The 57,671-nt window shown below is 53.4% G+C and carries 54 protein-coding genes (1 of these 54 cut by a window edge); 23 read left to right on the forward strand and 31 right to left on the reverse strand.

Going from position 1 to position 57,671, the window contains the following annotated elements; all coding sequences use genetic code 11:
* Positions 1 to 588, forward strand: the 3' portion of a protein-coding gene (locus ACKWMY_RS08875; protein ID WP_024485753.1) for an S-(hydroxymethyl)glutathione dehydrogenase/class III alcohol dehydrogenase. The gene continues 537 nt to the left of window position 1, outside the view; only the last 588 of its 1,125 coding nucleotides appear in the window; the start codon falls outside the window, past its left edge; the stop codon is at positions 586 to 588.
* Positions 589 to 603: 15 nt separating this feature from the next.
* Entirely contained in the window at positions 604 to 1,446 is an 843-nt protein-coding gene (fghA, locus tag ACKWMY_RS08880) for an S-formylglutathione hydrolase (protein ID WP_409486196.1), read from the forward strand.
* Between the two features lie 180 nt (positions 1,447 to 1,626).
* On the opposite strand, the gene gsiD is transcribed toward fghA, so the two are convergent.
* From gsiD to ACKWMY_RS08910, 6 genes are all read right to left on the reverse strand, one after another.
* Positions 1,627 to 2,532 (reverse strand): glutathione ABC transporter permease GsiD, encoded by a 906-nt coding sequence (gsiD, locus tag ACKWMY_RS08885; RefSeq protein ID WP_025119541.1) that lies wholly within the window; start codon positions 2,530 to 2,532, stop codon positions 1,627 to 1,629.
* Positions 2,533 to 2,544: 12 nt separating this feature from the next.
* Positions 2,545 to 3,465: a glutathione ABC transporter permease GsiC gene (gsiC, locus tag ACKWMY_RS08890; protein WP_024531414.1), complete on the reverse strand. Its 921-nt coding sequence runs from the start codon at positions 3,463 to 3,465 to the stop codon at positions 2,545 to 2,547.
* A gap of 395 nt (positions 3,466 to 3,860) precedes the next feature.
* Entirely contained in the window at positions 3,861 to 5,396 is a 1,536-nt protein-coding gene (gsiB, locus tag ACKWMY_RS08895; protein WP_024531261.1) for a glutathione ABC transporter substrate-binding protein GsiB, read from the reverse strand.
* 25 nt (positions 5,397 to 5,421) lie between these two features.
* Positions 5,422 to 7,299 carry a dipeptide ABC transporter ATP-binding protein gene (locus ACKWMY_RS08900; protein WP_024531260.1) on the reverse strand — a complete coding sequence of 626 codons (1,878 nt, stop codon included), beginning with the start codon at positions 7,297 to 7,299 and terminating at the stop codon, positions 5,422 to 5,424.
* 19 nt (positions 7,300 to 7,318) lie between these two features.
* Positions 7,319 to 8,278: an isoaspartyl peptidase/L-asparaginase family protein gene (locus ACKWMY_RS08905; protein WP_024531259.1), complete on the reverse strand. Its 960-nt coding sequence runs from the start codon at positions 8,276 to 8,278 to the stop codon at positions 7,319 to 7,321.
* 339 nt (positions 8,279 to 8,617) lie between these two features.
* A complete protein-coding gene (locus ACKWMY_RS08910; RefSeq protein WP_024531258.1) occupies positions 8,618 to 9,154 on the reverse strand; it encodes a DUF924 family protein in 537 nt (178 codons plus the stop codon).
* Positions 9,155 to 9,272: 118 nt separating this feature from the next.
* Here ACKWMY_RS08910 and moeA point away from each other — a divergent pair, with 118 nt between their 5' ends.
* Entirely contained in the window at positions 9,273 to 10,511 is a 1,239-nt protein-coding gene (moeA, locus tag ACKWMY_RS08915) for a molybdopterin molybdotransferase MoeA (protein WP_211136293.1), read from the forward strand.
* 2 nt (positions 10,512 to 10,513) lie between these two features.
* The gene (gene moeB / locus ACKWMY_RS08920; RefSeq protein WP_199063063.1) at positions 10,514 to 11,323 is read left to right on the forward strand and encodes a molybdopterin-synthase adenylyltransferase MoeB; all 810 of its coding nucleotides are present in this window, start codon (positions 10,514 to 10,516) and stop codon (positions 11,321 to 11,323) included.
* A gap of 361 nt (positions 11,324 to 11,684) precedes the next feature.
* Here the strand turns inward: moeB and ACKWMY_RS08925 are convergent, their stop codons facing one another.
* Both ACKWMY_RS08925 and cynR read right to left on the reverse strand, forming a co-directional pair.
* Positions 11,685 to 13,277 (reverse strand): ABC-F family ATPase, encoded by a 1,593-nt coding sequence (locus ACKWMY_RS08925; RefSeq protein ID WP_186581239.1) that lies wholly within the window; start codon positions 13,275 to 13,277, stop codon positions 11,685 to 11,687.
* 176 nt (positions 13,278 to 13,453) lie between these two features.
* Positions 13,454 to 14,341 carry a transcriptional regulator CynR gene (gene cynR / locus ACKWMY_RS08930; RefSeq protein ID WP_409486197.1) on the reverse strand — a complete coding sequence of 296 codons (888 nt, stop codon included), beginning with the start codon at positions 14,339 to 14,341 and terminating at the stop codon, positions 13,454 to 13,456.
* 118 nt (positions 14,342 to 14,459) lie between these two features.
* Between cynR and ACKWMY_RS08935 the strand changes: the two genes are divergently transcribed.
* Entirely contained in the window at positions 14,460 to 15,113 is a 654-nt protein-coding gene (locus ACKWMY_RS08935; RefSeq protein WP_021180560.1) for a carbonic anhydrase, read from the forward strand.
* A 26-nt stretch (positions 15,114 to 15,139) separates the two neighbouring features.
* Positions 15,140 to 15,610 (forward strand): cyanase, encoded by a 471-nt coding sequence (gene cynS, locus ACKWMY_RS08940; RefSeq protein WP_409486198.1) that lies wholly within the window; start codon positions 15,140 to 15,142, stop codon positions 15,608 to 15,610.
* A 56-nt stretch (positions 15,611 to 15,666) separates the two neighbouring features.
* Here cynS and ACKWMY_RS08945 read toward each other — a convergent pair whose 3' ends face one another.
* Positions 15,667 to 16,011 carry an antibiotic biosynthesis monooxygenase family protein gene (locus ACKWMY_RS08945; RefSeq protein WP_098928001.1) on the reverse strand — a complete coding sequence of 115 codons (345 nt, stop codon included), beginning with the start codon at positions 16,009 to 16,011 and terminating at the stop codon, positions 15,667 to 15,669.
* Complete coding sequence (locus ACKWMY_RS08950) at positions 15,992 to 16,969, reverse strand: cytochrome P450 (RefSeq protein ID WP_409486199.1); 978 nt, start codon at positions 16,967 to 16,969, stop codon at positions 15,992 to 15,994. The genes ACKWMY_RS08945 and ACKWMY_RS08950 overlap by 20 nt, the downstream gene beginning before the upstream one ends.
* Before the next feature lie 79 nt (positions 16,970 to 17,048).
* Between ACKWMY_RS08950 and ACKWMY_RS08955 the strand changes: the two genes are divergently transcribed.
* The 4 genes from ACKWMY_RS08955 to ACKWMY_RS08970 all read left to right on the forward strand — a co-directional run bounded on the left by ACKWMY_RS08955 (position 17,049) and on the right by ACKWMY_RS08970 (position 21,094).
* Positions 17,049 to 17,732 (forward strand): ArsR/SmtB family transcription factor, encoded by a 684-nt coding sequence (locus ACKWMY_RS08955; RefSeq protein WP_074031722.1) that lies wholly within the window; start codon positions 17,049 to 17,051, stop codon positions 17,730 to 17,732.
* A gap of 77 nt (positions 17,733 to 17,809) precedes the next feature.
* Positions 17,810 to 18,517: a glutathione S-transferase N-terminal domain-containing protein gene (locus ACKWMY_RS08960; protein WP_199063743.1), complete on the forward strand. Its 708-nt coding sequence runs from the start codon at positions 17,810 to 17,812 to the stop codon at positions 18,515 to 18,517.
* A 138-nt stretch (positions 18,518 to 18,655) separates the two neighbouring features.
* A complete protein-coding gene (gene phoA, locus ACKWMY_RS08965; protein ID WP_409486200.1) occupies positions 18,656 to 20,068 on the forward strand; it encodes an alkaline phosphatase in 1,413 nt (470 codons plus the stop codon).
* 582 nt (positions 20,069 to 20,650) lie between these two features.
* On the forward strand, positions 20,651 to 21,094 hold the full coding sequence (locus ACKWMY_RS08970; protein ID WP_021180553.1) for a helix-turn-helix domain-containing protein: 444 nt from the start codon (positions 20,651 to 20,653) through the stop codon (positions 21,092 to 21,094).
* A 99-nt stretch (positions 21,095 to 21,193) separates the two neighbouring features.
* On the opposite strand, the gene ACKWMY_RS08975 is transcribed toward ACKWMY_RS08970, so the two are convergent.
* The 4 genes from ACKWMY_RS08975 to ACKWMY_RS08990 form a co-directional block, all read right to left on the reverse strand.
* Entirely contained in the window at positions 21,194 to 22,225 is a 1,032-nt protein-coding gene (locus ACKWMY_RS08975) for a fimbrial protein (protein WP_024527547.1), read from the reverse strand.
* Positions 22,222 to 24,780: a fimbria/pilus outer membrane usher protein gene (locus ACKWMY_RS08980; RefSeq protein WP_409486201.1), complete on the reverse strand. Its 2,559-nt coding sequence runs from the start codon at positions 24,778 to 24,780 to the stop codon at positions 22,222 to 22,224. The genes ACKWMY_RS08975 and ACKWMY_RS08980 overlap by 4 nt, the downstream gene beginning before the upstream one ends.
* Positions 24,781 to 24,854: 74 nt before the next feature.
* Positions 24,855 to 25,586, reverse strand: a complete 732-nt coding sequence (locus tag ACKWMY_RS08985) for a molecular chaperone (RefSeq protein ID WP_024527545.1) — start codon at positions 25,584 to 25,586, stop codon at positions 24,855 to 24,857.
* A 169-nt stretch (positions 25,587 to 25,755) separates the two neighbouring features.
* Positions 25,756 to 26,313: a fimbrial protein gene (locus ACKWMY_RS08990; RefSeq protein ID WP_021180549.1), complete on the reverse strand. Its 558-nt coding sequence runs from the start codon at positions 26,311 to 26,313 to the stop codon at positions 25,756 to 25,758.
* Positions 26,314 to 26,784: 471 nt separating this feature from the next.
* Here ACKWMY_RS08990 and ACKWMY_RS08995 point away from each other — a divergent pair, with 471 nt between their 5' ends.
* Positions 26,785 to 27,501: an EAL domain-containing protein gene (locus tag ACKWMY_RS08995; protein ID WP_074031719.1), complete on the forward strand. Its 717-nt coding sequence runs from the start codon at positions 26,785 to 26,787 to the stop codon at positions 27,499 to 27,501.
* A 21-nt stretch (positions 27,502 to 27,522) separates the two neighbouring features.
* Complete coding sequence (locus ACKWMY_RS09000) at positions 27,523 to 28,113, forward strand: helix-turn-helix transcriptional regulator (protein ID WP_024527543.1); 591 nt, start codon at positions 27,523 to 27,525, stop codon at positions 28,111 to 28,113.
* Positions 28,114 to 28,192: 79 nt separating this feature from the next.
* Here ACKWMY_RS09000 and ACKWMY_RS09005 read toward each other — a convergent pair whose 3' ends face one another.
* The 4 genes from ACKWMY_RS09005 to ACKWMY_RS09020 are packed head-to-tail and all read right to left on the reverse strand — an operon-like array spanning position 28,193 to position 30,254.
* Positions 28,193 to 28,444 (reverse strand): YdgH/BhsA/McbA-like domain containing protein, encoded by a 252-nt coding sequence (locus ACKWMY_RS09005; protein ID WP_080673319.1) that lies wholly within the window; start codon positions 28,442 to 28,444, stop codon positions 28,193 to 28,195.
* 60 nt (positions 28,445 to 28,504) lie between these two features.
* Positions 28,505 to 28,795 (reverse strand): pentapeptide MXKDX repeat protein, encoded by a 291-nt coding sequence (locus ACKWMY_RS09010; RefSeq protein ID WP_024527541.1) that lies wholly within the window; start codon positions 28,793 to 28,795, stop codon positions 28,505 to 28,507.
* A 60-nt stretch (positions 28,796 to 28,855) separates the two neighbouring features.
* A complete protein-coding gene (locus ACKWMY_RS09015) occupies positions 28,856 to 29,644 on the reverse strand; it encodes a molybdopterin-dependent oxidoreductase (RefSeq protein WP_199063718.1) in 789 nt (262 codons plus the stop codon).
* A 10-nt stretch (positions 29,645 to 29,654) separates the two neighbouring features.
* Positions 29,655 to 30,254: a cytochrome b/b6 domain-containing protein gene (locus ACKWMY_RS09020; RefSeq protein WP_024527540.1), complete on the reverse strand. Its 600-nt coding sequence runs from the start codon at positions 30,252 to 30,254 to the stop codon at positions 29,655 to 29,657.
* Positions 30,255 to 30,404: 150 nt separating this feature from the next.
* Here ACKWMY_RS09020 and ACKWMY_RS09025 point away from each other — a divergent pair, with 150 nt between their 5' ends.
* Positions 30,405 to 31,118 (forward strand): response regulator transcription factor, encoded by a 714-nt coding sequence (locus ACKWMY_RS09025; RefSeq protein ID WP_024527539.1) that lies wholly within the window; start codon positions 30,405 to 30,407, stop codon positions 31,116 to 31,118.
* A 3-nt stretch (positions 31,119 to 31,121) separates the two neighbouring features.
* Complete coding sequence (locus ACKWMY_RS09030) at positions 31,122 to 32,588, forward strand: HAMP domain-containing sensor histidine kinase (RefSeq protein ID WP_024527538.1); 1,467 nt, start codon at positions 31,122 to 31,124, stop codon at positions 32,586 to 32,588.
* A gap of 92 nt (positions 32,589 to 32,680) precedes the next feature.
* Here ACKWMY_RS09030 and ACKWMY_RS09035 read toward each other — a convergent pair whose 3' ends face one another.
* From ACKWMY_RS09035 to ygbI, 10 genes are all read right to left on the reverse strand, one after another.
* A complete protein-coding gene (locus tag ACKWMY_RS09035; RefSeq protein WP_409486202.1) occupies positions 32,681 to 34,813 on the reverse strand; it encodes a fimbria/pilus outer membrane usher protein in 2,133 nt (710 codons plus the stop codon).
* Positions 34,814 to 34,863: 50 nt separating this feature from the next.
* A complete protein-coding gene (locus ACKWMY_RS09040) occupies positions 34,864 to 35,352 on the reverse strand; it encodes a hypothetical protein (RefSeq protein ID WP_024527536.1) in 489 nt (162 codons plus the stop codon).
* Between the two features lie 410 nt (positions 35,353 to 35,762).
* On the reverse strand, positions 35,763 to 36,428 hold the full coding sequence (locus tag ACKWMY_RS09045; RefSeq protein ID WP_233169451.1) for a LuxR C-terminal-related transcriptional regulator: 666 nt from the start codon (positions 36,426 to 36,428) through the stop codon (positions 35,763 to 35,765).
* A gap of 94 nt (positions 36,429 to 36,522) precedes the next feature.
* Positions 36,523 to 37,182: a hypothetical protein gene (locus ACKWMY_RS09050; RefSeq protein ID WP_409486203.1), complete on the reverse strand. Its 660-nt coding sequence runs from the start codon at positions 37,180 to 37,182 to the stop codon at positions 36,523 to 36,525.
* Between the two features lie 12 nt (positions 37,183 to 37,194).
* Positions 37,195 to 38,838 carry a hypothetical protein gene (locus tag ACKWMY_RS09055; protein WP_024527533.1) on the reverse strand — a complete coding sequence of 548 codons (1,644 nt, stop codon included), beginning with the start codon at positions 38,836 to 38,838 and terminating at the stop codon, positions 37,195 to 37,197.
* Positions 38,828 to 41,311, reverse strand: a complete 2,484-nt coding sequence (locus ACKWMY_RS09060) for a CS1-pili formation C-terminal domain-containing protein (protein WP_409486213.1) — start codon at positions 41,309 to 41,311, stop codon at positions 38,828 to 38,830. The genes ACKWMY_RS09055 and ACKWMY_RS09060 overlap by 11 nt, the downstream gene beginning before the upstream one ends.
* A 115-nt stretch (positions 41,312 to 41,426) precedes the next feature.
* The gene (locus tag ACKWMY_RS09065) at positions 41,427 to 42,095 is read right to left on the reverse strand and encodes a hypothetical protein (protein WP_409486204.1); all 669 of its coding nucleotides are present in this window, start codon (positions 42,093 to 42,095) and stop codon (positions 41,427 to 41,429) included.
* Between the two features lie 77 nt (positions 42,096 to 42,172).
* Entirely contained in the window at positions 42,173 to 42,763 is a 591-nt protein-coding gene (locus ACKWMY_RS09070) for a common pilus major fimbrillin subunit EcpA (protein ID WP_074031711.1), read from the reverse strand.
* A gap of 804 nt (positions 42,764 to 43,567) precedes the next feature.
* Positions 43,568 to 44,356 (reverse strand): transcriptional regulator, encoded by a 789-nt coding sequence (locus tag ACKWMY_RS09075; RefSeq protein ID WP_024527529.1) that lies wholly within the window; start codon positions 44,354 to 44,356, stop codon positions 43,568 to 43,570.
* A 729-nt stretch (positions 44,357 to 45,085) separates the two neighbouring features.
* Positions 45,086 to 45,850 carry a DNA-binding transcriptional repressor YgbI gene (gene ygbI, locus ACKWMY_RS09080; RefSeq protein WP_024527528.1) on the reverse strand — a complete coding sequence of 255 codons (765 nt, stop codon included), beginning with the start codon at positions 45,848 to 45,850 and terminating at the stop codon, positions 45,086 to 45,088.
* Between the two features lie 260 nt (positions 45,851 to 46,110).
* On the opposite strand from ygbI, the gene ltnD reads away from it, so the two are divergent.
* The 6 genes from ltnD (at position 46,111) to ACKWMY_RS09110 (ending at position 51,811) form a co-directional block, all read left to right on the forward strand.
* Entirely contained in the window at positions 46,111 to 47,025 is a 915-nt protein-coding gene (ltnD, locus tag ACKWMY_RS09085) for an L-threonate dehydrogenase (protein WP_024527527.1), read from the forward strand.
* Positions 47,025 to 48,284 carry a 3-oxo-tetronate kinase gene (gene otnK, locus ACKWMY_RS09090; protein ID WP_409486205.1) on the forward strand — a complete coding sequence of 420 codons (1,260 nt, stop codon included), beginning with the start codon at positions 47,025 to 47,027 and terminating at the stop codon, positions 48,282 to 48,284. The genes ltnD and otnK overlap by 1 nt, the downstream gene beginning before the upstream one ends.
* Before the next feature lie 2 nt (positions 48,285 to 48,286).
* The gene (gene otnC, locus ACKWMY_RS09095; protein WP_024527525.1) at positions 48,287 to 48,919 is read left to right on the forward strand and encodes a 3-oxo-tetronate 4-phosphate decarboxylase; all 633 of its coding nucleotides are present in this window, start codon (positions 48,287 to 48,289) and stop codon (positions 48,917 to 48,919) included.
* Between the two features lie 3 nt (positions 48,920 to 48,922).
* Entirely contained in the window at positions 48,923 to 49,699 is a 777-nt protein-coding gene (locus ACKWMY_RS09100) for an HPr family phosphocarrier protein (protein WP_199061984.1), read from the forward strand.
* Between the two features lie 111 nt (positions 49,700 to 49,810).
* Positions 49,811 to 51,181: a GntP family transporter gene (locus ACKWMY_RS09105; RefSeq protein WP_024527523.1), complete on the forward strand. Its 1,371-nt coding sequence runs from the start codon at positions 49,811 to 49,813 to the stop codon at positions 51,179 to 51,181.
* 99 nt (positions 51,182 to 51,280) lie between these two features.
* A complete protein-coding gene (locus tag ACKWMY_RS09110; RefSeq protein WP_024527522.1) occupies positions 51,281 to 51,811 on the forward strand; it encodes a GNAT family N-acetyltransferase in 531 nt (176 codons plus the stop codon).
* Here the strand turns inward: ACKWMY_RS09110 and ACKWMY_RS09115 are convergent.
* Positions 51,794 to 52,669 (reverse strand): LysR family transcriptional regulator, encoded by an 876-nt coding sequence (locus ACKWMY_RS09115; RefSeq protein WP_024527521.1) that lies wholly within the window; start codon positions 52,667 to 52,669, stop codon positions 51,794 to 51,796. The two genes, ACKWMY_RS09110 and ACKWMY_RS09115, sit on opposite strands and share 18 nt — an antisense overlap.
* Before the next feature lie 94 nt (positions 52,670 to 52,763).
* On the opposite strand from ACKWMY_RS09115, the gene ACKWMY_RS09120 reads away from it, so the two are divergent.
* Positions 52,764 to 53,765, forward strand: coding sequence for a nitrilase family protein (locus ACKWMY_RS09120; RefSeq protein ID WP_409486206.1), 1,002 nt, complete (start codon positions 52,764 to 52,766; stop codon positions 53,763 to 53,765).
* A gap of 112 nt (positions 53,766 to 53,877) precedes the next feature.
* Here ACKWMY_RS09120 and ompX read toward each other — a convergent pair whose 3' ends face one another.
* Positions 53,878 to 54,396, reverse strand: a complete 519-nt coding sequence (ompX, locus tag ACKWMY_RS09125; RefSeq protein ID WP_024527519.1) for an outer membrane protein OmpX — start codon at positions 54,394 to 54,396, stop codon at positions 53,878 to 53,880.
* 393 nt (positions 54,397 to 54,789) lie between these two features.
* On the opposite strand from ompX, the gene rhtA reads away from it, so the two are divergent.
* Together rhtA and nanQ are read left to right on the forward strand one after the other, a co-directional pair.
* The gene (rhtA, locus tag ACKWMY_RS09130; protein WP_409486207.1) at positions 54,790 to 55,677 is read left to right on the forward strand and encodes a threonine/homoserine exporter RhtA; all 888 of its coding nucleotides are present in this window, start codon (positions 54,790 to 54,792) and stop codon (positions 55,675 to 55,677) included.
* A gap of 132 nt (positions 55,678 to 55,809) precedes the next feature.
* Positions 55,810 to 56,277 carry an N-acetylneuraminate anomerase gene (nanQ, locus tag ACKWMY_RS09135; protein ID WP_024527517.1) on the forward strand — a complete coding sequence of 156 codons (468 nt, stop codon included), beginning with the start codon at positions 55,810 to 55,812 and terminating at the stop codon, positions 56,275 to 56,277.
* Between the two features lie 44 nt (positions 56,278 to 56,321).
* Here nanQ and ACKWMY_RS09140 read toward each other — a convergent pair whose 3' ends face one another.
* On the reverse strand, positions 56,322 to 57,527 hold the full coding sequence (locus tag ACKWMY_RS09140; protein WP_024527516.1) for an aldose 1-epimerase family protein: 1,206 nt from the start codon (positions 57,525 to 57,527) through the stop codon (positions 56,322 to 56,324).
* Between the last annotated feature and the right edge of the window lie 144 nt (positions 57,528 to 57,671).

A 57,671-nucleotide genomic window follows, 5' to 3' on the forward strand; every position in this document is an offset into this window, starting at 1 on the left:
GCGGTGATCAACACCGCCAAGGTCAAGGCTGGCGATACCGTGGCGATTTTCGGCCTGGGCGGCATCGGGCTATCGGCGATTATCGGGGCTCAGATGGCCGGTGCCAGCCGCATCATCGGTATCGATCTCAACACCAGCAAGTTTGAGCTGGCTCGCAAGCTGGGCGCGACCGATCTGATCAATCCAAAAGATTACGATAAACCTATCCAGGACGTGATCGTCGAGCTGACCGACGGCGGCGTCGACTTCTCCTTTGAATGTATCGGCAACGTCAACGTGATGCGTTCTGCACTGGAGTGCTGCCACAAGGGTTGGGGTGAATCGGTCATTATCGGCGTTGCCGGTGCCGGTGAAGAGATCGCGACCCGTCCGTTCCAACTGGTGACTGGCCGCGTCTGGCGCGGTTCCGCCTTTGGTGGCGTGAAAGGCCGCAGCCAACTGCCGGGGATCGTGCAGCGTTATCTGGACGGCGAGTTCGCGCTGAACGACTTTATCACTCATACCATGGGGCTGGAGCAGATCAACGAAGCGTTCGATCTGATGCATGAAGGCAAATCGATCCGTTCCGTGATCCATTTCGATAAATAAGCCAGGAGGCAGAGGATGACGAGGTCATTAGAACTTCTCGAAGAGCACCGCATGTTCGGTGGTTGGCAACAACGTTACCGTCACGCGGCGCAGAGCCTGAATTGCAACATGACGTTCAGTATCTATCTGCCACCACCGCGCGACGATAACCCGCCGCCGGTGCTGTATTGGCTGTCGGGGCTGACCTGTAATGATGAAAACTTCACGTTGAAGGCCGGTGCCCAGCGCATTGCCGCAGAATTAGGGTTGGTGCTGGTGATGGCGGATACCAGCCCGCGCGGCGATGAGGTGCCGAATGACGAAGGTTACGATCTGGGCCAGGGGGCGGGGTTCTACCTCAATGCCACTCAGGCACCTTGGGATCAACACTTTCGCATGTATGACTACATCAGCGATGAGCTGCCAGCGCTGATCAAGCAGCATTTCAGCGTCAGCGATCGGCAATCCATTGCGGGCCACTCGATGGGCGGCCATGGTGCGTTAATGATGGCAATGCGTAACCCGCAGCGTTTTCGTTCGGCGTCGGCCTTTGCACCGATCGTCAACCCTTGCCAGGTGCCTTGGGGCCGTAAAGCCTTTGCGGCCTATCTGGGGGATGATGAAACGCAGTGGCTGCACTATGACAGTTGCCATTTGCTGGCCAGCGGGGCGGAGCAGTTGCCGATGTTGATTGACCAAGGAGATGGGGATCAGTTTCTGGCGGATCAGCTGCAACCGGCCAAGCTGGCGGAGTTGGCACGCCAGCGTGACTGGCCGTTAACCCTGCGCATTCAACCGGGTTACGACCACAGCTACTTCACCATCGCTACCTTTATTGAGGATCATCTGCGTTTTCATGCCGAGCATCTGTTCCGCTGAGTGATTTGCCCCTCACCCTAGCCCTCTCCCACAGGGAGAGGGGACCGATCGGACTCGCTGTTTTTTCTGTGTAATACCCTGACTTTCGTTTTACTTACCACACACTTACCGAAGCAGCACGATCCCACCAAAGGCTCCGGGCAGCTCCCTCTTCCTGTGGGAGAGGGTTGGGGTGAGGGGTCATCCCTTCAGTTTCGGATCCAACGCATCACGTAACCCATCGCCTAGCAGGTTAAACGCCAATACGGTGAAGAAGATTGCCAGGCTGGGGAAGATCGCCACATGCGGGGCAATCACCATATCCGCCCGCGCTTCATTGAGCATTGCCCCCCATTCGGGCGTTGGTGGCTGCGCCCCCAATCCCAAGAACGACAGGCTGGCAGCGGTAATGATTGAAGTACCAATACGCATGGTGAAATAGACCACGATCGACGAGATGGTGCCCGGCAAAATATGCCTCAGAATGATGGTCCAGTCCGAAGCGCCGATGCTGCGCGCCGATTCAATGTAGGTCAGATGCTTCAGCACCAGAGTATTGCCACGCACCAGGCGCGCAAACGCCGGAATGCTGAAGATGGCCACGGCGACAATCACGTTCGCCATGCCGCTGCCCATGATCGCCACCACGCCAATCGCCAGCAGAATACCAGGGAAGGCAAACAGCACGTCGCTGATGCGCATTACGATGCGATCCCACCAGCCTTCGTAATAGCCCGCCAAGAGCCCGAGCACCGTGCCAATCACGCTGCCAACCAACACCGAGAACACCCCGGCAGCCAAAGAGATCCGCGCGCCCATCAGAATACGGCTGAAAATATCCCGGCCCAACGAATCCACCCCGAGCCAGTGCACCAGCGAAGGCCCTTCATTGAGCCGATCGTAATCAAAGAAGTTTTCCGCATCATAAGGCACCAGATGCGGTGCCAGCAGCGCTGCGGCCACCAGCAGCAACACAAACACGCCGGCCACCATTGCGACCTGCTGGCGACGAAAGCGCCGCCAGAACTCATGCCAAGGCGTACGCACCGCGTTGGGATTAATCACCGGCATTGCCTTGAGCGCGGCGTTACGCCGCCAATACTTCATCATACGGCCTGCCTATTGGTAACGAATCGAAGGGTTGATGGCCGCATACAGCATATCCACCAACAGATTAATCAGAATAAATTCCAGCGAGAACAGCAGCACTTCGGCCTGGATCACCGGGTAATCGCGCATTTCTACCGAATCCACCAGCAAGCGCCCCAACCCCGGCCAGTTAAACACTTTCTCGACCACGATTGAGCCACCCAACAGGAAACCAAACTGTAGGCCCATCATGGTGATCACCGGGATCATGGCGTTGCGTAGCCCGTGTTTGACGATCACCAGAGACTCCGGCACGCCCTTGGCGCGAGCGGTGCGCATGTAATCTTCCTGCATCACCTCAACGAACGAGGCGCGGGTGAAGCGGGCCATCACCGCCGCTACCGCAGCACCCAGCGTGATTGAAGGCAGGATGTAATGCTGCCAGGTATCCGCTCCCACCGTCGGCAGCCAGCCGAGATTGACTGAGAACACCTGCATCAACAGCATCCCCAACGCAAAGGCCGGGAAAGAGATACCCGACACGGCCAGCGTCATCCCCACCCGGTCCGGCCAGCGGTTGCGCCACACGGCGGAAATCATGCCGATCGCCATGCCAAAAATCACCGCCCACACCATGCTGGCGATGGTCAGCCAGAAGGTTGGCATAAAGCGCGAGGCGATCTCTGCACTGACCGGGCGTTTGGACACCATCGACGTGCCGAAATCACCCTGCAAAATATTGACAAAGAAATGCACAAACTGCTGTGGCAACGGCTTGTCCAGCCCCAGATCCTGACGCACCAACTGGACGACGGCTTCGTCTGCCTCCGGCCCCGCGGCCAACCGCGCCGGATCGCCCGGCAGCATATGGACAAACAAGAACACCAGCACGGCCACGATCAGCAGCGTCGGGATCAGGCCCAGCAGGCGTTTTAGAAAATAATTAAGCATTCCCCTCACCCTAACCCTCTCCCACAGGGAGAGGGGACTGAATGTGCTACTGATTAAGTTCCGTTGCTAACCTCACCACCGGAACAGTGCCATAAATTAACGCCTGTAACTGCTCACAACACCCATCCGCTCTCTCCCACAGGCAGAGGGGACAGAATGTGCTACTGATTAAGTTCCGTTGCTAACCTCACCACCGGAACAGTGCCATAAATTAACGCCTGTAACTGTTCACAACACCCATCAGCCCTCTCCCACAGGCAGAGGGGACTGAATGTGCTACTGATTAAGTTCCGTTGCTAACCTCACCACCGGAACAGTGCCATAAATTAACGCCTGTAACTGTTCACAACACCCAACTTCTCCCTCTCCCTGTGGGAGAGGGTTGGGGTGAGGGTCTATTTCAAATCCGCGTTATCAAAGTTAAACGAGGTGTCCGGCATCACGTAGAAACCGCTCAGCTGTTTGTTGTTGGCAGACAGCAGGCGCTCCGTCACCAGGAAAATCCAAGGCGCATCGGCCCAAATGCGATCTTGTGCATCTTGGTACAAAGCCTGCTTCTGGGCACGATCGGTGGTGGCCAACGCATCAGCCAGATCCTTGTCGACCTGCGGATTGCTGTAAAACGCAGTGTTGAACTGCTTAGGCGGTGCGGATTGGGTGGCAAATAACGGCGTCAACGCCCAGTCGGCTTCGCCGGTCGAGGCAGACCAGCCGGTATAGAACATACGCACGCCAGTGTCCTTCACGCCCACGCTCTCCACCTGCGCCGCACGTTGGCCAGCATCCATCGCGGTAACGGTCACTTTGACCCCAACCTGCGCCAGCTGCTGCTGAGCAAACTGCAACACTTTCTGCGCGGTGCTGTGGTTATGGGAAGACCACAGTGTGGTAGTAAACCCGTTCGGATAGCCCGCTTCTTTCAGCAGTTCACGCGCCTTGGCTGGATCGTATGGCCAAGCGTTGTAGCGGGTAGCAAAATCAATGGCCGGAGGCACCGGGCCTTCTGCCGGAACGGCAAACCCAGAGAACGCCACCTTAATCAGCGCGTCCTTGTTGATCGCATAGTTCAGTGCCTGGCGCACCTTCGGGTTATCGAACGGTTTCTGCGTCACGTTCATGCTGATGTAGCGTTGCAGGATCGACGGCGCGGCCACCAGATCCAGCTTGCTGTTCTTCTCCAGCACCTTGGCTTGCTCATAAGGGATTGGGAACGCAAAGGTCGCTTCACCGGTTTGCAGCATCGCCGCACGGGTGTTGTTATCCACTACCGGCCGCCAGGTGATGCTGTCCAGCTTCGGTAAGCCCGCTTTCCAGTAACCGTCGAATTTCTTCACTTTCACATAGTCGGTCTGGTTCCAGGTTTCAAACTGGTAAGGGCCGGTCCCCACCGGATGGAAACCGATCTCCTTGCCATACTGCTTAAGGGCCGCCGGGGAAATCATCGCCGCAGCCGGGTGCGCCAGGTTATTGATAAACGCCGAGAATGGCGCTTTCAGCACGATCTTGACCGTGGTGGGATCGACCACTTCGGTTTTATCGATCATCTTGAACAGGTTGTAGCGTTTCAGGCGATTATCCGGGTTACTGGCGCGATCCAGGTTAACCTTGACCGCTTCGGCATCGAACGCGCTGCCGTCGTGGAATTTTACCCCCGGCTGGAGCTTGATGGTGTAGGTCAAGCCGTCTTTGCTGACGTCGTAGCTGTCTGCCAATACGTTCACCAGCTTCATATCCTTATCAAAGCCAAACAGCCCCTGATAGAAGGATTTGGCGACCGCCTGCGACAAGGTGTCGTTGGCATCGTACGGGTCGAGCGTGGTGAAATTGGACGCTACGGCAATCACCGCATCCTTGGCAGCCCAAGCCGGGCCAGCAGCGGCGGCCAGCAGTACGGCGGCCAAAACATTACGCTTGAATGTGTGCTTAGTCATAGTGCTTAACTCTCCTGAGGCAAGGCTAAAAGGCACCGGCAATAGGGTGGCGGGCCACAAAGTGCCCTGGCCCTACCTGCACTAAAGGTGCGGTAACGGGTTCATCATCCAGCCCACGGATCGGGCTGGGTATTTCATCCACCAGCAACGGCTGGCGTTTATGCGCATGGGTGGGATCGGCCACCGGCACGGCGGCCATCAGCTTACGGGTATAGGCGTGCTGCGGGTTTTCAAACACCGCCCGGCGTGGGCCGATCTCCACAATCTGGCCCAGATACATCACCGCGACGCGATGGCAGACTCGTTCCACTACCGCCATATCGTGGGAAATAAACAGAAATGCGATGCCCAATTCACGCTGTAAATCGAGCAGCAGATTGACAATTTGCGCCTGAATCGACACGTCCAACGCGGAGACCGCCTCATCGGCAATCACCACTTTCGGGTTGAGTGCCAACGCGCGGGCAATGCAAATACGTTGGCGTTGACCACCGGAGAACTCATGCGGATAACGCCGCGCATGTTCCGGCTTCAGCCCCACCCGCTCCAATAACCAGGCCACCCGTTTTTCGGCCTCCGCCCCGCGAGCGACGTTGTGTACCAGCAACGGCTCCATGATGGAGAAACCAACAGTGAGCCGTGGGTCCAGGGAAGCGTAAGGGTCTTGAAAGATAAACTGAATATCACGGCGTAAATGCTGTAAGGCAGAGCCTTTCAAGCGGTTGATCTGCTGACCGTTGAAGGTAATGGTGCCGCGTTGGCTATCGACCAGCTTCAACAGTGAACGGCCAGTGGTGGATTTGCCACAGCCAGATTCGCCGACCAACCCCAGCGTTTCGCCGGGATAGAGGTCAAAGCTGATATTTTCCACCGCATGCACACGGCGCGTGACGCGGTTGAGAATGCCGCTGCGCAGATCGAAGCGCGTGACCAGATTTTCTACCTGCAAGATCGGCGTAGCTCCTGCGGGTATGGTGTCTTGCGGCTGGTCATTATCGTCTACGCCAGCTAACGGAAATTTTGCCGGGAAGTCTTTATCTGCCATCGCGCCCAGCTGCGGTACGGCGGCCAACAAAGCTTGAGTGTAAGGCTGCTGCGGAGCGGCAAACAACGAGCACACCTCCCCTTGTTCCACCTTTTCGCCTTGGTGCATCACCAGTACCCGATCGGCAATCTCCGCCACCACGCCCATATCGTGCGTAATGAAGATCACCCCCATGTGCATTTCCTGCTGCAACACGCGGATCAGCTGCAGGATTTGCGCCTGAATGGTGACGTCCAGCGCGGTGGTGGGTTCATCGGCAATCAGCAGCGCCGGTTTGCACGACAGCGCCATGGCAATCATCACCCGCTGGCGCATCCCGCCAGACAGTTGATGCGGATAGCGGCCAAGAACGTTTTTGGCCTCGGGAATGCGCACCAGATCGAGCATGCGCAGCGCTTCGCGGTTGGCGCTGCGGTGATCCATTCCCTGATGCAGACGCAAAGATTCAGCGATCTGCTCCCCCACTGGAAACACCGGGTTGAGCGAAGTCATCGGTTCTTGAAAAATCATCGCCATATCGGCGCCGCGTAAGGTTCGCAGGGTGCTCTGTTTCGCCTTGGCCAGATCGAGCACCTGGCCGTTTCGGCGGCGAAAATGCATCGCGCCGCTGGTCAACTCACCGCCACCCTGCTCGACCAGACGCATCAAAGCCAGCGAGGTGACCGACTTGCCGGAGCCTGACTCTCCAACGATCGCCAGAGTTTCGCCACGGTCGACGTCGAAGTCCAGATGGCGCACCGCCTCAACGACGTCGCCTTCTTGGCGAAATTGCACGCACAGATCGCTCACCGCCAGTACGCGCTCGGGCGGTAAAATCAGCCCACGTTCTGCCTGCGGCTGGATGGCCGTATCGGTCATTTGCCCTCCCGGCAAGGGTTCAGCGGTAGATACCAACGGAAGGGGCATCGCCGACATAGCCGAAACCGCGATACATTCCCTCACTGTTAAACGGTAGCGCGACGTTGCCAAAACGATCGATGGCAATCAGCCCGCCGCTGCCGCCCAGCGCCAACAGCTTTTCCATCACCACTTTATCGCAGGCCTGTTGCAGGGTTAGACCGGCATATTCAATCAGTGCAGACACGTCGTAGGCCGCGACGGTGCGCATAAAGATTTCGCCGGTACCGGTGCTTGAGACCGCCACAGTGGCGTTGTTGGCATAGCAACCCGCGCCAATAATCGGCGTATCGCCAATGCGCCCTGCCGCCTTGTTGGTCATGCCGCCGGTTGAGGTGGCCGCTGCCAGGTTGCCCAGAGCATCCAGAGCTACCGCACCCACGGTGCCAAATTTGCGATCGGGATCCAGTGGGTCACCGCTGAGCGCCGCCGCACCGTCGTGATCGAGCAACACCCGGCCCTGCTCTGCCTGAGCACGGTGCAATTGGTCAAAACGCTCCTGGGTAAAGAAGAAATCGGGCTCGACCATTTCCAGGCCGTGATTGGCGGCAAATCTTTCTGCCCCTTCCCCACCAAACAGCACATGAGTGCTGTTTTCCAGCACTGCACGCGCGGCCAGCACCGGGTTGCGTATCCGGTTGACCCCGGCGACCGCCCCGGCATCACAGGTACGGCCATCCATCACGCAGGCATCCAGCTCATGTGTGCCCTGGTGGGTAAATACCGCGCCTTTGCCTGCGTTGAACAACGGGCACTCTTCCAGCAGCCTGACTGCCTCCGTGACCGCGTCCAGTGCGCTGCCGCCTGCAGCCAAAATAGCCTGCCCGGCAGCCACGATGTCGGAAAGCGCCTGGATATAATCTTGTTCTTTCTCTGCACTCAATGCCGCACGGGTAATTGCGCCCGCACCACCATGAATGGCAATCACTGGTTTGCTCATTGACCTGACACCTGTGTCTATCCGCGGTAATTCAAGCAGGTACCGCATGAAAATGGAGAGAAAATTATTATTTAGTCTTTTTCGACTATATTTAGCCCGGCAATCGATGTAAAGCACAAACTCGTCGCCAAGCATTAAGCGTAGCCTGCTTAGACTATTTTGTGCATTGAAAGAGCCAAATGTTATAAAAACAGTGGGTTACCTAGCTTTTCATTTACCACTGACGGATTTAACCGGCCTATTGTCGGCGTCAGGAAATAGCCCGATTTGGCTCAGGTTTAATAAGCGGTGGCCATGCCCTTCTCCGCTATTCCCCGCTTACACGCCAATGAAAAATATTTAGAAACCCGATCCCGGTTGTTGCAGAAATTCCTGCTCCTCAAGCGTAGATTCCCGGCCTAATATCTCGTTACGATGGGGATAACGTCCAAAACGATCGATTATGGCTTTATGACGTATTTCAAACTCCAACTGGTCACCATTATTTAATTGGCGAAACAGCTCCAACGCCTGCTGGTGGATCAACGCGGATTCGGAATGCATAAAAGGTAAATAAAGGAAGCCGCGCTGCTCGACCGTCAGGTTTTCACATAGCCCAGTGGCGATCGCTTCCTGAGCCAGCACCAGCGCCATTCCGTCACAAGCAAAGGAGCGTGGCGTGTTACGGAACAGATTACGGCTGAACTGATCGAGCACGATGATTTCCGCCAGTCTTCCTTTGATGGTTGCACGCCAATGTGCCAGTTCTCCTTGGGACGCCGCCTGCCACAGTTGGCCAAAGCGGGTGCGCAGTACACGATCAAACTCATCGTCCTTTTTAAACCACATGACTGGGTCGATCTCTTCGAACCAAAAATCCAGTACGTGCTGGTGCATAACTGTCTCCTGTTATTGATTTCAATACGTTAACCTGGTTTCTCCACCACGGCGTTATCTGCCATAATAGCCCTACTTTGCCGAAAAATTCGCGCACGCCGATTACGGAGTTTTGTTTATGGATCACTGTCATACTTCTGACCTCATTTCTCTTGAGCAGGCACTGGAGAAAATGCTCTCCCAGATCGCACCACTGCAACAGAGCGAATCTATCGCCTTGACCAGCGCAGCCGGGCGCATTACCGCCGCCCCGGTGGTCTCCCCTATCGATGTCCCGCCCTTCGCCAACTCGGCAATGGACGGCTACGCAGTACGTCTAAGTGACCTGAACGGCAACTCTCCTTTACCGGTAGCGGGTAAAGCCTTTGCCGGTGCTCCGTTTACGGATACTTGGCCTGCTAACACCTGCGTACGCATCATGACCGGAGCACCCATTCCAGCCGGTGCGGATGCGGTGATCATGCAAGAGCAGGCTGAAGTGACCGAGGCTGGAGTGCGTTTCAACGCCCCGGTAAACGCCGGGCAAAATATCCGTTTGGCGGGGGAAGATATCCTGCGCGGGGCGAGCGTGCTACCCGCTGGGATCACCCTGGGGGCAGCACAGCTGCCATTACTGGCCTCATTGGGCGTGGCCGATGTCCAGGTGATGCGTAAATTGAAGGTGGCGGTATTCTCTACCGGTGACGAATTGCAGCCGGTCGGCCAGCCACTGCAAGCCGGGCAGATCTACGACACCAACCGCTTTGCCGTACGCCTGATGCTGGAACAGCTCGGCTGCACGGTGATCGATCTGGGGATTATTCGTGATAATCAGGAAGCATTACGCGCGGCCTTTATCCAGGCGGATAGCGAAGCCGACGTGGTGATCAGCAGCGGCGGCGTTTCCGTCGGTGAAGCCGATTACACCAAGCAGATGCTGGATGAACTGGGCAAAGTCAGCTTCTGGAAGCTGGCCATCAAGCCGGGCAAACCTTTTGCTTTCGGCAAGCTCCAGCACGCCTGGTTCTGTGGCCTACCTGGCAACCCGGTCTCTGCTGCTTTGACTTTCTATCAACTGGTGCAACCGCTGCTGGCCAAGCTGGCCGGTCATACCGAATGGCAACTGCCACCCCGCCTGAAAGCTCGCGCTCTGACGCCACTGAAAAAGTCGCCGGGTCGCCTCGATTTCCAGCGCGGTATTTTCACCAGCAATGCCCAAGGCGAGCTGGAAGTGAGCACCACCGGCCATCAGGGTTCCCACGTGTTCAGCTCATTCAGCCAGGGTAACTGCTTTATCGTGCTGGAGCGCGAACGTGGCTCGGTGGCCGCTGGTGAGACAGTAGAGATCGAACCTTTCAATGCGTTGCTGAGGAACTGAACATGCTGCCGGAATTAACCGATGCACAAGCGCTGCGCTACAACCGCCAGATCGTACTGCGGGGTTTCGACTTCGACGGTCAGGAAAAGCTGCAGGCGGCGCACGTGCTGATCGTTGGGCTTGGCGGGCTGGGCTGTGCGGCTGCGCCTTATTTGGCTGCCGCTGGCGTCGGCCATCTGACGCTGGTTGATTTCGACACGGTTTCCCTCTCCAATCTACAGCGCCAGATCCTGCACCGGGATGATCGCATTGGTATGGCGAAGGTCGAATCTGCCCGCATTGAGCTGAGTGCCATCAATCCTCATATCCGTATTGATACCCTAGACACACAGCTGGATGACGAGCAAATGGCGGCGCAGATTGCCGCTTGCGACGTGGTACTGGACTGTACCGATAACGTGGCGACCCGCGATATGCTCAACCGCCTGTGCCATGCACAGCGTAAACCTCTGGTATCAGGGGCCGCTATCCGCATGGAGGGCCAGCTCAGCGTCTTTACCTATCAGCCAGAACAGCCCTGTTATCGCTGCCTGAGCAGGCTGTTTGGGGAAAATGCGCTGACCTGTGTTGAGGCTGGCGTGATGGCCCCTTTAGTCGGCACTATCGGTACGTTACAGGCGATGGAAGCCATCAAGCTGTTGGCAAACTATGGCCAGCCTTTGGTGGGGAAGTTGTTGATGTTTGATGCGATGAGCATGCAGTTTCGCGAGATGAAGCTGCCGAAGGATCCGCGGTGTGAGGTGTGTGGTAAAGATGCTGCCCCTCACCCTAGCCCTCTCCCACAGGGAGAGGGGACAGATCGAGTTCGTTAATTCTTCTGCGTAATAACTATCTTTCTCTACTCATCACGTTCCGAAGCAGTACGGGCTAACCAAGCACTCTGGACTGCTCCCTCTCCTTATGGGAGACGGAACGGATTGAGTTCGTTAATTCTTCTGCGTAATACCTATCTTTCTCTACTCATCATGTTCAGAAGCAGTACGGGCTAACCAATCGCTCTGGACTGCTCCCTCTCCCTATGGGAGACGGAACGGATTGAGTTCGTTAATTCTTCTGCGTAATACCTATCTTTCTCTACTCATCACGTTCCGAAGCAGTGCGGGCTAACCAAGCACTCTGGACTGCTCCCTCTCCCTGTGGGAGAGGGTTGGGGTGAGGGCCGACTCGAAGGGATCAGTTGATACCCTGGCTACGCAGGTAGTCCTCGTAGTTGCCGGTAAAGTCGATCACCTTGTTCGGGGTCATTTCCAGAACGCGTGTGGCCAACGAGCTAACGAACTCACGGTCGTGAGAAACGAAGATCAAAGTCCCTTCATACATTTCCAACGCCATGTTCAGTGACTCGATGGATTCCATATCCATGTGGTTGGTCGGTTCATCCATGATCAGGATGTTCGGGCGCTGCATCATGATCTTGCCGAACAGCATACGGCCCTTCTCACCACCGGACAGCACTTTTACACGCTTCTTGATATCGTCCTGGCTGAACAACAGACGGCCAAGAATGCTGCGTACCGCCTGCTCATCATCCTTTTCCTGCTTCCACTGGCTCATCCAGTCGAACACGCTCAGGGTTTCATCGAACTCGTATTCGTGATCCTGTGCGTAGTAACCGATCTTGGCGTTTTCGGACCATTTCACGGTGCCGTTATCCGGTTGAAGGTCACCCACCAGCGTTTTCAGCAGGGTAGATTTACCGATACCGTTGGCACCCAGGATCGCCACTTTCTCGCCCACTTCAACCATCAGGTTGAGTTTGCTGAACAGCGGGCCGTTGTCGAAGCCTTTGGCCAGCGCTTCCACTTCCAGCGCGTTACGGAACAGTTTCTTGTCCTGTTCAAAACGAATGAACGGGTTCTGACGGCTAGAGGCTTTCACCTCTTCCAACTGGATCTTGTCGATCTGGCGGGCACGGGAGGTAGCCTGCTTGGATTTGGATGCGTTGGCACTGAAGCGGCTAACGAAGGACTGCAATTCGTTAATCTGCGCCTTCTTCTTGGCGTTGTCAGACATCAGGCGCTCACGAGCCTGGGTAGCCGCCGTCATGTATTCGTCGTAGTTACCTGGGTAGACACGCAGTTCGCCGTAGTCCAGATCCGCCATGTGAGTACAAACCATGTTCAGGAAGTGACGGTCGTGCGAAATGATGATCATAGTGCTGTTACGTTCGTTCAGCACCTGCTCCAGCCAGCGAATGGTATCGATGTCCAGGTTGTTCGTTGGTTCGTCGAGCAGCAGGATTTCCGGATCGGAGAACAGGGCCTGAGCCAACAGGACACGCAGTTTGAAGCCGGGAGCGATCTCGCTCATCGGGCCATAATGCTGTTCTACCGGGATCCCCACGCCGAGCAGCAACTCACCGGCACGTGCTTCTGCGGTGTAGCCGTCCATCTCGCCATAGGCCACTTCCAGATCGGCCACTTTATAGCCGTCTTCTTCGCTCATCTCCGCCATGGCGTAGATGCGGTCGCGCTCTTCCTTCACCGCCCACAGTTCGGTGTGGCCCATGATCACGGTGTCCAGCACGCTGAACTGTTCAAAAGCGAACTGATCCTGGCGCAGTTTACCCAGGCGCTCATTCGGATCCAGGAACACGTTACCGCCGCTCGGCGCCAGATCGCCACCGAGGATTTTCATGAACGTCGATTTACCGCAGCCGTTGGCTCCGATCAGACCATAGCGGTTACCGCCGCCAAATTTGACAGAGATGTTTTCAAACAACGGCTTACTGCCGAACTGCATAGTGATGTTGTTAGTGCTTAACACAGCGCTCGCTCTTAATTTGATTGGGAATGTGATTTGGCGCGCATTATGCCATAACGCAACACAGAGATCGTGGGAAGTTTTGGTGAAGATTTGCTCGGCGCTCGGGGTGTGGAGATATTCGCCAGCTAAATATCTCCATCAGAACGAATTAACGGATAACCAAACCCGTCACTTTTTTAGCCCATTTCCTTGACCTGATCTTGCAACATCGCAATCAACGCCCGTGAAGCTGCACTGCGGTAGCCCTCTTTGCGTTGCAACACCACCGCATGGCGTTCGGGCATGGGAACCGACAGCTTGATAGGCAGCAGCAGCGGATTACTCCGTGCAATGGCCTGCGGCAGAATGGTCGCGAGCTGGCCGTGGCGCACAATCTCGACAATGGCGCTAATCGCATTCGCCTCCATGGCAACCTGAGGATAAATCGCGTGCTGCTGGCAATATTCGTCCACGTAATGACGCGTGGCGAAATCACCGTTGAGTAGCACCAATGGCACCTGTTGCACCTCCGCTACATTCAAGGCAGCGCGGTGCTTGGTAAGCTGATGTCCCTTCCCCACCATCAGTTGCAGCCGCTCCGTGAACAGCCTGGTAGCGGCTATATCCGCAGAGTGAACCGGCTCGAAGGCAATCCCGAGATCCAATTGGTCATCGCACAATAACGCCTCCATCTTATCCTGCGTCATTTCACGGATATTCAGCGTAATACCTGGGTAGCGCCGGAAAAAGCCGTCGACCAACGGGCCAATCAGGTAGGAGGTAAAGGTCGGCGTCATAGCCAAGCGCAGGTTGCCGCGTTCCAACGTTGCGACATCCTGAATGGCCCGCTTGCCAGCATCCAGATCCTGTAACGCCAGACGGGCATAGCGCATCCATACCTGACCCGCATCGGTGAGTTGCACCCTCCGCCCGGAACGGTCAAACAGTTCTACCTGTAACGTCTCTTCCAACTGTTTGATCTGCTGTGACAAGGTGGGCTGAGAAACATGCAGCACCTCTGCCGCCCGGGTGAAGTTCCCCTGCTCGGCCACCGCCAGAAAGTAACGTATGTGCCGCAGTAACATAACGCCTCAACTATTAGTCATCCCTATCGTGGTGATTATAAATGAGTCTTGGAACCTATAGCTAGAAAAGTCCATTCTTGCCTCCATTGAAAGCAAGCCACACATTGATGGAGTCACCATGCAAGAGGTTATTGACGGTTTTCTGAAGTTCCAGCGCGAGGCTTTTGTTGAGCGTACAGAGCTGTTCAAACGTCTGGCCACCAGCCAGAACCCACGCACCCTATTTATCTCATGTTCCGACAGCCGATTGGTGCCGGAACTGATCACCCAACGCGAACCGGGCGACCTGTTCGTTATCCGCAACGCAGGCAATATCGTGCCTTCTTTCGGGCCTGAGCCTGGTGGTGTTTCAGCCTCGGTTGAATATGCCGTTGCCGCGCTAGGCGTAGAGGATATTGTGATTTGCGGCCACTCCGATTGCGGCGCCATGACCGCCATTGCCACCTGCAAATGCCTGGATCACATGCCAACCGTAGCCAACTGGCTGCGCTATGCCGATGCGGCCAAGGCGGTCAATCAGGCCAATGAGCACGCCAGCGAGCACGATCGCATTAACTCGATGGTGCGTGAAAACGTCATTGCCCAACTGACCAACCTGAAAACTCACCCTTCGGTCGCGCTGGCGCTCGATCGAGGCAATCTGCGGCTACATGGCTGGATCTACGATATCGCTACCGGCTGTATTGACGCATTAGATGGCAATACCCGCCGTTTCGTACCGCTGGCGAGCAACCCGAGCGTCACCGCCAGCCCAGCCATGCAACGTTTCTAACCTATTAATCATCAAGAGGATTTCACATGACACAATCTCTACAAAACACTTGCGCACGCCAGAACCTGACCGACATCATCATGGATGCCAAAATCCGCCAGGGCCTGACCTTTGAGGCGATTAACCAAGGCACCGGCTTGAGCCTAGCGTTCGTCACCGCCGCACTGCTTGGCCAGCATCCGTTGCCGGAACAGGCCGCCCGCGTGGTTGCAGCAAAATTGGGTTTGGATGAAGATGCGGTGCACCTGCTGCAAGCCATCCCGGTACGCGGCAGTATCCCCGGCGGTGTGCCGACCGACCCGACCATCTATCGTTTCTACGAGATGGTACAGATCTACGGCTCAACCCTGCGGGCGCTGGTACATGAACAATTTGGTGACGGGGTGATCAGCGCGATCAACTTCAAGCTGGATATCAAAAAGGTCCAGGATCCCGATGGCGGTGAACGCGCGGTGATCACGCTGGATGGTAAGTACCTGCCAACCAAGCCATTTTAAGTTATCAAATTATTAAGTTAATACAATCCAGCGCCGGAACCTCGGCGCTGGATCATTCAACCATGAAAATGGCGGCTATCCGCCGGAGCCTGCTCACGCGGTTCCAAGCCATAATCCCGCACCACCTCTGCCACCCGCAGCCGGTAATATTCCAACACCTCATGCCTGCCACGCGCCTGGGCCTGACGGTGTTGCTCCAGGTTGCGCCACTGCTGTACCGCCGCCTCATCACGCCAGAACGACAGCGATAACAACTTGTCCGGCTCGCTCAGGCTCTGAAAACGTTCGATAGAGATAAAGCCGTCAATTTCTGCCAGCAACGGTTTCAGCTCCGCCGCCAACTCTAGATAGGTTTCCCGCTGCCCAGCGGCAGCCCGTAGTTCAAAAATCACCGCGATCATCATCGTTCTCCTCGGCAGTATAAAATTCAGGTACACGCGCATTTTGCGAAACACGCCAGCGAAACTGGCTTAACAGTTCGGGCTTAAGGTTGAGTTTGGATAAATGGCCGATCCCCACCAAGGCGATCAACCATGCCCAACGTTCTCCAGGGCAACGATGAGCACCATGACCAAAGGCAAAACTCTCCTGCGGCGTTTTCAACTGCACCAATACGCTCTGCCCCACCGCCAGCGTTTGACCATCAAGCAACGTAGCCTGTCGCGCAAACCTACGGGTAGTATGGATCGGTGGAGTTTGCTGCAACACCGCCTGGATCAACGCCTCTGCCGGTTGATGGCGCTGACTTGTCAGTAACAGCGTCTGGCCGATTAATCCGGCGGTCCCCTCACAGGCTTGGAACAGTAGCCCGATGGCATTGGCTATCGCCAGAGCACGATCGCCAATGTATTGGCACAATTGATAGAGCAGCGGCCCATCAGCCTGCTGCATACGAGTTTGCAATTTTCCGGCGGCAATGGCCCCCGCAGCCATCTGCTCTGCGCTACCGCCAGGAGCAATACAGCGCACAAAGTCCAACACCTCGTCCACCAAGGCAGATCGATCCTGATGGGCCACGCCCAATAAGTCTGCCAGCACGCAAATCGGCAAAGCGTAGTTAAACCGGGTGAGTTGCTCTGCCGTTGTCAAACCGGCCGCTAACCGTTGAGCCACGCAAACCGTAGTCTGGCGGATCTCATCGTCTGTGAACGCGGCCAGAGCCGCCTCGATCGCCCCCTTTAATTCACGCTGCCCGGCACCATCATTCATACGTACCAGAGAGGCGAAAATCGATTGAGCGGGCGTCCCAATTAAAGCTGCGGGCACCGGCTCATCCTTGGGGCGAACGCCGAGGTGAGGATGGGTTAAGGCTTCACGCACCGCTTGCTGCGATGCAACTGAAAAGGGGCAGGCCGTCATGGCAATTTCCTTCAGATGAGAATAGAGAGCAGACATTGTCGGGTTAGACGAGCAGCAATACTTCGGTTATTCTCGAAGTATGAATGACAATACGCTTGAAGACCGCCTGGCCGCATTGACGGCCGCTATCGCCGATCGCACCCGAGCGCGCATGCTGTGCCTGCTGATGGATGGGCGCGCCTATACCGCAACGGAGCTGAGTGCGGCGGTGGACGTCGCGGCCTCCACCGCCAGCAGTCATCTGGCACGTTTGCAGGAACAGAATCTGATCGGCTGTGTCAAACAGGGCCGCAATCGCTTTTACCGTCTGGCGGGCAAACCGGTGGCCGACATGCTGGAAAGCCTGATGGCGTTGGCCGGTGTAGAACGCCCGACGGTCAAAAGTAGCACTCCGGCCTCATTACGTTATGCACGAACCTGCTATGACCACATGGCGGGTGAGATCGCGGTCCAATTACATCATCAGTTGCTGGCACGGGCCTGGCTAATCGGGGATAACGACTATCAGCTCAGTGAGGCTGGGCAGGCTGCCTTGACACAGTTGGGTATCGATTGCTCCCCAGCCCCGACCCGGCGGCGCTTTGCCTGCGATTGTCTGGACTGGAGCGAACGTAAGGCTCACCTCGGTGGCGCACTGGGCGCTGCCATATTGGCCGCATTTGAAAAGCGCGGATGGGTTCAGCGCCAGCTAGACAGCCGTGAGCTGCAACTGACCGCCGCCGGTAGAAAAGCGCTGAGCGCACATTTTGGCCTGGCGCTTTAAATGCCTGACGCGCTAGCTTAGCTGCCATACTCAATGGGTTTACCTGTTGACGATCCCGTCATATCCGAGGAGTTATCATGTCCGATATTAACCAATTCCCGATCGCCAAACGTTGGCCAGCCAAGCATCCAGAACGGTTACAACTCTACTCGCTGCCGACCCCTAATGGAGTGAAAGTCTCCATCATGCTCGAAGAGATCGGCCTACCTTATGAGGCACACCTGATCGATATCGGCAAAAATGAAACCTGGACGCCGGAGTTCCTGTCGCTCAACCCTAACGGTAAAATCCCGGCGATCCTCGATCCTGCCGGCCCAGACGGCAAACCGTTAGCGTTGTTCGAGTCCGGGGCTATCCTGCTGTATCTGGCAGAGAAATGCGGTCAGTTGTTACCCAAGGATCCCGCCCAGCGTTATGAAACCATCCAGTGGGTGTTTTTCCAGATGGCGTCCGTTGGGCCAATGTTCGGTCAGCTAGGCTTCTTCCACAAATTCGCCGGGCGTGAATATGAAGACAAACGGCCATTTGAACGCTACCAGAAGGAGTCCAAACGGCTGTTGGGTGTGCTGGAAGAACGGCTGCAAGGGCGCGATTGGATCATGGGTTCGGAATACACCATTGCCGATATCTCCCTGCTCGGCTGGGTACGCAACCTGATCGGTTTTTATGAAGCGCGCGACGTGGTGGAGTTCGACAACTTCCCCCTTGTTGGCCAATGGCTGGAACGCGGATTGGCAAGGCCAGCCGTACAGCGCGGCATCAATATTCCTGCCCGCCAAGCCTGATAACCCATTGGGATAGCCAGGAAAGGCTATCCCTTCTCACTCGTCTTTCGTCATAAAAATGTCACTTTCCTGCTCTACTCTCCCGTGTAACAAAATAATGCCAACCGTATTTTTGTATTACGACAAGGAGCCCTACCCATGCAGCAGTCCGTTTCCCTGATCGCCAGCGCCGTATTATCCGCTCTGTTATGCTCCACCGCCCTGGCTGACAACAATCAGCTCAACAACCGCGCGGCTCGTGGCGATATTACCGAGCCCGGCGGTGCACGCCGATTGGCAAGCGATCAAACCGCCGCCCTGCAAGCTTCGCTGTCGAATAAAACCGCCAAAAACGTGATCCTGCTAATCGGCGACGGCATGGGCGATTCGGAAATCACCGGTGCACGCAACTATGCCGAAGGCGCAGGCGGTTATTTCAAGGGGATCGATGCCCTGCCGCTGACCGGCCAATACACCCACTACTCACTGGATAAGAAAAGCCATAAACCGGACTATGTCACCGACTCTGCCGCCTCGGCCACCGCCTGGGCTACCGGCGTCAAAGCCTACAACGGCGCGTTAGGCGTGGATGTGAATGGCAAAGATCAACCGACGATTTTGGAACTGGCCAAGGCCGCAGGTAAAGCCACCGGCAACGTCTCCACGGCGGAACTGCAAGATGCCACACCGGCGGCACTGGTTTCGCACGTAACCTCGCGCAAGTGCTACGGCCCAGAGGAGACCAGTGAGCAATGTGCCAGCAACGCGCTGGAAAACGGCGGGCACGGATCAATCACCGAGCAGTTGATTAAAACCCGTGCCGACGTCACGCTAGGCGGTGGGGCAAAATCCTTCGCTCAGTTGGCGAAAAGCGGTGAATGGCAGGGGAAAACGCTGAAAGCCCAGGCCACCGCGTTAGGCTACCAATGGGTGGAGGATGCCGAAGGTCTGAACGCGATTAACCTCGCCAATCAGCAAAAGCCGCTGTTAGGCCTGTTTGCACCAGGCAATATGCCAGTACGTTGGAAGGGGCCAAAAGCGTCCTACCACGGTAATCTCGATCAGCCTGCGGTGACCTGTGAGAATAACCCAGAGCGCGGCACCAATGTGCCAACGCTGGCGGCGATGACCGAGAAAGCCATCGAGCTGCTGAAGAACAATCCGAACGGTTTCTTCCTGCAGGTGGAAGGGGCATCCATCGACAAACAGGATCATGATGCCAACCCATGCGGCCAGTTTGGCGAAACGGTCGATCTGGATGAGGCAGTACAAAAAGCGTTGGAGTTCGCCCGCGCCGATGGTAATACCCTGGTGATCGTCACCGCCGACCACGCTCATTCCAGCCAGATTATTGCCGCCAAGGCCAAGGCACCGGGGCTGACCCAATCATTAACCACCAAAGACGGCGCGGTGATGACCATCAGCTATGGCAACTCGGAAGAAGGCTCTCAGGGCCATACCGGTACTCAGTTGCGCGTTGCCGCTTATGGCCCGCATGCCGCCAATATTGTGGGGCTGACCGATCAGACCGACCTGTTCTTCACCATGCGCGACGCCATGAACATCAAGTGATCCAGAGGGGGCGTGTTCCCCTCACCCTAACCCTCTCCCAAAAGGAGAGGGGACCGATCGAGTTCGCTGATTTTTCTGCGTAATATATCAACCATCTATCTTTCTCATCACGTTCCGGAACAGCACGGCCTCATCAGAGACGCAGGGCAACTCCCTCTCCCAAAAGGAGAGGGGACTGATCGAGTTCGCTGATTTTTCTGCGTAATACTTCATCCATCTTCTTTCTCATCACGTTCCGGAACAGCACGGCCTCATCAGAGACGCAGAGCAACTCTCTCTCCCAAAAAGTAGGGAGGACCGATCGAGTTCGCTGATTTTTCTACGTAATACATCACCCATCTATCTTTCTCATCACGTTCTCGAGCAGCGCAGCCTCATCAGAGACGCAGGGGGGCTCTCTCACCCTATGGGTTGAGGAGCAGCTAAACCCCTACCCCTGGCGGAGCATTTTTCGCCACGTCAATTATCCAAGTTTACCCTTGCGTAACCGCCCATGCGCGCCTATTATCAAAGAATAAACTTGGATTATTAAGTCCCATTTGACTGTGACCCGAATGTCGTCGCTGCAGGAGAATTAAACCAATGGATCGCGCCAATATCATTCATGACTTGCTGAACTGGATCGAAAACCACCTGGATCAACCGCTGCTGTTGGATAACGTGGCGGCAAAATCTGGCTACTCCAAATGGCATCTACAACGTATGTTCCGCAGTACCACTGGTCATGCGCTCGGCAGCTATATCCGCGAGCGCCGTTTGTCCAAGGCCGCACAGGCACTACGCGCTACCCCTCGCCCAATACTGGATATCGCCCTGCAGTTCCATTTTGATTCCCAGCCTTCATTTTCCCGGGCCTTTAAAAAGCAGTTCGGTGAAACGCCAGCGGTCTATCGCCGCACGCCGCAGCAAGATGAAGTGGCCCTCTCCTCAGAGCACAGCTATCGGCACAGCACACCGAGCCTGCATTCACTGTACAAGCGCCAATGCGTAGACGAAGGCTGCACCAACTGGGTCGGCCAGCGTTAAAAGCAAAAAGGCCAACGGGTGTATAAACCCATTGGCCTTTTCAGCTCCCGCTAAACGGGCGCAGCAGCACCTCACCCTATTGAACTGAGTGATGTCTTATCAGTTATATTCGAGGGTAAAGGTGGCAATCGATTTGATGGTACCGCCCTTCATTTTCGCTGCAGTCTGGTAGTAACGCGCTTTGAGCGGCAAAGTGATGGTATTGGTCTGGTTGGCAATAGTATGCCCGGCATACACCGCCGTGCCGCTAGTGATTGGCGTTGAGTTATTGCCGGTCAGCAGTTGGACTCCAACGCCGCTGGCGGCATTGCTATCCTGTACAGGCTGGAGTACGCCCGGTGCATTCGAGGTATCGCGGGTATAGTCAAAACGTACGTTCACCAGCCCCTCCCCTGTACCACCAGGCAACAGCTCCGTCCCCGAACCACCGACGCAGTTGATATTAATCGAAAAGTCCTGCTCTGCGGCGGTACTGCCCACGCCTTTAAACGCCGCAGTCGCCACCGTACTCAGGTTGATCACCTTGTTTTTCGAACCGGCGTCCACCGAACAGGACGAGGTGACAATGGTGATACTGTTCGCCAATACGTGGGAGATCAGGATCGGTCTTGAAGGGCCCGTCCCATCCGCATAGTAAGATGAATACTGCCCGGGGGCTAACGAGCCGGTACCGGTATTCTGGGCAATCTTGATCACCTCAACCACAAAATACCCCTCAGCCAGATACACCGCGCCGTTACGGTAGATCTCATGCGGGTAATAGGCTCCTTCCTGTGTGCCGATCTGGCGATAAAGCCGCAACCCCACCCCCGGCACGTTGGTGGTCCAGATTTTGTCGCTGATGGAGCTCGGGCCGCCTTGTAAAATGCGACCGTACAACGTGCTATTACCGCTGCAAGAAATATTGTTATCCCGGCTGATATCGAACTTGCCGGTGGCCAGGATATCGCCCACCTTGGTATCCGGCGTAATCAATACCCTGCCGACGTTCATAATGATGTCCTGCGGCCTGGTCGTATTAACTCGACATTGAGCATATGCCTGTTGCCCGGCCAACATCAGTAACAAAAACAGCATGGCTGATTTAGGGCGCTGGCGCATGGCGGTGAATTTATGGATAACGTTGATCATTTGCAGCTCGCCTCGATAATTTCGTAATCAGTGCTGTTTTGTGTTTTGGCCTGGTAGTTCACGGCACACTGTTGTGTCGGCTGAGTACCCCATTTCACCAACAGCAGTCCCTGTAACGCTTCGGTACGCAGATAGATGCGGCTGCCCTGGCCGACGATACCGATCACCTGGTTACGGGTATCCAATACTTCGGCACCAAAAGGTAATGCCGTGTTGTTCGGGCCCAGCGCATGGATAATCAGCGCCTGACCTTTGATGGTCTTGAACTCCAGCTTGGCAATCGCACCGGCATAAGGTGCTACCTGCTGACTGCTGCTTTCCAGCTCGACATCGCGTGACATGCCGTTAGGATCCAGCGTAACGTTGGTCATGCGGTATGGGGCAACATAAGGCACCACCGCATAGCCGTTGTCATCGATTCGCACCCCAGGAGAATTGGTGACGATCGCCCCTGCGGCATCCGGCGCTTCAACCAGCACCATGGTTTGGCCACGCTGAGGCGTCATGGTCACGCCACCGCCATGTGCCACCACGCTGCCGGAAGCCCCGATGGACGACTGACGGAAATCACGGCCATAGCTGTAAGAACCGTTCATGGTGGCGAAACGACTGCGGTATTCCCCACTCACGCTGGTATTGGTCCCGCCGCTCTGGTCGTTAGCCAAAGTGGCGCTGTAGCTGATGTTGTTATCTTCCCCGGTGGAGCCGTTAATCCCGATGCGGCTGCTGTCGTAGCCTTGGTCGTTGTAGGCCAATGCGCTGTTCAGGCTGATGTTTTGCGAGCCAATGTTGAACGGGATCGAGAAGTTCAGGAAGTAACGGGTTTCATCGTGGTTATAAGTATCGGTGGTACGCATGGCGGACAAACCGTAGGTAACTCGGCCGATGAAGTTGTTGTAACCCACCTGATACTGTTTGGAGGTACCGCCACGGTTCCAGTAATCGCGCACCGAACCGGTGATATACAGCGATCCCAGATTGGCACCCAGGCCCTGATTCAGCGTAAGCTGATATTCACTGCGCTGGCGGTTAACCGCATCGGCACTTAAACCCCGGCTCTCGTTATCACGGGCATACACCGCATCACGCAGTGACAAATAGCCGGAAGTCGAGTAGCGGTAAGCCGCAATGGTGAAGTTGGTGTTGGTTTCCGACATCAGCTTGCTGTAGCTGATCTTGTAGCTCTGGCCGGACAGATCACCCTGTTTCAGGCGGGTGTTAGCCTGAGTCACGTCGACGGCAAAAGCCCCCAACGGTGTTGCCACCGCACTCCCCAGCAGCACCGCGCTGTAACCGTCACTCACGGTCGCCCCGGTGTAACCAGTCAGAATATTGGTAAACCCGCGCTGATAAGTCGCCTGGAACATCTCGGGCAAGGTATGTAAATTATCATCGCGAACTTGGCCAGCGGTTAACGCATAGCGCTGGATCCCCGGGCGCAACATCTGTGCCACCGAAGCATAGGGAACGCTGAACTGGCGCACGGAACCATCGGCCTCATTGACCGTGACGTCCAGATCGCCGCCGTAGCCGGTCGGGAACAGATCGTTAATCACGAACTCGCCCGGCGCTACCGTGGTTTGATAGATCAACTGGTTGTTCTGGCGAACTTCCACCAAGGCGTTGCTTTGTGCCACACCGCGCACTACGGGTGCATAGCCGTTAAGGGAATCCGGCAGCATGCGATCGTCGGTACTCAGTTGCGCCCCGCGAAAACCGATCGAATCAAAGAAGTCCCCGCTGGTAAACGCATCCCCCAAAGTCAGCATGCCGCGCACACCCGGAATGGCCCGCTGCGCATAGGTGGCCGTATTCTGCCAATGGGTGCTGTCCTGACTACGCCAGTTCACATTCGAGTCATGGCGCAACTGCCAACCGGCAATATTCACCCCGGCGTTCATCGTCAGATAAGCGTTGGTCGAGTCCGAATTCCCGCCGCTATTTGAGCTGTGCGAATTAAAAGCGTTGAAGTTATAGGACAGAAAGCCTGCGGTGATGCCGCGATCCCAGAATTTCGGATCGACATAACCGCGTGCGGTACGTCGCAGCGCGACCTGAGGAACGCTGACATCCATACGCAAAGTGCTGGTATTGAGGCGGTAAGACGCTTCCGGCACCCATTCCCCCAGCGGCTTACAGCTGCTGGTCGTCACCGCCGGATCGCTGCCCATTGCCGCAGTATCGACGCCAAACTCTTCCAGAGACAGCAGGCTAAAGCAGGTATCGGCACTGTCTTTACCCGGCACGCTCTTGAATTCAATGTTCTTTTTACCCTTCCATTCCCCATTGACGTAGACATCCAGAGAATATTTCCCCGCCAATACCGGGTTACCATCACGAAAGCGCGAAAGATCCACGCCTTGTGCCTGGCCAACCAGGAAATTGCTGTTGAAAGTGGCTTCGACCGGTGCAGCGGCCTGGTTGACATCGCTTTGAACCGCTGCCAGCGAAAATGCCGGGGTGGTCAGGCAAAGGGCACTTCCGGTCAACAGCAGGATGGATCTGTAATTGAAAAGTGCCGACTTGACGGCGGCAGAGATAGGTAACTCGTTCATATCCATGCATTCCTTTACCAAATTAAGCGTCCCCGTCGGCTGACTTCACATCGCGGCATGGGGCTTTCCAGGAGTTACTTTTGCTGATTTTTACTGCGTTGAACCCGGCCACCAAAGTCATTGATGGTGGTGTACTCAATATCAGCGATCCGTGAACTATCACCGGAAAAGGCCAGCGTTTTTTCCTGGCCAGGCGCCAGCATGTCGCCATGCGGTGCCAACGTGACTTTCTTACGGTTGACAACGGCATTGATTTCGGTGAAGGAGACATAAAACGGCGTGGGATTTTTCACTTTCACACCGCCAGCCACGAAGTTCCACTGCAGTTTTTCTGGCGCGTCATTGGCTACGCCGCTCAGGCCTTCCGGGCGATAGAACAACTTCACACGGGTTCTGAAGGCCACCTGCAGGAAGTTTTCTGGCGTAGTGTCGGCGGCCGTTCCGGTCGGTGCCGGGGGAATTTCCAGCACGTTCAACCAGAACAGAGATTCTTTGTCCTGCGTCAACGCCGAAGTCGTCAGCGAAACGCGCAGCGCCTGGCCACCGTTTGGCTCAATGCGGCTGATAGGAGGCGAAATAATAAAGGGAGCTTTGCTGTTTTCTGGCGTCGTTTCCGCGTTGCCCTCATCGATCCAGGCCTGGATCAGCGCCGGGGCGGTCCCATTATTGGATAATTGGACGGTCACTTCCCGCTGTTTGGCCGGATAAATAACGCGTGTACCGTTCACAATAACGCTGGCAAAAGCGCTGCTGCTGAAAAGCACGGCCATCAGCAATACGCTGTATTTCTTAATCGATGTTTTCATTTTAATATCACTACTATAGAAATACAGCGGGGGAAAAGTTTCCACCCGCCAGAATAGATACCCGATGATTTTCACTCCCTGCAATTAGAAGCTATCAGGGCGAAACTATTCGCCCCGAAAGGTCACAGGGAGGAAGCAACATTTAACTAGAAAAGGAACGGGTAATAATTTATTGGTAGATGATGGTGTATTGTACGTTAGAGGTCACATCACCAGCACCCGCCGCTGCGGTTGCGAAATATTCAGCGTAGTAGTTCAGGTCAGCTGAATCACCTTCATTGGCCACGGTAACCCACTGGGAGTTAGTCTGTGCACCGTTGTTGGTGGCAGCCAGAATTGGCAGGAACTGGTTGTTGCTACCCAGCAGCTGGATTTGCACGTTGGTCGCAGCATTGGTTTTGGTTTGGTTATTCAAACGACCCGTTTTGAAATCAACGGTTGAACCTGGTTCGAAATAGGTTGCTACCTGGCCTTTAGAGCATTTGGTCAGGTTAATTGCGAATGGAGTACGACCCGCAGTAGCGCTAACCGCATTCAGGGTAGAAGAAGATACGGTTGGCAGGGTAACGGTAAAATCTTTACCACCCGGGGTGCTGATAGTACAGGTCTGGTCGGTCACTTTACCGTTGAAAGTAATAGTACCATCGGCAGCCTGTGCTGAAAGAGAAGGAATGGCGGTGGCGCATACAGTCAGTGCTAATACAGCAGACAGCTTAGAGATTTTCATATTTTCGACTCTCGGTGAATTAATACATCCGTTAAGTACATTCAACGATGCTACTCCCTGTCAGGAATGAAGCCCGATGAATCCATTGCCCGGCGAAATATAGTCCAAGAACATTCTCATTGATAAATCGTTTAAAACATTCATATTGCCTCTCATGATAGGAAAAAACTATCAACAAATACCTATCGATCGATGTTGACGATTTACCCAGTTCGTAATAATCTTAATTCGTCAAGGTTAGCGGTCAAAAAATTCGATAAAACGCCGAAAAACCAGAATATAACTCTGTTATTGCGCTTTTAGCCATCTTGAGCGCAACCGTGTTCCCTCTGAAATTTCAATCTTTTAGAGGAATTTACCACCAGGTAAGATGATTCTTTCTTTAATAAGATTATTACCAATAAACAGTCATTTATTTCTTAGTTTATTGTTTAAAATCATACAGATAAATTTCAATCAAAGGATTGAGGAATGCGCAGCGTTTTTAACGGTAAAAATAACGGAATTAATTATGTTTTCCAGCCCATGTTCGCCAAATCTGGGCAACTGCTGGCCGTTGAATGTTTATCGCGCTTCTCTTTCGATAGCAAATTTGCGCATTTCTCTCCGGAACAATTCTTCCAACAGGCCGATCGCGAAACCCGCGTCGAGATCCTGCATCAACAAATTGAATTGATAGAAAAATACCGTGACTGGTTTCAACAACACCAGATCATTGCCACCATCAATGTCGACGACCATTCGCTGCAGGAGCTGGCGAACGGTGCGTTGGCCGATAAAATCCGCGCGATGAATTGCCTGCATTTCGAAATCAACGAAAACGCCAGCAGGCTGGTAAAAAATCGCGTCCATAACGACCCCTCTCTGAATAATTATTCATTTTGGCTCGATGATTTTGGTTCTGGCTATGCCGGGTTTTCCGCCTTGTATAACAGCCGTTTCCGCTTCGTTAAACTCGATCGACAGCTGCTGTGGGACTTTATGAAAAAGCCCGGTGGCGATGGGTTGATGCGTGCCTTGTTGCGTTTTTTTCACCTGAATCATTACCGGGTGATTATCGAAGGGGTTGAAACGCGCGAACAAAAAAAATGGCTGGACGAAATGCCCTACTATGCACTGCAGGGGAAGCTGTGGCAGGAATCCAGCATCAAAGATTTAAATCAGCTGCTTGCTGCTGAATACTTTTAACTCATTATGGGTATCCCCAATATGTCTAAAAACAATGTCCTGGTGATTAGTGAGTGTAAGTACAGCTATGTCGGGCTTTCAATGCTGTTGAAAAAGCATTATGGCAAGTACGATATCAAGCTGTTTTCGGACTTTATGCACGGTGGCGCAAAGGCGGAGAAAATTATCAAGCATGATATTGCGTTGATTTTCACCTCGCAAAATCTGGAGCAAAGCGTCAACGTGATCGAAAGCCTGGTGTCTGTGCATCAGCAACACATGAGCTCAACGCGTATTCTGGTGTTTTATGATGATGAGCGGGTGGCCAAGCTGTTGGCGATCCTGGGGATCTCTGTAGAACTGGTATCGGCTCGCATGCCGCTTTATTTACTAGAGGAAAAAGTGGAAAACCTGCTGGCGAGCGAAGAGTCGGGGCAATTGAAGGTGCAGAAAACCCGCGAGCTCAGCCCGGCAGAAAGCGATGTGATCTTCAACCTGTTGCGCGGCGATAGTCTGCTGAACATTGCAGCCAAGCGAGGCACCCATCCGAAAACTATTTTTTCACAGAAATACAGTGCATTGAAGAAATTGCGTCTGCGAAATATGAGCACTATTTTCGTCACCAACGGCTGACTCAGGCGAGTATAGTAAAGGGGCGAGTTCATCGATTGAACGTCGCCCCTCGTCGATATACCACCATGCCCTCTCCCGATTATTTATACAAATCCGCGGTGCCGTAAACGTGGTTATTAACGGTAACCGAAGTAATGCGATAAGCACTTGCCCCCTGCCGTTGCGCATCGGCGGCGATCGCCTGTTCAAAGCTGCTCAACGTTGTCGTCTGGCTGGAAACCTCTCCGATTTTTTGCAGCCCTTGTGCAGCACTGCTTGTTACCGGCATGGCCGCCATGACACCGCTGCTGGCTGCAGCCAGCACCAAAGCCAAAATTACAGTTTTCATCATAAAATCCTCTCACTAGCTTGGTGATAACCGGCAGCAAAAGCCGCCGGAGGGATTATGCCTTTACTGACTCATTGCGTCTTTCTTCATGCCATCTTTAGCCATAGAGTCTTTCTTCATGCTGTCTTTGGCCATGTGATCCTTCTTCATGCCGTCTTTGGCCATAGAGTCCTTCTTCATGCAATCTTTATCCATGCACTCTTTTTTCATTCCCTGTTTTGCCATCCCGTCGTGGGACATCTGGCTCATACCGTCCTTTTTCATCGCGTCCTTGCCCATGCTATCGGCCGCATTGGCTCCGGTGATACCCAGCATCAGCGCGCTACACATCATCATGGCAAATAACTTTTTCATGGTATTTCCTTTTCTTGGTTAATCGGCACGCGTCGTGCCATGAAACTGCACCGGCGGCAATCAACTACCGCCAAACCAGTTGTAGCCTTGGTCTTCCCAGTAACCGCCGGGAAAGTGGTTGGTGACTTCGATCACTTGAATATGTTTGGGATTCTTGTAACCCAGCTTGGTGGGCATCCGCAATTTCATCGGATAGCCGTATTTACGCGGTAAAATCTGCCCGTCGTAGGTCAGCGCCATCAGCGTTTGCGGATGCAACGCCGTGGCCATATCGATGCTGGTGTAATAGTCATCAGCACATTTAAAACCGATATAGCGGGCGTTCAGATCCGCACCAATCGCCTTCAGGAAGGTGGCAAACGGCACCCCACCCCATTTGCCGATGGCGCTCCAGCCTTCCACACAGATGTGCCTTGTGATCTGGCTGATTTGCGTCATCTGATGCAGTTGTGCCAACGTCCAGGGCTGCTTGTGCAGCACCAACCCCGCCACTTCCAGCCGATAGTCATCACCATTGATATCCGGCGCCTGATCCTCGCTATAGAAAGCATTGAACGGGAATGGGCGAGTGATCATCGATTCGGCATACTCTGGTGCCAGATGATTGGCATTGAACAGCCAGCCCTGAACCCGATCGTTAAAGCGTGAGATGCGGCTCAAGGCCTGATCTACCTGAGTGTTATCGCTGAGATCGCAGCCAGTCAGCATCGCCACGCCCCCCAGGGTCAAGCCATTGCGCAGAAAACGGCGGCGCGACGACGATGCCAACTGGCGCGCTAGCAGGCGCTGTGCCTCTTTAACGATATCCTGGCCTTCGCTCAGGCTGAGAGGGGGTTTTTCCATTTTCATCTGTGTCTCCTTAGCGCCCACGTAACATGGCCAGCAGCGTACGTGGCACCAGGGCCACCATTACCAGATGGATCACCACGAAACCAACCAGCGTCGTCATGGCAAAAAAGTGAACATAGCGAGCCGCGTCGTAACCTCCAAGCAAGGTGCGAAGCAGAGGAAACTGCACCGATTTCCACAACACCAGCCCAGAAAGCACCATCAGGACGCTGACTGCGATGGCCACCAGATAGGCCACACGCTGTACCATGTTGTAGTGGCGCGGATCGGCGTGTGACAACTTGCCTCGCAGTGCGGCCCATAGATCGGCCACAAACTTCCTGGGGCTGAGCGGCCAGAATTGGCGTTTAAAGCGGCCGCTGAACAGGTTGATCAGCAGATAGCACAGGCCGTTGATGCCAAACAGCCACATACCGGCAAAATGCCATTGCAGCGCGCCCCCCAGCCAACCGCCTAACGTCAGCTCATTGATAAAGCTAAAGTTAAACAACGGGGAAGCGTTATAAATGCGCCAACCGCTGGTGACCATAATCAACATGGCAAGTGCGTTCAGCCAGTGTGTCAGCCTTAGCCACAGCGGGTGGATAAGGGTCTGTTTCGCCGTGATCATCGCTTCTCTCCTGCCCCGTCTCGGTTCGATGTCAGCAGTATTCAACGGATTTGTTCCCCAAGACCTCACGCAAAGTTAAATAAAATGTGATCACTTCCAGGGTGGGGGTTGTGTAGACTTCAGGTAGACCAGTTAACTGCGGTAGAGAAAATGGAAAAGGCAAAACGAATTTTGATCGTCGAAGACGACGGCCATATCGCCGAACTGTTGCAACTGCATCTGCGCGATGAGGGCTATGACATCAGCCACGCGGCCGATGGCAATCTGGGCATGGCAATGCTGGAACAAGGAGGTTGGGACGCGCTGATCCTCGATCTGATGCTGCCGGGCATCGATGGCCTGGAAATCTGCCGTCGCGCCCGCAATATGACGCGCTATACGCCAATCATTATCACCAGCGCCCGCTCTAGTGAAGTCCACCGGGTACTCGGGTTGGAGCTGGGGGCTGACGACTATTTGGCTAAACCCTTTTCCATGCTGGAGCTGGTCGCCCGCGTCAAAGCCCTGTTTCGCCGCCAAGAGGCGATGACCCGTAACCTCCGGATGGAGGCAGGAACGTTAAGCATGAACGGGCTGGTGATAGATCCCATCGCTCGCGAGGTTTTTCTAAACCAGCAAACGGTGGAACTGACACCGCGCGAGTTCGACCTGCTGTATTTTTTCGCCCGCCACCCTGGCAAAGTATTTTCCCGCCTCAGCCTGCTCAATCAGGTCTGGGGCTATCAACACGAAGGGTATGAACACACGGTGAATACCCACATTAACCGGCTACGGATCAAGATTGAGCGCAACCCGGCAGAACCCGAGCACATTCTCACCGTGTGGGGCATGGGCTATAAATTCGCGGCTTCGCCGCAAGGGTAAATGATGAAAAATCTCACGCTGACACAACGCCTGACTCTGGTTTTCGCCCTGCTGCTGCTGATCTGTTGTTCGATTTCCGGTTGGTTACAGGTGCGCAGCAGCACGCAATATAGCCAGGCGGTGATCCAACGGCTTTCCACCAATCTGGCGCAGCATATCGCCACCAGCAACCCACTGTTGAGTTCGCAGGGCTGGAACGATCGGTCGGTGCATACCCTGTTCGATCAACTGATGGCGGTTAATCCGAGCGTTGAGGTTTATCTGCTGGATAAACAAGGCAATATCGTTGGCAATGCGGCACCTGCCGGGCACATGAAACGCCAAAAGGTCGACCTGTTGCCGATACAGACATTGTTGAACGGGGCCGAAATGCCCCTCTATGGTGACGACCCGCGTAATCTCAATAATCAAAAAGTCTTCAGCGCCGCGCCGCTGCGGGTAAATGGTGAGATTGAAGGCTATCTCTACGTAGTGCTGCTGGGGGAGGATTATGATGCGCTGGCCAATAGCGCCCAGATCAACTCTGCCATTTATACCGCGCTGTGGTCGATGGGGCTGGTGGCGCTGTTCGGGCTGCTGGCCGGTGGCATTGCTTTCCACTGGGTGACACGGCCGATCCGCCGCCTGACTCAGCAGGTTAATGCGCTGGATAGCGATGGCATCGCAGCACTGCAAGCCTATGCCAATACCCCTGCAGAGAGCCACCGCCGTGATGAGGTCAGCCAGTTACAGCAGGCATTCCGCCGTATGGCACAGCGCATTACTGAACAGTGGCAAACCCTGTCACAACAGGACCAGCAACGGCGCGAGTTTATCGCCAATATCTCTCACGATCTGCGTACTCCACTAACCTCTCTGCATGGTTATCTGGAAACGCTGTCGGTGAAATCAGCCAGCCTGACACCCACCGATCGTCAACGCTACCTGGAGATCGCCCTGGCGCAGAGCCGCAAAGTCGGGCGGCTGGCGCAAGAGCTATTTGAGCTGGCCAGGCTTGAGTACGGCGTAGTGAAACCTCAGAAAGAACCGTTCTCCCTCAGTGAATTGGTGCAGGACGTATTCCAGAAGTTCGAATTGGCCGCCGAGGCTCGCCAGCAGCGCCTGCTTGCCGATATTCAGCCGGGCATCCCCCAGGTGTTTGCCGACTTGAGCATGATGGAACGGGTGCTGACCAACCTGCTGGATAACGCGATCCGCCATACGCCAAGCGGTGGAGAGATCGAAGTGCGCCTGTGGCCACAGGGTAATAAGGTGATGGTTCAGGTCAATGACAGCGGGCCTGGCATTCCCTTGGAGCTGCGGCCTGATTTGTTTATCCGCCCGTCAATTCTCAACCATGCCCGCCGCCATGCGGGAGGTTTGGGGCTGATGATTGTCAAACGCATTCTGCAGTTACACGACAGTGACATTATGCTGGTGGATCAGCAGCATGCTGGAGCCTGCTTTCGTTTCTCCGTGTCGGTACTATGACTAAAGTACCGACAGCCAGTCCCCATGGAAGGGCTTAGGGCGTATCAGCGCCCTGTATGATTGCCACCTGTTGCCCTCTTCGGCACAGCGATTTAATTGAGCAACTCATAATAGGATAAGGCCCCTAATGTCGGCACTTTAACGACTTCATTGGCTGGCTCACCAAACTCTCGCTCTTGGCCTATCTCGTCATTGACCACGTTGACCTGATAGGGAATGAGATTGGGGATAATGGCATAACCACGGCTGTCGGTAACCACATCAACCTGCTCAGGGATCGTCGCATTGGGATACTTTTTGCTATATACCAGTGCGTTAGTGTCACCTAACGTTGGCCCTAAGGTGATCCCCGCCTGATGGGCAACCAACGAACCTGAGCTGTTCGCCGAGTAGAGCGCATAGTTTGTTCCAGACTGGTATCTGATAGCCGATTCCCCCGCAGCATAGCGGTAATTGGCATTCGCCTGATAATTTGCCTTGCTCTTTTTTCCCCTGCGGCTAGTCACCCGGTAGTTAAGGTTGTTATTTAAATGTCTACCGCTGACGCCAAGTTCCGTTTGATAGTGATCGTAGGGGTTATAGCTGTATCCCAGATTCAGGCTGGTGTTATCAATCCCCATGCTCTTTAAGGGTACCCTGAAGGTAATACCAAAGAGCATTTCATTTTTTTGCGTAGGATATTGATAGTATGTCAGGTCAAGATCATAGGATAAGTTGACGGTGTTTTGCATAAACTTCAGTGAGTAGAACGTCCGCTTGCCTTGATCTTCTTTGTATTTTTCCTGGTTAATACTTAACGATAAGCTCTGTGAGGTGCCGATCAATGCACTTAGCGAAAAATCAAAACCATATTCCTTTTTATAGTAATCACAGCAATAGTAATCTGTTTTAGCATTATAGGAGTAATTATTGAAATCATTATAATGAGGTTGTAGATAATACTCGCCATTTAACCTGATGCTGGCATTCGCCTTGTTGAAATTAGCCACATAGTGTAAACGCAACTTCTCACCGGTTACCTTTCCCTTCTCTGCCGATGTTATACTGCTGTACTGGTGATTAAAGGTAACATCACCGAATTGATTGAGTCGCTGACCAATACCCAGTGAGTGGCTATAGTAATTTTGCGCTATCAACGTGCCACCAAATAAAGAGCTTTGTGCAGTGAGTCCATACCCAGCGCCACCCTGAAAAAAATTGGGATTAGACTCCTCCATTCTCTCACTACTCATAAACTTTCCGAATGAGATATCATATTTCCACCTATTCTTATCCAGGATATTGTCAAGTCGACTCCAGGGTACGTCATAATAAATGATACTCCCGTCGCTTTCTCTCACCGTCATGGTAATAGAACCCGACTTGTCAAACAGTTTGATATTTCTCAGCACGAAGTCCCCGGATTGAACCATCGTTCGACAAACCGGTTTGCCGTTCTGCCGGATCTCAACTTCAGCATCACTGGTGGCCACACCGTATACCCAAGGCAACACCGGCCCCTGTGTCGAAGGAAACATATTATCGTCCGAGGACAATTTTATCCCGCGATAAGGAAAGGGATCCAGATAGAAAGTATTATTGTAACCCTCACCAAAATGCAGGCGAGAATTTATCACGGAGATGTCTCTTTCAGCGTAGAGATCGGAAAATTTTATCCGTTGCTGTGGCATACCTTCATTATCATGAAACTGCCGTGATCTTAACCGCCAGTGTTGATAGTTGATGCCTGACTCTAACTCCACCACCACGTTATCTTTTCTTTTCCTCCTGACATAACGCTCGCCCTGATATTTCTTATAGTTAATATCATAGTTTATCAAAATGGCTGGAATGCCTTCATCTCTATACTCGATAGCCAGGCGAGGATCGGCCTTAACCTCCGTCGACTCCAAGAATGTAAAAATGAGAAAATTCACCTTATCAATTAAGGTAACGGTAATATTTAATGGATAAAGATCTTTAACTTTGATACAGCCGGTTTCTGGTACCTCACTGCTGTTTGCGGGTGAGAGGATTTGCCATTCTATAAGCTTTTGTCTATCAAAACACGGAAAACCGTCGTCCGCCACGTCCAATTCAATATGACCTATATCCCGCTCTCCTTCGGATATATAAAAATACTCCCCTGCATTGGCAAAACAGGCTGCCATTAATAGAATAGGGAAAACGAATAAGTTTTTATTCATATTGCGCGGATGGAAATAATGGGATGTATAAAAATGCACCGGCAGTCATCATTAAACATACCGGTACATTATTATTTAATTAGAACAGGTTACTTACCTTCGACAGAAGGCAGGATCGCATCTAATTTATCAAGCTCACGCATCATAGCACGATAAACATAGAGTTTGGACTGAGCATGGCGCCCATCCAATTTGTTTGCTGCGGCAAGATCACGAAGCTTTTTAACCAATTTCAGGGTATTGGGTTGGTTGGCATCAGCCTTAGGAATGGCGCTATATTCTGCAAAGAGATCCTGCCACTCGGCTTCCCAAGCCTCTTGCTGGTTGTACCCTGGGGTGATTGCAGTTCTGGTTTTAGCGGCAACGGATCCGCAATATTTATGCGCACCACCGCGGGTACCGTAAATAACCCAGAGAGGTGATTTATCCCGAGGATCATTGCCATATGACTGGATATCACTGACGCACTTGGTGACTTCATTACGCATATTTTGCTCTTGGCTGCTGATACCAGCAAAAGCATTCGCAGAGAACGCCAGAGTACCAAGCATCAAAAGCCCAATTTTGCTTTTATTCATCTATATAGATCCTTCTAGAATAATTAATTAAAAACATGAATACGCCGTTCTTAAAGGCAAAAGGACCTTAATTTATAGCATTTATTAAGACAATAAAATTCAGCTGAAATGTTTTACTTTCAGATCTTTCATGAGAAATTCTTTAACATAGCCAGTTAATTCTCAAATAAACACTGGAAATGATAATATTATCATGCTATTAATTACACCAAGATCGAACGTTTTATAACCAACTGTAATGTAAAACAGCGACCTGGTTCGCTTACAAGTGACCTATATCATTAAGAAAGCGTCTGAGATTCAGAATAAATCCAGACAAAGGCGACCTGACTAATTTTAGCCAGGCCGACTGACAGAGGAATTGTTTGAACTCACGCAGCTGGCGTAAACTCAGAAGGAGTCCTTCTTTCCTAGTGCGGTGATGCCGGATGTATTCCAAAAATGGCAGTTTCATCCCAGTAACGGGTTCTGAACGCTAACAGCAGCTGCATAAAGCCAACCGGATTCAGCCCCAGCTTGCGCATAATATTCAGCTTATGGGTGCAAACGGTCTTATAGCTCCGGCCAATAACCTGAGCGGCATGTTGCGCATTAGCTCCGGAAACCATCAACCCCAAAATGCGCCATTCACACGCTGATAATGGCAGCTGTCTCTGCGACAATAGCTGCCGCATCGTTGGGCTACGAAAACTGGCCGTAGGATGGGCCGCCGAAATGGCGGCCAGCAAATAATTCACCTTATCACGCTTGGCTACTAATGAGAGGTGTTTTTGCGCCGCAAGCAGCGATAAAATATCCGGGTTGCCGAGGTCGGTGAAAACCACCAAGGACGCCTTTGGCCAAAGCTTACCGGCGGTCAACACAAATCGCACCACCTGATAAATGTCTTCGGTATAATGGTAGAGCTCCATAATAACCGTTTGCTGTTCATTACTGTTGAGTGATGAAACAATCTCGTTCAGACTACTTAGACGGCTGATTTTTTTATTTTTCGGGTCAATCAATGACTGCAGACCGATATTGACCAAAGGATGGGGATCAAAGATAATAAAAGTATCGTTATAAAAGGTATGCATAATCAACTATTCCATTGAAATATTTTATTTTTTAGCTTATAGAAACCACCTGAAACCTGCGTTCCCTGCCGAACGGTCAATAAAAACTAGCTATTTAAGTGCAACTTTTATCCACGTTGATAAACTTATCGTTATAAATAATAAACTTCTGCCCCTGCAATTTGATGCCCGGATGCGACAGCGTATCCCCAGGGCGTAAATACTCGGTGATCCCCTCTTCATCGGTGCTATCACAGCCAGGTTTCAACAGAAACTTAAAAAAGGTATTACCGGTGTTTTTGAGCGTTCCGCGCTGCTTGTCAAGCTGGTAGTCAAACTTGCTCACACGCGGTCTGACCACCAGAATGGTATCCATAACCACGATCGGCTCCAGGTTGGCACCGGCTTTCTTGTTCTGCCCAGCCGTCAGCAGGTCAGTCGGTACCTCGCGAAATGAGACGCGATAATAACGCTCTTTATTATCCTTCGGCCCATGGTAATAGAACTTGTAATATTCCCCCTGCCCTGCCCGCAGTGTCAGTTGCTTAGGGGCAAACAGCAATTCACCCTCTGCCGGGCGGGTTCGCACCTCTTGCTCCCCTGGCCGATCGATGGCACGAATGGAAACCTGATAAAACCGGGCGCTGGCGTTATTGTTCAACACCCGCTTGGCGACAAAGGACTGATCCTGATCCATCGCAAACGTCATGGTACCCACGTTGATCGCCCCGGCGGTAAAGGGCAGGAATATTAGCCATAGCAGCAGAGTTTTCACATTACCCCCCCTTTAATTGATATTGCGCCAGGTTGCCTCAACGTGAATTTCACCGGCGGCATGCACATCGCCATACCAGGCGTTACCTTCCACCGTTTTCAGCGAGATCGGCGCGTTCATCGGGATCCTGAACTTGACCTTGGTCTTGTTCATCACCCCCACGTCACCGGAAATATCGTTCCATGGGGTACTGCTCCACAGAGCGTTGGTCATATCGTGCCACTGGCTGTCACAACCTGCATCAAACACCTGTTCAGTCCCCGTGCTGGTGGTGATACTGAGCTGAGCCGGGAAGGGTACCTGCGCGGTATTATCTGGCGAGGAGAAAATGCAGTAGTTGATCCCTCCCAGTGACTGAGTTGGACCGGTCGCCATCACCCTGACCTGATCGGCATTGGTCTTGGCGCTGGTGGTCACAATATAGCCAAACTCCAACGGTGGCTCTGAGGGGCCAACATAGCCTTCCCGGTGCGGGCTGTTATCGAAATCCTCGGAAATAATGCTGATACTGAAATCACGAGGCTTGATGATCAGTTGGTTAGAGGTCGAGAACTCATACCAGCCCGATTCCGGCGAAGTGGTGTTCTGGAAACGGAAGTTAATCAGATCGTGCGTACCGCCGTCGGTGATCCCCAGCCTGACCATCTGTTTGAAGAAATTACTGGCAAAAAACACGTAAACGGCATTGCTGCTCTTCAACTCGTTAAACGTATAGTAGCTGCCGGTACCCGAGGTATTTTTCCAACTGTTGCCATTCAAACTGAATTGCAGATCGGCCGCATTAACCGCCGATGACAGTGCGGCATGGTTGATCGACGGAAAAATATGGATCGAGGTGTTACTGACGCTGCCATCCGTTTGCAGATCGTAGCTGACCATCTTGCACATGATACCGCTGCGGGCACCGACGGTTTGGTTGCGGCAGTCCGCATTACCTTCACCGATGATCGGTATCCCATCACTGTTGACGAATACTTCCGATACCGCATTGGTATTGATAAAACGCAGGTGTGCCGCCTTGGCATGGGTGACGGTACGTCGATACCAGGTGCCACGTGCCTGATCCTGACAACGTTCGCCGTTGCTGGCATTGTAGACAACGTTGGTCTGACAACCGTTGATCTGCATACTGAACGAAGTGCCCGATCCCATCTGTTTCAGGTACTGATAAAAACTCGGTGACATCATGCCGTGCATCCATTTTGCCCCACCAGAGGTGACGACAGCACCGTAAAACCCTTTCTCATCGGTGGTTTCAGGCAAGATCAGGCTGGTGTCCATATTGCAACCGGCATACCAGTTGATACAACGCAGGCCGAGGAACGGATTTTTAATAGGCGCATTTTCCAGCCACATATCAAAGCGGTTGTTCGCCGTCAGCCCATAGTTATAACCATTATCAACGTAGCCCAGGCTCTGTTGATAAATGGTGCCGGATCCGCCATATTTCAGGCCGGTCCATTTATTGGCACCGGTCATACGCGGATCTAGCCCCCCTGCCGGGGTCACAAAGAAGTTATCGTCCGCATTGTTCTCAACAAAGACAAACTTCATCGTGGCGGCATCTCCCAGATTGGTCGGGTTCACCGCCTGCGCCGGGGCGATGCTCAGCAGGCCGCCGATCAACAGCGCCAAACGTATGCTATTAGCCTTCATTGCTCATATCTCCTGATTGGCCCACTTTGGCGTAGGACTTCAAGCCGCGGCAAACCACGTCGCCGACCCAGACCGCACCCTGTGCCTTACTCAGATCCAGTGCCACCTCACAGCTTTGATTTTGGCGGTAGGTAAAATCGATTACCGGGAATTTCTTGTCCACATCCATCACGAACTCCCCTTTTTCATCCGTACGGGTACGCCCGATATGGTTGTTGATATTGGCGTTGGCCAGCAGCGTACCGTCCTCGGCCTTGATGCGGCCAAATACCGTCACCATCTGCTTGATTTGCGGTTCGATGACCGCCACGTTGCCCGGGTACAGCGTCAGGCTGTTCTTACGGTTGGTGACGATGTCGAAACTTTCCGCCGAGTTTTTGTTGTTCATCAACTCCACCACATACTGACCATAAGGGGACAGTGGCAGATAGTTCTTGTCTCCGGTCAGCTTGACGACGCGGCCATCCACGCGCGCGGTCAGCATGCCTTCATTTTCCAGGCCGGTATTGATAATGATCCCTGAGTTACCTTCATTACGCCCACTTGCCGCGATATGACGCCCCTGCCAACCGACGCTACCGTTAGCGGTCAGGCTGGTATTCACATAACCGTCTGCGGAGCTGCTAACGTTGACGGTGCCGGTAGAATACTTGGTGTCAAAACGGGCGTAGGCACCGCCGTTAACGCTGTTATCACCGTTGGTGTCCCCGGAGATGGCGCGCGACATATTGGCCCCCACGGTACGGATCGGCCCATCGGCAATCTCTTTACGCGCCGCAATATTGGCCGTGGTGTAGCCGTTCTGGTTAGAAACCCCGGCGCTGAACCAGTTGCCCAGCGGCAAGGAGAAATCGAGCGCAATGTACTTACCGGTATTGCCGCCGGAATGACCATTATTGTATCGCTGTACCCCGGCACGTATGCCCAGCGAGCCGTAACGGCCGGTGAACAGATTCTGGTAGTAATCCACGTTGTAGTAATGGCTGCTATTTTTCTTGTCGTCGTTATAACTGACGCTGAGCGTGCCGAGGTGAGGCACAATCGCCCCCAGGTTCAACGAGCCGCCGATCGCCCGGTTATGGGCATCGTTTTGGCGCAGTTTGTTGCCGATCACCGTTTTTTCTTCGTTGGCCCACAGCGTACTGAAACCGCCGGGCAGCGTGGCGCTCACGGTGTTGATCAGCGTCCAGGATCGGTCTGTGGCTACCATGCTCTGGGTGCTAACCTGCACCGCATCGATGATCGGTATGCTTAAACGGCCTTCCGCCACCGAGGTGCTGTCCAGAGAATAACCGGAAAGCGCCCAGTTAAAACGAGACAGGTAGCCAGAGGCTGAAGCCCCCAACAGGTAGCTATCTTTAGCCTCAGCGAAGCGATCGTTGTCGCCACGCCACTCATCCATTCGCACCATGCCGCCCCAATACTGCCAGAACATTGGCGCACCCGCGGCGTGCAACGGACTATAGAGTTTGTTAACACGTTGCATACGGCGGTTGATCACCTGACCATTGACGATCACCTCAACCTGCACATCGTAAATACCAAAAGGCAGCGTGCCGGTATCCACTTCATGGTTACCCATGGCGAAATTCTGTACGCTGAGCAGGCGGCCATCACGCGACAGGTGAACCTCACCCGCCGAAGGAAAGAAGGCAACAATCGGCGTTAACGACTGGGTATTATCAAACACCGTCGAATTGGCCCGGCTACCATAGGACATGCCGTAGATTTTGCTCGAATTGATGGTGGTCACTGGGCCCAGCGATTGCAGGTTCCAACTGTCGAGCATGCCTGCGGCAAAGCGTCGGCCAGCGAAGTCACGCTCATACATCACCTTATACAGCGTCGAATCCTGGTTGCTGCTGCCAATCCCATAGACAGAACCGTTCACTTCCACATGATGTTCACGCAGAGAGGTGACGTTATTCAGCGATAAATAGCTGGAGGTAAAACCTTCGCTGGCTTTGGTGCGGTTGTCGTAAACGCCCAGGTTATAGGCCAGCGTGCTGCTTATCTCATCAACACTCGACGCACCAATATCGCTGGCGCGCTCACGCAATACCGTACCCAGGGCCGATTGCTTCACCACCAATTGCAAGTTCAACTGGCGGAAATCCAATGCCAGCCAGGCATCATCCGACAGCGTAATGCGTTGCTTATCGTCAAAGTTGGCGTCATTGAGCACATTGAGCTGCTTGGCGATCGCGGCGGTCAGCTGTGCGCCCCCCTCGTTATCTTCCAGGGTAATTTCGCTAATTTTCAGATGATTATCATCAAGCACCAGCAGTGCGCGCCCAATGCGTTGATCGTCTTTCTGGGTGCTGTTTTGTTCAAAATGCAGCAATAGCGGGATGCTCATCCCCTCACGCAATGCCATGCTGAAAGTCTGGGGGATCAACACGCCATCAATTTGGGTTAGCCCGGCGGCAAGAGCCGACTGCCCAGGGATCATCACGGCAGGGATAACGCTCATCCCCACCGCTACTGATATTTTGAGTAATGCACTATCCAGTGCTAGTTTCACGTCTAACTCCTTGAACTATTATGCATCCCTTTACTGCAACATCCCGTAGCAGCCCAACTCGGTGTTATTTGACTTGAATAAATTGCTCTCCATACCAAAGCGCAACGTGGCTTTTCTTATCATTGATATCCACTTTGGACAGGCCACGATCTTTACCTGGCATGACAAAATAGTTTTCCTTGCAGTTGCTGCCTTCTTTCTTATTCTTGCAGGGACCATAGGCCACCATTTTGAAGGTAGCATTGCCGGTATTGACGACTTTGTTATTGGCAAACTGATGATTAAAATTAGCCTGCCGGGGCGTAACCACTAAAATGGTGCCAATACGCGCCGAGGTGGTGGCCACGCCATTGCGTTTGGCGGTATTCTGCCCCGCATCCGTTAATGCCTGATCGAACCAGACAATCCGGTAATAGCGTTCTTGGTTATCTTCTGGGCCCTTATAATAAAAACGGATCACGTCCCTGGCGTTGGCTGGCATCATCAGGCTGGCCGGTGACAACAGCATTTCGTCCTTCGTCACCATCGGGATCACCACGCCGAATTCCGTCGGGTCGGAAATCCTTTCTATTTTTATATTCACCAGGCGGCCGCTATCCGTCGTATTTTTAATTTCTTTACTTAGCGTCGCGCTATTACTGGGCATAAAGGAACTGACCGAGCCAACATCCAGCGCCAAGGCGCTATGGCACAGGGAAAGCAACAGGGGAATAGAAAAATAGAAACGATTCATAGCGGTATTCCAAACTCTTTAGCTGACAAAAACAGGGGGTTTCCCCCCTGTTAAGACGCATTACTCTGGGGAAACGATTATGCGGTAGTCCAGGTAGCGTTGAACTCTACGCTCACGTCGCCACTCCAGATACCTTCAGGCAGGGTGCTGAAATCAGTCACAGCAGTTGTGCCATCAGCCGTTGCGCCGATGATGCTGAAAGTGAACTGATCTTGTGCACTGGTACGAACAGTTTTGTCGTAAGCGCCAGACAGTGCGCTCAGGTTGCCACCCAAAATACCGGCTTTAACATCGATCATAGGGGTTTGAGCGGTTTTCTCTACGGCAGCACCGTTATAGTTAACGCCCACTTCCAGGGTAGAACCAGAGGTGTCGAGCTGAGTCAGAGTGTTGGATACCAGCTTGGAGGTCAGTTTAAAATCGGTGGCGGTTCCTTCGCCCTCGATAGTCACGTCGAACAGACCTTTCTGGCTGTTGAAGCCTTTGATGCCTTCAGCATACTGGAAAGACAGGCTGCCGATTGGCGTAACAACCAACTTGCTGGTGGTATCTTTCTTGGCAGTGGCTGACCAGGTAGCCAAGGCTTGTGCGGTAACTTCTGCTGCCTGAGCGGTGCCCACTACTGCGAATGCTGAAACGATTGCCAGAGCAAGTGTGATCTTTTTCATGGTAAAACTCCCTAAGTTATAGATTTCTATTGTCCGTTAAATTTGCCTTGCTTTGTCATCTCCACTCACTCTGGTATTGCCAGTTGCTAGCGGGATAACGCCAAGTGTTGATAGGCAACGTGAGTATGCCTCTCGTCCTACTTGGCGAGAAAAATCTTAACCCAAATAAATCTTAAGATAATCATTAACTAGTAAATGTGAAATGTTTAGATTTAAATCCTGCATTTAATCTTTTTAATGCTGAATTAAGGATAAAAACTCCACCCATGCAAAGTGGGTAGCAGAATTATCCTAGATTAATTCGAGCAAACATTAACCTTATTATTACTACCGTTTTTCGGTGCCCTTTCTGGTGAAAAGTTAGCCTGTACATTTAATGTGTGTCAGTTAAGGCACCCATTTCCCCTCACCCCAACCCTCTCCCAAAGGGCGAGGGAGCTGGTACGGTGCCGTGTTCAGGTGCAGAAGTGAGCTGCAATAGGGTTGATGTAGAGGCGGAGTGCCGTAATAAAATTGTGGCATGTTCGGTCCTCTCTCCTTGTAGACGAGGGAGTTGGTACATTGCCGTGTTCAGGTGAAGAATTGAGCTGCAATAGGGTTGATGCAGAGGCGGAGTGCCCTAATAAAATTGTGGCACGTTCGGTTCCCTCTCCTTTTGGGAGAGGGCTAGGGTGAGGGGCATTACTATTTCGGGGTAGTGAGCCGACGGAATAAGGGGGATAACGTTAATGAAGTGGTTTAATCTAAGGTAAAGATGCTCTGGCTGTCGGGTGTTTATCCCGCCAGCCAATCAGCATCATTCAATTAAAGGGAGGATTCGCTTTCCAGGCCAGAGCAAAGTTCAATCTTATGCTCTCGCAAAATCTTGCAGCGGAGAAAAAATAGCCGTGATATGCCTGAAATATACGACTTCACCTGATTGCCACGCATCAGCAACAGGTATTCATCCGGCTGGCATTGGATTTTTTGCCTTACTACCTGCGTCAACACATCATCGCTGAATGCCGGATCTGCCTGAACCGTGGAGTTCGACATAAATACCGCGCAGTTACCCGATTTGCCCAAATAGCTCTCTTGCCGGATGCTTGGATTGAAAATATAGAACGCAATGCTGGCCAATACCACGCACACAAAGCCCACTATCCCCCAACCATAGCGCAAGGAAGCACAGGAGAACACCTTGCCTACCACCACGGGTATGGTTTTAGCGGCTGATACCGGCGGTTCGGCAGCAAGGATCGGCGTATCCTTTTCATCCTCACAAGACACAATCTGGATTTCGCTGTGCAGCATAAAACCCACTTTGGGAACCGTGACGATCACCTCCTCATCAATTCCCAGCGCCTTGATCACTCTACGTAACTTGCTCACACACTGGTTAAGATTATTGTTACTGGAAATCATCCCATAATCATCCCACACCTTTTTGAAGATCACTTCACGGCTCACTGCATCGCCCTGGTGGACAATCAGTAACTGTAACAGGCGTTTGGATGGGTTGGAGATGGTGACAGTATCGTCAAACAGATCGCTCAAACTCAGCGTTCCGCTATCGACATCGAAGATAATACGGTCATTAAATTTATATTTCATTATATTCACGACTTTCACTATAAAAACAGACAACCCAGGCATTAATCGTTAATAAAATCATTTGATTAAAATTAAAAGAAAGCCTTTGTGAACGTTTTTGTCGCTAGTAAATAGACCGCGGGTAATTGTCATTAACTGTGGCATTTTTCCTTCTCCCTGGAATAAGAATTTTCTCATGACCAAAACAAAGATTATCGAAACGCGCTGACTATTGATATATTGATTCGTTAAATTTCACAAGGTTAGATTTTTATGTTGTCATAAATTTTTTTATAGCGAAAAACTTCATAAAAACACCATATATGGCATGTTTTAATGTAAAAATATCGCAGATTTAACTCTCACTAAGATCTTACATGACTGAAAAAGCAGGCGCTTTCGGCTAGCGTTGATAGTCTTTATCATTTAAATCAATGGTTTTAACCTGTCACACTGCCAGGTAGCTGCCTTAGCCTGACACTGACTTTACATAGCGATATAACCTGGTGTTACCCATACATCGTCAGGATGTATACCAACACCACATTGAGGTGAATCCTTAAAAATAAATCATTAACGTTTTATGAGTAAATATTATGTGGTAGCAGGCTGACTGTGCCACCGGCTGGCACCTGGACGTGATGGAATTATTGCGACTCAATGCCTGTATTATCTGCTGTGGAGTCTGTGGCCAGGCCCTTGGGGCAGCGATAACTACCCCGTTGTTTATCAGATTAGCGGGATTGAAAGTCACTGCACCGCAGTAAGCAACGTAATATTTGCCTGCATAATCGCCTCACGCGCCGCTTCCGGCAGGTGATCGTCAGTGATGATCACCTCAAAGACTGAAATCGGCAGCGCCAGATAGGTAGCGACCTTGCCATATTTGGAAGTATCACTCAGCAAAATGCGGCGGCGACTGGCCTCAACGATGGCGTTTTTCACCACCACCTTATCCTCGTTCGGGGTAGACAAACCACGCATACTCCATGAGGAAGCAGAGATAAACGCCAGATCGATAAACAGATTACGTAAAGCCTGAGCCGCAGCGGCCCCCACGCAGGAACGGTTTTCCCGGCATACCGTACCGCCGGTGTGGATCAGCTTGCACTGGCTATGTTCGAGCAGATAGGCGGCGATAACAAAATCGTTGGTCACCACGGTGATATCGTCACGCTCGCCGAGCTGGCGCGCCAGGGCCAACGTGGTGGTGCCTGCGTCCAGATAGATGCAGCTGTTGGCCGGGATCTGCCGCGCGGCCAGTTGCCCAATGGCGGCTTTCTGCTGGCTGAACATTCCTTCCTTATCCTGATGCGAAGGCTCAATCGCCACTCGTTCGGCCGACTGCACACCGCCGGAGACGGGGAGTACGCTGCCCTGCTCTTCCAGTTTTTGCAGATCGCGCCGGATGGTCATGTGCGAGACCCCCAGCCTTTCGGTCAGTTCAGCTATGCTGACTGCTCCGCGCTCGGACACCAGCGCCAAAATTTGTTGGTGGCGTTCAACAGGTATCACGGTTCCCCCTCTGTGACTACGATGATAATAATTGTGATTTTACGTCAATTTTCGTGCGACGGTAGTAAAGCTTTTCAGGCTGTGAAGCCGGTCATAATCATAAAAAACATTTAAAAGCATTATGTTAGCAAGAGTAACCGTTTTTTAGTCTGTCCGTTACATTGTTAATAATTGTGAAGACGATCACCGATATCCACGCCAATAACGCTTACATTTAACACATCAAAACAAATAATCACTAAAATTAACAGAGGTGCATCATGGCACAACCAGGAAACTACGCAGTTTGTATCGTCGGTTTGGGGTCAATGGGCATGGGCGCGGCTACGTCCTGCATCAATGCCGGGCTGACCACCTATGGCGTCGATCTCAATCCACAGGCATTGGTGGCGCTACAGCAGGCCGGTGCCAAACAGGCCGCCACCAGCGCAGCAAACTTTGCAACCGAACTGGATGCAGTGCTGCTGTTGGTGGTTAACGCCAACCAGGTAAAACAGATCCTGTTCGGGGATAACGGCCTGGCGGCACAGTTGAAACCGAATACGCCGGTGATGGTGTCTTCCACCATTGCGGCGGCGGATGCCAAAGAAATCGAACAGAAACTGTTGGCGTATAACCTGCCAATGCTGGATGCCCCGGTGTCCGGCGGTGCAGCCAAGGCAGCGGCTGGTCAAATGACCGTGATGGCCTCGGGCAGTGAGAGCACCTTTGCCCAATTGCAACCGGTGCTGGATGCCGTCGCCGGGAAAGTGTACCGCATTGGCGACGAAATCGGCCTGGGGGCAACGGTCAAGATCATCCATCAATTGTTGGCAGGCGTACACATTGCCGCCGGTGCCGAAGCGATGGCGCTGGCCGCTCGCGCCGGTATCCCGCTGGACGTGATGTACGATGTGGTCACCAACGCCGCAGGCAACTCCTGGATGTTTGAGAACCGTATGCGCCACGTGGTCGATGGCGACTACTCACCAAAATCTGCCGTAGATATCTTCGTCAAGGATCTTGGGCTGGTAGCCGATACCGCCAAAGCGCTGCACTTCCCGCTGCCATTGGCCTCCACGGCGTTCAACATGTTCACCTCCGCCAGCAACGCAGGTTTCGGTAAGGAAGATGACAGTGCAGTAATCAAGATCTTCGCCGGGATCGAGCTGCCGAAGAATAAGGAGAACTCATAATGTTACTCGGAGTGATTGCAGACGACTTTACCGGCGCCACCGATATCGCCAGCTTCCTGGTGGAAAACGGTTTGCCTACGGTCCAGCTCAATGGCGTGCCGCAGGATGATACCCCTGTCGACTCGCAGGCAGTGGTGATCAGCCTGAAATCGCGCTCCTGCCCGGTCGACCAGGCGGTTGAGCAGTCGTTGCAGGCTTTGGCCTGGCTACAACGCCAGGGTTGCCGCCAGTTTTACTTTAAATACTGTTCCACCTTCGACAGCACAGCCCAGGGCAATATCGGACCGGTTACCGATGCCTTGCTCGATGCGCTTGGCGAACAGCAAACGGTGATTTCCCCTGCGCTACCGGTAAATGGCCGCACGGTATACCAAGGTTATCTGTTCGTGATGGACCAGTTGCTGTCGGAATCCGGTATGCGCAACCATCCGGTGACGCCAATGACCGACAGTAATCTGATGCGGCTGATGGAGGCCCAGGCCAGCGGGCGTTGCGGGCTGGTCAACGCGGCAGAGATGGATCGTGGAGCCGGTGCGGTGCAGGAAAAGTTGCAACAGTTGGCACAGCTTGGCGTGCGCTATGCGGTATTGGATACCCTGAACGAACAGCATCTGCTGACACAGGGCGAAGCGCTGAAAACCATGAAGTTGGTCACCGGAGGTTCAGGACTGGCGATCGGCATTGCCCGCCAATGGGCGCAACCTGGCCAGGAGAAAGCCCAATCTGCCGGAGCACCACAGGGAAAGAAAGCCGTGATACTTTCCGGCTCCTGCTCCACCATGACCAACAAGCAGGTAGCACGCTACCGCCAACAGGCTCCGGCACGGAGTATTGATGTCTCGCGCTGCATCACAGCAGGAGATCGCAGCGCCTACGCAGCCGAGCTAAGCACATGGGTTGAACAACAGGCCTCACAACTGGCCCCATTGCTGTACGCCACCGCCGAGCCGGAGCAACTGCAACAGACCCAGCAGCAATACGGCACCGAGGCTGCCAGCCAGGCGGTAGAAGCCCTGTTTGCCGAAGTAGTTAAACGCCTGCAACAACAGGGTTTCAGCCGCTTTATCGTTGCCGGTGGTGAAACCTCTGGCGTGGTCACCCAGGCGTTAGGGATCCGCGGTTTCCATATCGGCCCATGCATTTCTCCAGGCGTGCCTTGGGTACGCGCAATTGAACAACCGGTATCACTGGCCCTGAAATCGGGCAATTTCGGCGATGAAAACTTTTTCGCCAGAGCACAAACGGAGTTTTCAGTATGACGATGACCGCTGACACTGAACGGCTGGCAAGGGAAGAGATGGTGCGTCTGGGGGCTTCGTTCTTCCAGCGCGGCTACGCTACCGGTTCAGCAGGCAACCTTTCGCTGTTGTTGCCAGACGGTACCCTGCTGGCCACTCCCACCGGCTCTTGCCTGGGGGAGTTGCAGGCAGACAAACTGTCGAAAGTCAGCCTGAGCGGTGAATGGATTTCCGGCGACAAACCCTCGAAAGAGATCAGTTTTCACCGCGCGCTGTACCAGAACAACCCGACGTGCAAGGCGGTAGTGCACCTGCATTGCACCTATCTGACCGCGCTTTCCTGCCTGCAAGGGTTGGATACGGCAAACGCCATCAAGCCGTTCACGCCTTATGTGGTAATGCGCGTCGGCCAGGTGCCGGTGGTGCCTTACTATCGCCCCGGCGATATGCGGTTGGCGGAAGATCTGGGCAAGCTGGCCCCAAGCTACAAGGCTTTCCTGTTGGCGAACCACGGCCCCGTGGTCACCGGCGAGAGCCTGCGGGAAGCCGCGAACAATACCGAAGAAATGGAAGATGCGGCCAAGCTGATTTTCACCCTCGGCAACCGCCCAATTCGCTATTTAACCGATGATGAAATTGCCGAGTTACGGAGCTGAACCATGCCAAAATTTGCTGCCAATTTATCGATGATGTTTACCGAGCACTCGTTTCTGGATCGTTTTGATGCCGCTGCGGCGGCCGGATTTAAAGCGGTAGAGTTCCTGTTCCCTTATGATTACCCCGCCGATCTACTGGCGGAGAAACTGCAACAAAACGGTCTCCAGCAAGTGTTGTTCAATACCGCGCCGGGCGATGTGGGCGCAGGCGAATGGGGATTGGCGGCGTTGCCCGGCCGCGAGCAGGATGCCCGTGCGGATATCGATCGCGCTCTGGAATATGCCATCGCCCTTAAGTGCCCTAACGTTCACGTGATGGCTGGCGTAGTGCCGCCCGGCGAAGATATTGCCCGCTATCGGGAAACCTTTATCAGCAATATCCGTTACGCCGCCGACGCCTTTGCCCCTCACGGCATCAAGGTGTTGATCGAAGCGCTCAGCCCACCGATCAAGCCCAACTACCTGTTCTCCAGCCAGCATCAGGCTGCGGAGCTGGTGGCCGCCATCGATCGCCCTAACGTGTTTATTCAGTTCGACTTTTTCCACGCACAGTTGGTGGACGGCAATATCAGTAATCTGATCGCCTCACTGGCCGGGCGCTATGCCCATATCCAGATCGCCTCGGTGCCAGACCGAAATGAACCCGATGACGGTGAACTGAATTATCCTTGGCTATTCGCCCAACTGGATAAGGTGGGTTACCAAGGCTGGATTGGTTGTGAATATAAACCCCGTGGGGAAACGACGGCGGGTCTGGGGTGGGTGAAACCTTACCTGTAATCAAGAACTCGTCGCGCCAACACCAGTTTCAATAACATAAAAAATAAACGCACCCGTATCGCCCCAGGGCGATCGCGGTGCCGGACTCTTACCTGAATTAAAGGCTATGCTATGTCTCCAACTATGCTACTGATCATTGCCGTACTGGGTGTCGTACTGCTGCTATTGATGGTCATCAAGGCGAAGGTTCAGCCGTTTGTCGCCCTGCTGGTCGTTAGTCTACTGGTCGCGCTTGCCAGTGGGATCCCAACCGGCGAAGTCATGAAAGTGATGACCGCCGGGATGGGCGGCGTACTCGGCTCGGTGACCATTATCATCGGCCTGGGTGCGATGCTGGGAAGAATGATCGAACATTCGGGCGGCGCAGAATCCCTGGCGCAGCGTTTCAGCAAAGCGCTGGGGCCAAAGCGCACCATTGCCGCGCTTACCAGTGCCGCGTTCGTCCTGGGCATTCCGGTGTTTTTCGACGTCGGCTTTATCATCCTGGCCCCGATCATCTATGGCTTTGCCAAAGTGGCTAAAGTCTCACCGTTGAAGTTTGGCTTGCCGATGGCCGGTGTGATGCTGACGGTGCACGTAGCTCTGCCACCACACCCAGGCCCGGTCGCGGCGGCGGGGCTGTTGAGTGCCGATATCGGTTGGTTGACCATTCTCGGCCTGATCATCTGTATCCCGGTGGGGGTGATTGGTTACTTCGCGGCAAAATATCTCAACCGTAAAGCCTACCCACTCTCCATTGAGGTGTTGGAACAACTGCAACTGGCAGCCCCTGAACCTGCACCGGAAGGCAAAGCGCAACTCAGCGATCGGATCAATCCTCCTAGTGCCGGATTGATTACCGCGCTGATCGTTATTCCTATCGCCATCATTATGCTGGGCACCGTTTCTGCCACCCTGCTGCCAGCAGGTTCGCCGGTGCGTGATGCCTTGTCATTAATCGGCTCACCAGGCGTAGCGTTAATGATCGCTCTGGTATTGGCGTTCTATCTGCTGGCAATCCGTCGTGGCTGGAGTCTGCAACACACCAGCGATGTGATGGGAGGGGCGTTACCAACTGCGGCAGTAGTCATTATGGTTACCGGTGCGGGCGGCGTGTTCGGCAAGGTGCTGGTTGAGTCTGGCGTGGGTAAGGCGCTGGCAGATGTGCTGACCACTATTGGTCTGCCACTGATCCCGGCTGCATTTATCATCTCGCTGGCACTGCGTGCCTCACAGGGGTCGGCTACCGTCGCCATTCTGACGACCGGCGGGTTGCTGTCCGAAGCGGTTATCGGGCTTAACCCGATGCAGCTTGTATTAGTCACGCTCGCCACCTGCTTTGGCGGCTTGGGCTTATCGCACGTTAACGACTCCGGCTTCTGGATCGTTACCAAATACCTTGGCCTGTCAGTGGCTGATGGCCTCAAAACCTGGACAGTATTAACCACCCTGCTCGGTTTAAGTGGCTTCGCCTTTACCTGGCTGCTGTGGCTGGTCGTGTAACTTCCCGGTATTGCTAGAGCCAAAGCAGTTCGGCTACAGTGGTGAGTATCTTGAGGCGTTGCTCCGGCAGCGCCTTTTCCCTTGTTCAGGAAGGAAGCCATGACCACTCACACCGTTGCCCCCACCTTGATCACCGAACGTCTGATCCTGGATGCCCACCGGCTGGAAGACTTTGACGATTTGGCCGCCATGTGGGCCGATCCTGCGGTGGTGCGCTATATCGGCAGCACGCCACGCGACAAGGAGGACAGCTGGGGCCGCCTGTTGCGCTACATCGGCCACTGGAAATTGCTGGGGTATGGCTACTGGGCGGTGCGGGAGAAAAACAGCGGCAGGTATATTGGCGGAATTGGCTTCGCCGATTTTCACCGTGATATTCAACCCGCACTCGATGTCCCCGAAATGGGCTGGACGCTGATCACGGCTGCGCACGGTAAAGGCTATGCCACCGAAGCCTTGAATGCCGCGCTGGTCTGGGCCAAAGAGAATTTCTCACAGGACAGAGTCGTTTGTATCATTTCGCCGGATAACCGCCCTTCGCTTGGCTTGGCGAAGAAAGTCGGCTTTGTGGCAAGCCACCGCAGCGAATACCACCAGTTACCAACGGTAGTGTTATACCGACCGCTCTGAGTTCAATATACCCTGGATAAAATTATCCCGCAGCGCATCAGGCCGCTGCGGGTTCCACGCCAGCCCAACCTGCCATTGCGTCTGCTCGCCGCTTAACGGCAGAATATCGACCCCAACTGGAGCAATAAACGCAATGCTTTGCGGCAACAGCGCCACGCCTATCCCCGCCGCCACCAGCGCCAGCAAGGTTTGGATATCCTCCGCCTGCTGCACCACGTTGGCCCGCAGCCCCTGAGCGGCAATAAAACGCAGCACCTGCTCACTCAACCCTCGGCCACGTGAAGGTTCCAACTGCAGCAGAGGAAAACGGTGGAAATCCGCCAACAGGTTCTCCTCCTGCAACGCCATCGCTCTCGGCACTGCCAGCACTAGCCGATCGGTCAGCAAAGGCTGTGCCTGCAAGGGAGCAACAACGGGCAAGCGTACAAAGCCAGCCTGTAGATCGCCGTTTAGCAACAACTGGCATTGCCGTTCCGAAGGAAGATCCTCCAGGCCAACCACCACCGCCGGAAAGCGCTGACGAAATGCCGCCACCCACTGTGGTGCCAGATGAAAACTGGAAAGCCCAAAGCCTAAGGCCAGACGCCCGGTTTCCCCCTTCACCACCTGCAACGCATACAGATGAAACTGCTCGTGTTGGGTCAATAACTCCAGCGCTCTGGGGAACAGCGCGGCACCATTGGCAGTCAGCCGTGCCCCCTGGCGGCCCCGCTCGAACAGCCGGGTACCCAGTTGCAACTCGATAGCTTGAATTTGCTTGCTCAACGCGGGCTGGGTGATACACAGCCGCTCGGCGGCCAGGTGATAGCGCCCCAGTTCAGCCAGCGCGACAAAGGCACGTAATTGACGATTATCCATTCCATTAGGTTATCAAAAGAGGATTTTAATTGATTATACAGTAATCGATGCGGCTGCTGTAATTAGCGAACAAAACCCCCCACAGGAGCTTGCTATGACCACGACCCTTCGTGCTGCGTCGGTACAATTTCAACACCGCGCCAATGACAAGAACTACAATCTCGGCGTTATGGAAGACTTTATCACCCAGGCCGCCGCCGACAACGTACAGGTCCTCGCCTTCCCGGAAATGTGCATTACCGGTTACTGGCACGTACGCCACCTGGCCGACAGCGAAATCACTGCGCTGGCTGAGCCTATCGCCACCAGCCCCTCACTGGCGCGCATCCGCCCGCTGGCAGAGCGGTATCGAATGGCCATCGGCGTTGGGCTGATTGAGCTGGGTGAAGATGGCCAACTGTACAACGCTTATGCGGTTTGTCTGCCGGATGGCCAAACCCATGTTCACCGCAAGCTCCATCCTTTTGAGCATGCGCTGATCGCAAAAGGCGATAGTTATACCGTGTTTGACACACCTTGGGGCATACGTATGGGGATCCTCATCTGCTGGGACAACAACCTGGTGGAGAACGCACGTGCCACCACGCTGCTGGGTGCCGATATCCTGTTCGCCCCTCACCAGACCGGTGGGACAAATTCACGCAGCCCGCACGGCATGAAGCCGATACCGCTGACGCTATGGCAGCAACGTAAAGAAAATCCGGCGGCGATCGAAGAGGCTTTTCGCGGCGACACTGGCCGCGGTTGGCTACTGCGCTGGCTGCCTTCTCGCGCCCATGATAATGGCCTGTTTATTTTGTTCAGCAACGGTGTGGGGCGAGATGATGATGAGGTGCGCACCGGCAATGCCATGCTGCTGGACCCTTATGGCCGCATCCTGTCAGAGACCTGGACAGCTCAGGACGCCATGGTTACCGCCGATCTGGATCTGAGCTTAATCCCCATGAGCAGCGGGAGGCGTTGGATCCATGGCCGTCGGCCAGAGCTTTATGGGCTGCTTACCGAGCCGCAAGGATATGAGCGCGATCCCCGTACGGCGCGTTTTTCATTGCAACCGACCACGGTATTGGGCAAGCCAAATAAATCGATAGATTAAATATAGAGTCGGATGTGGGTTACCGGCAAAAAAAATCCGCCCCTAAAAGGCGGATTTTCATTGGGCATGACCAACAAGGTCACACGCTCATGCCCGAAGGCATGGGGAAATCTTAGAAGCGGTAACCTACGCCCACGTTCCAGGTGCCAACGTCAACGCTGCGGATACGGCTCTGCTCGTAACCCACGTCCAGAGCAACCTGCTGCATTGGGTTGAACTGCAGACCAGCACCATAGCTGAAGCCATAGTCGCTGTTGCTGTTGTTGTTGCTACCGTCTTGAGCGTTGGAGGTAAATTTACCATAGCCCACACCGATCACACCGTAGATGCTCGCCCAATCGTTGAAACGATAAGCAGGGCCGGCAGTGATGGAGTCGTATTGTGCTTTGTTGTAGAAGCCGTCTCCAGAGTTATTCTTTTCCAGATGGGTGAAAGAACCGATCACACCCAGTGGGCTGTTGTCGTACTCGTAACGGTACTTCAGGTTGAAACCGTCGGCTTTGTTAACAACGCCTTGGAAATCGCCCTGGGCATAGCCAGCGGATACGGTGCTCTCACCAGCAAATGCGGTACCTGCTGTTACGGCCAATACACAAGCTGCTACTGCGGAAAGACATGCAATTTTTTTCATAACCACCTCAAACGCGTTTTATTATAAAAGTGCTTCAATTTCTCATACATTGAAAATATAGCAAAAATTAGCGTGAAACTCTGCCTTTAAATGAGTGTCTAAATCTTTGTATCGTGTAACAGAAGATTTCAAGAACACTATAGCATACTAATTTTCCTGTATTTTTCGCGAATTATACTCCTTTTTGTGACGCTAATCACCTATCCGAGTTCCAGAATACTCTTAAAAAAAGAGCACTTATTGGTTACTCGAACCAAGTTGGCGCATATTTTTGACAGATTCAACCCGGCCCCCCGTTTTTCGCCAACACCTTGCTGTCAATTCCTTTACACTGTGCAACACCTGTACTCAATTCCTTCCCAGACGATGGGGAGTTCCATAAGGCCAGAAAGGATGTCTTCGTCTGTAACCACTAAAGCGTCTTCCACGCTGGTGCCCGTGTGTTTACTGATCATTGCAATGATCTCGATCCAGAGCGGGGCTTCATTAGCCAAAAGCCTGTTCCCGCTGGTCGGTGCCGAAGGCATCACCACGCTGCGCCTGAGCATCGGTACGCTGATCCTGTTTATCATTTTCCGTCCGTGGCGTATGCGCTTCGCCGCCGGTAGCCGGTTGCCATTGCTGATCTATGGTCTGTCACTGGGAGCGATGAACTACCTGTTTTATCTTTCTTTACGCACGGTGCCACTCGGTATTGCGGTGGCGCTGGAGTTTACCGGCCCGCTGGCGGTGGCGATGTTCTCTTCCCGCCGCCCGATCGATTTCATCTGGGTGGCGCTGGCCATTGCCGGTTTGTGGTTCCTGCTGCCGCTTGGCCACGATATGGGCAGTATCGATCCCGTGGGAGCAGCCTGTGCGTTGGGTGCCGGTGCCTGTTGGGCGATATACATTATTTTCGGCCAGAAGGCCGGGGGAGATCACGGGCCGGGCACTGTAGCCGTGGGATCGTTGATCGCCGCCATCGTGTTCTGCCCGATCGGTGCCTGGCAAGCCGGCAGTGCGCAGTTAAACGTGGATATTCTACCGGTGGCTTTGGCCGTCGCGGTGCTGTCTACCGCGTTGCCATACTCTTTGGAAATTATCGCCTTACCCAAGATCCCCGCCCGTACCTTTGGCACGCTGATGAGTCTGGAACCGGCAATGGCCGCTCTTTCCGGCATGATCTTCCTCAACGAACATCTTAACCAAACGCAATGGTTGGCATTGGCCGCCATCATTACCGCCTCCATGGGGGCTACGTTAACCATCAAACCCAAACCAAAGGTTGAAAGCCTCTCGTAAGCCCGCTGGCGTCTGGCGGCAAGTCCCCGGCGCCACGCTCAAAAGGTTGCATGATTGCAAGCCAGTTAACTTTTTTCCTGAACAATAATAGACATACTCGCAGCAGGTCTTTTTTTATTAGGGAGAATCAGGATGATCTACGGCAGTTTGTACAACCCCCGCTTCGGACGTGGCCTCTCACCCGCTTTAGCCAATATCCTCAATACCGTGCGTCAGTATGATTTGCCTGGCCTGCCGTTAGGGCGGCATGAAATCGATGGCGATCGGGTGTTTATGAACGTGATGGAACTGATGACAGAACCGGCGGAAAGCAAACGCGCCGAACTCCACCAGGAGTACCTGGATATCCAGATCCTGATCGGCGGCGAAGAGCGGATCGATTTTGGCCTGCCAGACAGTTGGGAAAGCGGCGATCTTTACGATGAAAGCAAAGATCTGCAATGGCTGGATATCAAACGCAGCCCGCAGACCCTGAACCTGACGCCGGGCATGTACGTGATCTTCTTCCCATTGGAACCCCACAAACCCGGCTGCCAGATCACTGAGCCAAAAAATATCAAGAAAGTGGTGGTGAAAGTCCACTACGAACTGCTGCTTTGACGCCAAAGAGCCGGTCGCTTGACCGGCTCCCCCTTCACCAGACGCTATTCCACCGCAATTGGAGTCTCGACCAGTTTAACTTCTCGGTCACCTTGCAGCGTTTTTATCTTGTTTTGGTACTCTTTTACTTGTTCAGCATTTTTCAGCAACGTGTAAGTCAGCTCGAAATCGGTACTCTTCCCAGGCTGTAATTGTTTGATTCGCCCCTGCTCACGTTCGATTTTTACCGGATACGCATAGCTGGTCCCTGGCTCAATCCCGGTAACATAGCCCTGACGTTCCGTGTCAGTGTTTTTCCACAGCGTCAAAACCGGCAACTGATGGGTATCAAAACCAATCGCAACACCCCGATCCCCTTTCTTGTTGTTCATCATCGCCAGGGTTTTTCCTTGCGAATCACTGTAAGGCACGATGTTGAACACCATCTCATCGAAGCCTTTGGTTGGCCCCTGGTAAGTATGCCAATCTTTCAAACCGCCCTTGGCATAATCATTAAACGGCGAAATCTCTTTGATTGCCGCACTGAACACGGCCCCCTCTTCCAGCAACGGCTTACCGAAGTTACTGTGATAAATAATCTGATAGTCACGAGGATAATCAGCACGATTGGTTAAACGATCGTGAACCGTAAACTGTTGAGTGCCGGGAACGTAACGCAGCTCAGTCCAGGTTTCCAGATTACTTTTCTTGAAGGTATTTTCTTTCAGCAGGCCGCGGATACGGACTTCATAAGGCGCTTTTTCAGCAATATCTACCACCACCTTGGAAGCCGGGGTATTTCCTGCACGGCCATGTAACGTATACAACGTGCCGTTTTCTACCCCCGGGTGCCCGGTCCATTCGTAGCCGCAGCGCACCATCATTTCGTTAAAACCGTCAAGCCAACCCACCCCGTTGCGACTCTCCAAGTTGATATAAGCCGGATTGACCACCTCGGTCACCGGTGAATCCCACCCCAACCTTACGCCCGAACCGTTGACATGCAGAATATCCATACCACGCGTTGGGCTAAGGGCGATGGTCAACCCATCACTGGTTAGGGTAAGGACTTTCGATCCCTCTTGCTTGCCACCGTGCAAGACTTGCTGTTGCAGGCTGAAACGCGGGCCGGGAATATTCAGCTGTGAGCTGTCAATCCGCCAGTTGCCAAGTTCAATACCGTTCTCACTGTCGGTCAATACGATAGCTTGAGCACTGGCATACCCAGAAATCAAAGAGATAGCGAGCGAAAGTACAGTAAGCTTTTTCATTTATTGTTCCTTCCTGGTTAGCTGAATGGTTTTAGCAAAACCATCACAAACTAAGTTCTTAGCCCGTTTTAAAATGCGATGAGGGTCACTTTTTCAACAATCAGGATGGAAATAACAAAAATTGCGTGACATACAGCAAGAAAA

Origin of the sequence: Serratia sp. J2, from assembly GCF_046269175.1 — a bacterium.
GTDB lineage: Bacteria > Pseudomonadota > Gammaproteobacteria > Enterobacterales > Enterobacteriaceae > Chania > Chania fonticola_C.

Coding starts and splice junctions, on each gene's coding strand:
- fghA (WP_409486196.1), top strand. CDS start 604: ATGACGAGGTCATTAGAACTTCTCGAAGAGCACCGCATGTTCGGTGGT.
- gsiD (WP_025119541.1), bottom strand. CDS start 2,532: ATGAAGTATTGGCGGCGTAACGCCGCGCTCAAGGCAATGCCGGTGATT.
- gsiC (WP_024531414.1), bottom strand. CDS start 3,465: ATGCTTAATTATTTTCTAAAACGCCTGCTGGGCCTGATCCCGACGCTG.
- gsiB (WP_024531261.1), bottom strand. CDS start 5,396: ATGACTAAGCACACATTCAAGCGTAATGTTTTGGCCGCCGTACTGCTG.
- ACKWMY_RS08900 (WP_024531260.1), bottom strand. CDS start 7,299: ATGACCGATACGGCCATCCAGCCGCAGGCAGAACGTGGGCTGATTTTA.
- ACKWMY_RS08905 (WP_024531259.1), bottom strand. CDS start 8,278: ATGAGCAAACCAGTGATTGCCATTCATGGTGGTGCGGGCGCAATTACC.
- ACKWMY_RS08910 (WP_024531258.1), bottom strand. CDS start 9,154: ATGCACCAGCACGTACTGGATTTTTGGTTCGAAGAGATCGACCCAGTC.
- moeA (WP_211136293.1), top strand. CDS start 9,273: ATGGATCACTGTCATACTTCTGACCTCATTTCTCTTGAGCAGGCACTG.
- moeB (WP_199063063.1), top strand. CDS start 10,514: ATGCTGCCGGAATTAACCGATGCACAAGCGCTGCGCTACAACCGCCAG.
- cynR (WP_409486197.1), bottom strand. CDS start 14,341: ATGTTACTGCGGCACATACGTTACTTTCTGGCGGTGGCCGAGCAGGGG.
- ACKWMY_RS08935 (WP_021180560.1), top strand. CDS start 14,460: ATGCAAGAGGTTATTGACGGTTTTCTGAAGTTCCAGCGCGAGGCTTTT.
- cynS (WP_409486198.1), top strand. CDS start 15,140: ATGACACAATCTCTACAAAACACTTGCGCACGCCAGAACCTGACCGAC.
- ACKWMY_RS08945 (WP_098928001.1), bottom strand. CDS start 16,011: ATGATCGCGGTGATTTTTGAACTACGGGCTGCCGCTGGGCAGCGGGAA.
- ACKWMY_RS08950 (WP_409486199.1), bottom strand. CDS start 16,969: ATGACGGCCTGCCCCTTTTCAGTTGCATCGCAGCAAGCGGTGCGTGAA.
- ACKWMY_RS08955 (WP_074031722.1), top strand. CDS start 17,049: ATGAATGACAATACGCTTGAAGACCGCCTGGCCGCATTGACGGCCGCT.
- ACKWMY_RS08960 (WP_199063743.1), top strand. CDS start 17,810: ATGTCCGATATTAACCAATTCCCGATCGCCAAACGTTGGCCAGCCAAG.
- phoA (WP_409486200.1), top strand. CDS start 18,656: ATGCAGCAGTCCGTTTCCCTGATCGCCAGCGCCGTATTATCCGCTCTG.
- ACKWMY_RS08970 (WP_021180553.1), top strand. CDS start 20,651: ATGGATCGCGCCAATATCATTCATGACTTGCTGAACTGGATCGAAAAC.
- ACKWMY_RS08975 (WP_024527547.1), bottom strand. CDS start 22,225: ATGATCAACGTTATCCATAAATTCACCGCCATGCGCCAGCGCCCTAAA.
- ACKWMY_RS08980 (WP_409486201.1), bottom strand. CDS start 24,780: ATGAACGAGTTACCTATCTCTGCCGCCGTCAAGTCGGCACTTTTCAAT.
- ACKWMY_RS08985 (WP_024527545.1), bottom strand. CDS start 25,586: ATGAAAACATCGATTAAGAAATACAGCGTATTGCTGATGGCCGTGCTT.
- ACKWMY_RS08990 (WP_021180549.1), bottom strand. CDS start 26,313: ATGAAAATCTCTAAGCTGTCTGCTGTATTAGCACTGACTGTATGCGCC.
- ACKWMY_RS08995 (WP_074031719.1), top strand. CDS start 26,785: ATGCGCAGCGTTTTTAACGGTAAAAATAACGGAATTAATTATGTTTTC.
- ACKWMY_RS09000 (WP_024527543.1), top strand. CDS start 27,523: ATGTCTAAAAACAATGTCCTGGTGATTAGTGAGTGTAAGTACAGCTAT.
- ACKWMY_RS09005 (WP_080673319.1), bottom strand. CDS start 28,444: ATGATGAAAACTGTAATTTTGGCTTTGGTGCTGGCTGCAGCCAGCAGC.
- ACKWMY_RS09010 (WP_024527541.1), bottom strand. CDS start 28,795: ATGAAAAAGTTATTTGCCATGATGATGTGTAGCGCGCTGATGCTGGGT.
- ACKWMY_RS09015 (WP_199063718.1), bottom strand. CDS start 29,644: ATGAAAATGGAAAAACCCCCTCTCAGCCTGAGCGAAGGCCAGGATATC.
- ACKWMY_RS09020 (WP_024527540.1), bottom strand. CDS start 30,254: ATGATCACGGCGAAACAGACCCTTATCCACCCGCTGTGGCTAAGGCTG.
- ACKWMY_RS09025 (WP_024527539.1), top strand. CDS start 30,405: ATGGAAAAGGCAAAACGAATTTTGATCGTCGAAGACGACGGCCATATC.
- ACKWMY_RS09030 (WP_024527538.1), top strand. CDS start 31,122: ATGAAAAATCTCACGCTGACACAACGCCTGACTCTGGTTTTCGCCCTG.
- ACKWMY_RS09040 (WP_024527536.1), bottom strand. CDS start 35,352: ATGAATAAAAGCAAAATTGGGCTTTTGATGCTTGGTACTCTGGCGTTC.
- ACKWMY_RS09045 (WP_233169451.1), bottom strand. CDS start 36,428: ATGCATACCTTTTATAACGATACTTTTATTATCTTTGATCCCCATCCT.
- ACKWMY_RS09055 (WP_024527533.1), bottom strand. CDS start 38,838: ATGAAGGCTAATAGCATACGTTTGGCGCTGTTGATCGGCGGCCTGCTG.
- ACKWMY_RS09060 (WP_409486213.1), bottom strand. CDS start 41,311: ATGAGCGTTATCCCTGCCGTGATGATCCCTGGGCAGTCGGCTCTTGCC.
- ACKWMY_RS09065 (WP_409486204.1), bottom strand. CDS start 42,095: ATGAATCGTTTCTATTTTTCTATTCCCCTGTTGCTTTCCCTGTGCCAT.
- ACKWMY_RS09070 (WP_074031711.1), bottom strand. CDS start 42,763: ATGAAAAAGATCACACTTGCTCTGGCAATCGTTTCAGCATTCGCAGTA.
- ACKWMY_RS09075 (WP_024527529.1), bottom strand. CDS start 44,356: ATGAAATATAAATTTAATGACCGTATTATCTTCGATGTCGATAGCGGA.
- ltnD (WP_024527527.1), top strand. CDS start 46,111: ATGGCACAACCAGGAAACTACGCAGTTTGTATCGTCGGTTTGGGGTCA.
- otnK (WP_409486205.1), top strand. CDS start 47,025: ATGTTACTCGGAGTGATTGCAGACGACTTTACCGGCGCCACCGATATC.
- otnC (WP_024527525.1), top strand. CDS start 48,287: ATGACCGCTGACACTGAACGGCTGGCAAGGGAAGAGATGGTGCGTCTG.
- ACKWMY_RS09100 (WP_199061984.1), top strand. CDS start 48,923: ATGCCAAAATTTGCTGCCAATTTATCGATGATGTTTACCGAGCACTCG.
- ACKWMY_RS09105 (WP_024527523.1), top strand. CDS start 49,811: ATGTCTCCAACTATGCTACTGATCATTGCCGTACTGGGTGTCGTACTG.
- ACKWMY_RS09110 (WP_024527522.1), top strand. CDS start 51,281: ATGACCACTCACACCGTTGCCCCCACCTTGATCACCGAACGTCTGATC.
- ACKWMY_RS09115 (WP_024527521.1), bottom strand. CDS start 52,669: ATGGATAATCGTCAATTACGTGCCTTTGTCGCGCTGGCTGAACTGGGG.
- ACKWMY_RS09120 (WP_409486206.1), top strand. CDS start 52,764: ATGACCACGACCCTTCGTGCTGCGTCGGTACAATTTCAACACCGCGCC.
- ompX (WP_024527519.1), bottom strand. CDS start 54,396: ATGAAAAAAATTGCATGTCTTTCCGCAGTAGCAGCTTGTGTATTGGCC.
- rhtA (WP_409486207.1), top strand. CDS start 54,790: ATGTCTTCGTCTGTAACCACTAAAGCGTCTTCCACGCTGGTGCCCGTG.
- nanQ (WP_024527517.1), top strand. CDS start 55,810: ATGATCTACGGCAGTTTGTACAACCCCCGCTTCGGACGTGGCCTCTCA.
- ACKWMY_RS09140 (WP_024527516.1), bottom strand. CDS start 57,527: ATGAAAAAGCTTACTGTACTTTCGCTCGCTATCTCTTTGATTTCTGGG.